Here is a 45,746-nt window from a genome sequence, read left to right as displayed (position 1 = left end):
TCTCGTTTAAATTCGTCTGTATATTGTCTTTGTGATTTTACTTTCATGACACTCAATGCTCTGTATTAAGTGTCTACTTTTATGGGGTCACATCAGATACGAGTAAACGAAGAGCCAAGAGCAGGTCAAGAGCAGGTTAAACCGTAACGGGATGCTTTTAGCTCCTCCCCTTTATCACAGGTGCAGCTTGGCAGAAAATACCAACATAAGGGGAGGCTGGGAGGGGTTGGTAACACATAGTTTAACATCCCCCTCTAACTCCCCCTTTGATGAACATCACCGCTCACAAACGAACGGCATTCAAGGGGGAGAACCAAAAGATAGGCTTTCGTAGGCTCAATTTCTCTCACCTACTTTAAAGCTCTTCAAGACCCGTTCACCCGAATCTCGTTGCTGATTTTTAGATCTTTGTACCCGTTACTCGATAACCCGAAACCGCTCTTTCCCTGCTCTTCGTATCTCGCTACTCGTTACCCGTATCTATATTTTCTCGCTCTTCGCTACTCGATGACCCGCATCTCGACACTGCTCTTCCCGCTCTACTTCACGCTACTTGGTCTTTGGAACCAAGGCGAGCGAGCGTCGGTTTGGTCGAACAAGTTGTATTGCTTATTCAGCACTTGACCACCATCTCGAGTCAGCGGTTGCCATGTGAATTGTGAACGGCTTGAGCTCGGCTTAACCGTGATTAGATCGAATGGAATCGATACGTAAAAGCCTTTGGTGTAACTGCCTTCACCGTATTCTTCAGTGGTCATGTCGGTTAAGCTAACAAACGCACCGGCGATAACACCGCTCTTGAACTGTTTCGAGAAATCGATACGAGTACCAATATCTCCCGCTAAGAATTTACCCACACCGACTTTAAATAAAGTGTCACTTAAGAAATCCCACTGCGGCATGTAGTAGCCGGTAACAAATCCGGTGGTGCCTTTATCAATCACCTTGTAGTAAGCCTGATCTTTTTCATGGTATTGCAGCTCTTCATCAAACGTACCAAACCAGCTCTCTGGGTCACGCTGGCTGATGACTGTCGCGTCGGCACCAATTGCCCAGTTGCTGTTATATGGGCGGTAAAGCACTTCACCACCTACACCTGCAAACATGCTCTCTAGGTAACCACCGTAAGCTTGGGTGTAGATACCGCTGCCATAGTCTTCAAACCACGTCAGCTGCAAGCGGTCTAAACGAACAGGCTCGTCAACGTAAGAACGGAAAAGCGTTCGCACTCGTGGCGTTTGCGCTGTGCCATCTTGTGGGATTTCATAATTAAACTTGTCGTAATTGTCGATCAAGTTGATATACAAAGAACCAGACAGCTCAATGTTGTTGGTCGCCCAAAAAGACGCATTGGTGTATAAGCCTAGAGCATATAGGTAAAAATTTTCCGCTGAGCCAAAAGATTGCGCCAAGTTAGGCGCGACAGACACATCGAAACGTTCTCTGCCGTCATGATAAGCGATCGACGATTTCGATTCGACCTCACTTGGCTGTGCAGCGTCTTGAATATCCGAGTCCAAATACTGGTATGTAGCGGCTTGTTTAAATTGATTGGCATCAATAGCGGTTTGATTTAACTCGCCAGCATTACTGGTTTCAACGATCTTATAGGTGTCAATATAGTCAGGGGCATGGTTAGCAATAACCGTTGCCCCACGTTTCTGCGCGACCTCTCGATTGCGGTATTTGACCTGCTCACCTTTCACAATCAGCGTATTGTCGTCGACTAAGATCTGCGCTTGCTCATAACCCGCGACGGTCTCAAGTTCCTGGGTCAACTTGGCCAGTTCAACCTCATCCATGCTGCTTGCTTCGCTTGGTCGCAAAGTCGCCGCTTCGGTATCTCGCCACACGGAGGTTATTTGATTAAAGTTGGTGGTTAAGTCAAAGCCCATGGTTAGAGTGTCACCACGTTCATAACTGACTTTTGCCGTTGCCCAATCAGTAAAACGGTATACTGCCCCCACGTTCCAAGGGGTATGTTGCGTCATAACCGCAGCACCATTCGTTACAGGATAATCTTGTGAATAGTCATTGCTGTCGTATTCAAGCTTAAGCGTTAATGGCTTATAAGGCGTTTGATATTCTAAACCACCATAGATTGCCGCATCGCCCTTAAACCAACGCTCAAAATCAACGCTGCCACCGTTGCCTTTAGTATCTGATGGACGTTCGCAATACTTGTCGCTTGCTTTACAGAATGGATTGGTGACGTTACCACTGGTGCCCATGTAGCCCCAGCCCATACCTAACGTGACATCAAGTGGGCCAAATTGCTTGCTCGCCGCGACAAATTCGCCATCAAATAATCCTGTACCGCCAAAGTCACGCACTCCGACAGACAACTCGGGTAAATAGTAGCCTTCTTCGATTAAGCGAACTTTAAAATCGATGCCTTTGTCAGCGTGCGTGTTACAACCACTAAAATTATTAGCAGAGCAATTAGGGTCCCCAGCATTATCCCCGCTATAAAGTACATCTTGTGTTTGTGTGTAACGAATCGTGGTTTCTAACCAAGGCATCAATTGCAGGCTAACGTTATAAAAATAATATTCGTTATTGAACGATGCACTTAGGTTGAATTCACCCTCTGGAGCCATACGCGCGGTAGGCATTTGCATTAAGCCCACACCCCCAAAATCCGATTGAGAGTGTTTTAGCGTTGGCGTACTAAAGCCAGAAACCTCGACTTGAGAAGGTAGCTCTTGCGTGGTGGCAGAAAGGTATTGCGCATTAACAGCAAAACTGCTGACAGCCAGTAAGGTACCCGTAATCGAACTTGCGAGCAGGGTTAATGGAAATGATTGAGTAGCCGACATTACAGATTAACCTTATGACGTAGAAGTTCGACAATGTCTTGATTCAAAGTGGAAAACTCAGAAGGGAGCGAATCAAAGGCGATAAAAATAATAGCACCAGGAGCAAAATAAGCAGGCTTACTGTTCCAGTAGGCATAACTGATTTCACTCACCTGCCCATCGGGTTGGATGACAAATGCCGTGCTGTTATCAGCACTATCTAGCAACTGCCCTTTTGGCAACCGCGTTAAATAGTTATCTAACTGAGCGTGTTCAACCAAAGGCAGCGTGTGAGCTTGCTTTACTGCCCCGACTACATTCACAGAGGTTGGGCGAGCGGTTAGATATAACTCAAAGTGCTGTTGTTCCGTTGATTTAGCGCTAACCCCTTGCGAAGCTGGTTTTTTTGATCCAGCAGTTGGCTTTTTTGAAACCAATAGGGGATTCTTGTCTGCCTGAGACATCACTGCATTTTGGTCTAACTCAACAAAGTAGCGTGCTTGATAATCAAAAGATTCGAGCTGCTTAATCACAGATGTTGCTTGTGGCTCTTGTGAAGAAAAATGCTTGAGCTTATCCAACACCTGTTGTTTTACCTTGTCTACCTGCGGTTGAGCATTGCGATCAAATAACTGTGCAGACAGCGGGAAGTACCCTAACGCGCCATTCGCATTGGCGTCCGTTAATACTTGTTCTAAGCGCGTAGGTTGCGAATATTGCAGCGAGATACCTTGTACCGGTAACTCGACCGTAAGCACTGGAACTTGGCTTTGAGCCATGACAAGCGGTGGCACTAGAACGCTACAAACCGTAAGTACTGCTGTGTACCCTAGTTTTTTTAAATAATTCATTTTATTCACTCACCACTTTATTCTTTAATTTGATCGGGCTTTGACTTATTCGTTTGATAAGGCTTTAGCAAGGTCAGCTCTAAACGGGTCATCTCAGGACCAAGGTATTGAACCGTTTTGACGACTTGTCCCTTTTTGTTTACCCAATACAGATTCTCAATATCTTGCCCTAGGGCTGGGTAACGGATCTGCTCTACAAACTTGCGCGTTGCAATGTTCGCAATCGGGGTTTGTACGGTTTCTTCATTAAGGTATGTTCGAACGATGTTTGCACTGTAGCCAAATCGGTAATCGGGTTGCCAATCGTAGGCAGCTTGCCACTCTTGAGCCTTGGGCGTTGCCGACAAATCAAAACTCGGTACTAATGCATTGGCCGGTTTAACGGTTAAACCAGATAGATTTTCATAAGGCAATAATAAGGTTTGAACCACTCGTCCATTTTCCGTCACGATCATGGCTTTGTCTGATGACATCCATTTGAGTTGCTCAGCCCCGGTTACAGGGTTTTGACCAACAAAAGCCAACACCATGAAAATCTTACCTTGGTCGTTAATTTCGGCATAGATACTGGCGTAAGGCAGATCTTGAATATATTCGGCCGTGGTACTGACGTCGGCATCACCAAAGAGAGCTTCATTGAATGTGGAATTAAGATCTTGGAACTGTTGTGAGCAGCCAGTAACTAGCAGCCCTAAAAATACGATAAGCGGTTTGATCATGATTATTTTGCTTCCTAGCGAGGCGATTTAGGACACACTGATATAAAAAAACCATTTTATGCTTTCACATAAAATGGTTTTATACAGGCTACAACTATAAATTAGTTAGTTGTAGTTGTAGTTGTAGCGCCGCCGTCGTTAGAAGCAACAGCAACTGCTGCGCCTACTGCGACTGCTGCAGTTGTTACTGCTACTGTTGTTGCTGTACCCGCTGCTGCTGTTGATGCGCCAGCACCTGCTGCTGCACCTTCTGCTGCTGCAAAAACACCGCCAGAGAAGCTAACAGCTAGTGCTGCTGCTAAAGCCATTTTTTTCATAATGATTCCCATTAATATAAACGTTTATATGCTGAGGTTAAGAATGTCCTCAACTGATTGTTCAGCTTAAACAATCAATTGATAATATTAGTGAATAAATGTGTTCAAGTAAATGCATAATTTGTAGACAGAAATCATTTTACATCTCACCTGTCATCACAACCCTATGCTTCCTCTGTATTCTCCTACTCTTTCTAGCTATACTCCTACCCTATAATTTTTCGCCCAATAACGAATAAGAGTTCAAGATATGCAAGAGTTAGTGCCATTTGTTCAAGAGAATATGATTTTAGCCATCGTATGGATCGGCTTGGTTGTTGCCATCATTGCGAACGTTATCAAGACATCAAACGCAGCCTACAAAGAGATCACGGCAGCGCAAACCACACACATGATTAACCGTGAAAACGGCATTGTGGTTGATATTCGTACTAAGGATGAGTTCAAAAAGGGCCATATTACGGACGCAGTTCACATTTTGCCGTCAGACATCAAAGCAAATAGCTTTGGTAGCCTTGAAAGCCACAAAGCAGACCCAATCATCGTAGTATGCAAGACAGGTCAAACCGCTCAAGAAAGCGCTAACCTACTGGTTAAAGCAGGTTTCGAAAACGTAAGCGTACTGAAAAGCGGCTTAGTGGCTTGGAGCGAAGCTAACCTTCCTTTAGTTAAAGGCAAGAAGTAGTTAAAGGTAAGAAATAGGTTAAAGGCAAGAAGCGGCTGACCGATAAACTAACTTTCAGGCTCTGTTCAATAAATACAATGAACAGAGTCTAATTTAAAATTTTTAAGGACAAGAAAATGGCTGAAGCAGCACAACAAGACGCACAACAAAACTTCGCAATCCAACGTATCTTCCTAAAAGACGTATCTTTCGAAGCGCCAAACTCTCCAGACATGTTTCAAAAAGAGTGGAACCCAGATGTAAAACTGGATCTAGACACTCAAAGCCGTGAACTTGGCGAAGGCGTTTACGAAGTCATCCTACGCCTAACGGTTACGGTTAAGAACGCAGAAGACACTGCATTCCTTTGTGAAGTTCAACAAGGCGGTATCTTCTCTGCAAGCGAAATGGAAGCTGGCCAACTGGCTCATTGCCTAGGTGCATTCTGCCCGAACATCCTGTTCCCATACGCTCGTGAAACGATTTCTAGCCTAGTGGTTAAAGGTACGTTCCCACAACTGAACCTAGCGCCAGTAAACTTTGATGCTTTGTTCATGAACTACCTACAAAACCAAGCTCAGCAAGCTGAAGGCGAACAGGCTTAAGTCTCAAAGTAGAACTTAACTCTAACGATTCAAGCGCTAGTTCGCTTTTAAATGCACATCGCAACTTCTGCGATGTGCATTTTTTCTTTACACTGTACTAAAGTTGAAAGCTCTTCTTATTTTGGTGGAAAGCTTTTCCAGCATTCTTTCTTCGATTTCCCTCATTATTTTTAGGTGGAAGCATGACAGACACAACTCACCCGACCAACACGACAGACGCTTACGGTAAAGACAGCGCTTACGGCAAAGAGATCGCCATGACTGTTATTGGTGCAGGTTCTTACGGAACCTCTTTAGCTATCTCTCTAGCGCGTAACGGTGCAAACGTTGTTCTTTGGGGACATGACCCTGTTCATATGAATCGCCTTGAATCAGAGCGTGCGAACAATGAGTTTCTACCAAATATAGAATTCCCAGAAAGTCTGATCATTGAATCTGACTTAGAAAAAGCCGTGACTTCAAGCCGAGACCTTTTGCTTGTCGTCCCAAGCCACGTATTTGGCGTTGTGCTTAACAGCGTTAAACCTTACTTAGCCTCAGACTCTCGCATCTGCTGGGCGACCAAAGGCTTAGAGCCAGAAACAGGCCGCCTGCTTAAAGATGTCGCGCACGATGTGCTGGGTGATGGTTACTCGTTAGCGGTTCTATCAGGGCCGACCTTCGCCAAAGAGTTAGCGATGGGCATGCCAACGGCTATCTCTGTAGCTTCACCTGATGAAGTATTCTTAGAAGAGCTTCAAGAAAAAATTCACTGCGGTAAAACATTCCGCGTGTACGCAAACTCAGATTTCATTGGTATGCAGCTTGGCGGCGCAGTGAAGAATGTTATCGCAATTGGCGCAGGCATGTCGGATGGTATTGGCTTTGGTGCTAATGCTCGTACCGCACTCATCACTCGCGGCTTGGCAGAAATGAGCCGATTAGGTGCAGCTCTTGGCGCGCAACCAGAAACCTTCATGGGCATGGCAGGGTTGGGTGACTTAGTACTAACCTGTACTGATAACCAATCACGCAACCGCCGCTTTGGTTTGGCACTTGGCGCAGGCAAAGATGTCGATACCGCACAAGAAGAAATTGGCCAAGTCGTTGAAGGTTATCGCAACACCAAAGAGGTTTGGTTATTATCAGAACGTATGGGCGTCGAGATGCCAATCGTTGAACAAATTTATCAAGTACTGTATCAAGGGAAAGATGCCCACTTAGCAGCACAAGATCTGCTTGCACGAGACAAGAAGTCAGAAAGATAACAAGAGCAGATACGAGATTCGGATAAACGAGATGCGAAAAGAGTAAGAGCAGATTGAGCGCTTAAAGAAGGCTGCTTTTCGTTATCCGTATCTCTCATCTCGTCACTCGTACCTGCCCCTTAAAAAATAATGGATGGTAAAATGAAACACTGTGAACAACAAAAAGTTTGGCAATGCATTGTGAAGGAAGCTCGACAGCAGTCAGAGCAAGAGCCTATGCTTGCGAGTTTTTATCATGCCACGATCATCAACCATGAAAGTTTAGGCGCAGCCCTTAGCTACATCCTAGCAAACAAGCTAAAAACAGCTTCAATGCCAGCAATGGCAGTGCGTGAAGTGGTTGAACAAGCATTCAAGCAGGACCAATCGATTATTGATGCTGCCGCTTGTGATATTTGCGCGACAGTAAATCGAGATCCTGCTGTCGAGATGTACTCGATGCCTCTGCTTTATCTAAAAGGCTACCACGCCCTTCAAGGTTACCGAGTGGCTAACTGGCTCTGGAAGCAAGGTCGAATTGCGCTTGCCACTTACCTACAGAATCAGATTTCGGTTGCTTGCCAAGTGGATATTCACCCAGCAGCTCGTATCGGTAAAGCGATCATGCTCGACCACGCCACCGGTATCGTGATTGGTGAAACAGCCGTCGTTGAAAATGATGTATCGATCCTTCAAGACGTTACTTTAGGTGGTACGGGGAAAGAAGGTGGCGATCGTCACCCTAAAATCCGCGAAGGCGTAATGATTGGTGCTGGCGCTAAAATACTCGGCAATATTGAAGTGGGCGAAGGCGCGAAAATTGGTTCTTGCTCTGTGGTTCTACAAGCCGTACCGCCTCATACAACAGTCGCAGGGGTTCCTGCAAAAGTTGTCGGAAAGCCTAAAACAGACAAGCCATCTTTAGATATGGATCAAGGGTTTAACGGTCGCTCTCAGAACTTCATCCATGGTGATGGGATTTAGGAGCAGATTCGGGATTCGAGTAACCGAGATGCGAAGAACTTAAAAGCCGATGCGGGATTCGATTCAGCGAAATTCGAAAAATTAAGAGCAGATGAATACAACTAAATGACGATAATGATGAAACAAATTCGAGCCATTAGCCGGACTCTTCTGATATCTACCAGCCTTTGCGCTGCTCTTCTATCTACATCGTCATTTGCCGCCTCTCAGGGAGAACTGAAAGGCGTATCGAGTGAAATATCTCGCCAACAAAAAAACCTGTCCTCACAACAGAAAAAGCTCGATAGCCTACAGGCAAACCTCAAGAAACAAGAGCTATCCATCGCTTCGCTTGAAAAAGCAATCCTTGATAGCAAAGCGCAACTCAATACAGCTAATGCGAATATCACTAACTTAGACACCAAGATTAAAGCGCTTACTACTCAGAAAAAAGTCCATACCGATAAGTTAGAGCAACTGATTCAGACTTACTACATGACAAGTCGAGCCAAAGCGTCTTCTCACATCCTCAACACAGGTGTGGAAGAAGATCGTATCAGTCACTATTACCAACACCTTGCCAAAGCTCGCTCCGCAACAATCAAAACGATTGAACAGACGCAACTTGAATTAGAAGAAAGCCATAAACAGCGTCAACTTGAGCAAGGACAGATAGCAACACTGCTAAAACAACAAACCACCAAGCGCGATACGTTAGCCAAAACCCAAACCCAACGTAAGAAAACCGTTGGTAGCATCAAGAAAAACATCTCGGGTGACAAGAATTACCTAGCAGAACTTCAGCGAAATGAGACTCGCCTTAAAGCTGAAATAGCGAAAGCGGAGAAAGCGGCTCGCGAAAGACGTAACGCCGTTCCTATGGATGGTTTAGCTAAACGCAAAGGCAAACTACCTTGGCCGATCAAAGACAAAGTTCTACATAGCTATGGTTCAAGTCAAACTGGTCAAGTTAACTGGAAAGGCATGGTGATCAATGCCAAGTACGGTCAGCAGGTTAAATCGGTTTACTCTGGCACTGTGGTATTTGCCGAGTATCTGCGTGGCTATGGTTTAGTGGTTCTTCTCGATCATGGTAAAGGTGATATGACACTCTATGGCTTTAACCAAGCACTTTTAAAGAAAGAAGGTGACAAGGTTAAAGCGGGCGAAGCCATCGCGCTTGCAGGTGACACTGGCGGCCAAACTCGCCCATCACTGTACTTTGAAATTCGCAGAAACAGCCAAGCTCAAAACCCGAAGAGTTGGTTGGTTAGGTAAGAGCAGATACGTGATTCGAGTAACCGAGATGCGAAGAGCATAAGAACAGATACGGGATGCGAGTGAACGAGATGCGAAGAGCATAAGAACAGATACGGGATGCGAGTGAACGAGATGCGAAGAGCTTAAAAGCCGATACAAGGTTAGAGTAAACGTGACATAAAAACACTAGCCTCGTCGTCGAACTACCTTGCTTTTCGTTTACTCGTATCCCGTTACTCGAATCTGCTCTTTCCCGATCTTCGTTACCCGTATCTAGCTTGTTCGTACCTTTCTACTTTGAGTTCAACGCCTTCACACCATCTTCCAGCAATGTCAGCTGTTCAAAACCTTGAGTTGTTGCAATCGGTTTAACGGTCGCGATCATCTGCAACATTCCTTGATGTACCACTTGCTCAGTAATTTGGGCTTTTGGAGACATCGCCGATTGATAAGCTAACCAACCCGATGCGATCAAGTGAAGAGAAGTGACCATAGACTTCATTTCCGTATCCGTTGCTTTGAGCAAGTTCAACTCAACAAAGGCTCTCATAATGTCGACAAGATTAGTTTGCAGCTTTTCTTGTACAGCCATGTAATCAAGATGGAGTTTTTCATCACGTGACAATATTTCAGGTAGGTTCGCATAGAAGAATCGGTACTTCCACATCAGCGTGAAGATAGAATCTAAGTAGCTCTTTAGTAGCGTCAGGCTTTCTTGCTGTCCTTGAATTGGTGTGAATCTTTCAAGTAATTCTGTCGAATAGAGAGTAAAGATATCACGGACAATTTCTTGTTTGTTGCGGAAGTGGTAGTAGAGGTTGCCAGGGCTAATCTCAATATGTTCAGCAATATGATTGGTCGTAATACTGCGCTCGCCGTGCTCATTAAAAAGCTCTAGTGCAGCGTAAACAATCTTGTCACGTGTTTTCATTAGTAATTAGTATCCCTATCCGTTTAGTGACTCAGTATATCGCCACTAAACGGATAGATCGAGCTGTTAACATCTGGTCGAATTAGCAAGCGCTAAAACTAACCTTCTATCAATCACGCTGTAATCAATCACTGCCAAACAGATCTCGTGTGTATACCTTATCTGCAACATCTGATATTTCATCGACCATTCTGTTGGATACAATCACATCCGATACAGCTTTGAACTCTTCGAGATCAGAATAAACCTTCGAGTTAAAGAAGTGCTCTTCTTCTAACACAGGTTCGAATACGACCACCTCAATACCTTTGGCTTTCAAACGCTTCATGATGCCTTGAATCGAAGAAGCGCGGAAGTTGTCTGAACCGGCCTTCATGATCAAACGATAAATACCTACAATTTTAGGTGAGCGTTTGATAATTGAATCCGCGATGAAATCTTTGCGAGTGCGGTTAGCGTCAACAATAGCACCTACAATGTTGTTAGGTACATCTTGATAGTTAGCTAATAGCTGTTTGGTGTCTTTCGGTAAGCAGTAACCACCGTAACCAAATGAAGGGTTGTTATAGTGATTGCCAATTCGAGGGTCTAAACCAACACCTTCAATGATCTGACGAGAATCCAAACCGTGAGCTTCTGCATAAGAGTCAAGTTCATTGAAGTAAGAAACACGCATCGCTAGGTAGGTATTTGAGAATAGTTTTACTGCTTCCGCTTCTGTGGAGTTAGTAAATAGCACGTCGATATTCTCTTTTTCTGCGCCTTCAACCAGCAGATTCGCAAACACTTTAGCGCGTTCAGAACACTCACCAACGATAATACGTGATGGGTGTAGGTTATCGTACAGGGCTTTGCCTTCGCGTAAAAACTCAGGTGAGAACATAACGTTTTCACAGTTCAGTTCTTGCTTAACACGCTCAGTATAACCAACAGGGACCGTTGATTTGATCACCATGACGGCACTCGGGTTAACCATCATTACGTCACGAATCACCGACTCTACAGAACTGGTATTAAAGTAGTTCGTTTTAGGATCATAGTCGGTTGGCGTAGCGATGATAACGAAATCTGCATCTTGATACGCTTGCTTATCGGTTGTGGCTTGAAAACTCAAAGCACGATTAGCCAAAAACTCTTCAATCTCTACATCCATAATTGGCGATTGTTTGTTGTTCAACATCGATACCTTTTCTTCAACGATATCAACAGCAACAACATCATGATTCTGCGCCAACAACATCGCATTGGATAAACCTACATAACCGGTACCCGCAACTGCAATTTTCATGATAATACCTATAATTTCGAGTGCTTACTGCGCACTTATTTAATACTAATCTGCTCATATCATACTCCGCTTAAGGAATTATTCCACTAGCCCGTCTTTGCCATTCCTTGCTATACTCGCGGTAGTTTTATATTCAAAAGAGTAGGGAAAATATGATTATCGTAACTGGTGGTGCTGGCATGATCGGCAGCAATATTGTGAAAGCACTCAATGACGCAGGCCACAACGATATTCTAGTTGTCGACAACCTCAAGAACGGTAAAAAGTTCAAGAACCTTGTAGACCTAGACATCACTGACTACATGGATCGCGACGACTTCCTAACTCAAGTTATGGCTGGCGATGATTTCGGCCCTATTGAAGCTATTTTCCATGAAGGTGCGTGCTCTGCTACCACGGAGTGGGATGGCAAGTACATGATGCTCAACAATTATGAGTACTCAAAAGAGTTACTGCATTACTGTGTTGAGCGTGAAATTCCATTCCTATATGCCTCTTCTGCTGCGACTTACGGTGAGACAGAGACTTTTATCGAAGAGAAAGAGTACGAAGGCGCATTGAACGTATACGGCTACTCAAAACAGCAGTTTGATAACTACGTTCGTCGCCTAACCGCAGATGCTGCAGCGCATAACGAGACGTTACCTCAAATTACTGGTTTCCGTTACTTCAATGTTTACGGTCCACGTGAAGATCACAAAGGCAGCATGGCTTCTGTGGCCTTCCATCTAAACAACCAAATGAATGCCGGAGAGAACCCTAAACTGTTCGCAGGTAGCGAAACATTCCAACGTGATTTTGTGTATGTCGGTGATGTTGCAGCAGTAAACCTATGGTTCTTAGAAAATGGTGTTTCTGGCATCTTTAACCTAGGCACCGGCAATGCTGAGTCTTTTCAAGAAGTTGCCAAGGCAGTCATCAAGCATCACGGTAAAGGTGAAATCGAAACGATTCCTTTCCCTGAGCATTTGAAAGGCGCTTACCAAGAATTTACTCAAGCTGATCTTACAAAGCTTCGAGCAGCTGGCTGTGATGTGGTATTTAAAACCGTAGCGCAAGGCGTTGCAGAGTATATGGCACTTCAAAACAAATAAGCTTTAATACTCAGTATAGCTTTAATGCTTCATATAACTTTGATATTCAATAATAGCAGCGGTTCAGACAATGAACTGCTGTAGTAGTGATTATGACCCAAAGAAACGATTTTGATCCAAAAGCTTATAATCCGACATTCAACCGAAGCTTCCTAGCGCCTAAGTTTTGGGGAACTTGGTTGGGCGTGATTGTAGGTATTCCGCTTGCCCTACTGCCTCTAAAAGCTCAAAAGTGGTTGGCCAAAACAATTGCAGTCAAACTCGCCAAATCCCACAAAGGTCCCGCTCATCGCAGCAGAGTGAATTTCGAACTTTGTTTTCCCGAAAAAACATTTGAAGAACGTGAAGTATTAATTGAAAAGACACTCTTTACCGCTTCACTGTTTTTCATCCGCTTTGGTCTGTTGAGTTTAAAGCCCGCACCTTGGCTAAAAAAGCATTGTAGAATAAAGGGCTTAGACATTCTCAAAGGTCATATTGAGGCTAACGAGAACGTCATTTTGATGGTACCTCACTCTTGGGCTATCGATGTTCCAGCGATACTTCTTGCATCAATGAACATGCCCGTTTCCGCTATGGCGAAAAAGCAAAAGAATGACGTATCGGATTGGCTTATGCATAAACAGCGAGTCCAGTATGGTGGGCGTGTTTATGAACGTTCAGGTGGCATTAAACCATTCCTGAAATCGATTCGCGATGGTTACATCGGGTACTACTTACCTGACCAAGACCACGGCCCTGAGCACAGCGTCTTCGTCGACTTTTTCGCAACAAGAAAAGCGACCTTACCTGGCTTAGGTAAGATTGCAAAATTATCCAAAGCTAAAGTTCTTCCTCTTTTCGCTTCGATGAACACAGAAGATGGCTCATTTGATATCGAAATTTTGCCTGCATTTGAACTCGATAAAGGTGAAGAGCAAGATGCAAGAACAAGCAATCAAGCCATTGAGTACTTTGTGAAAAATAAGCCTGAACAATACATGTGGGTGCTACAACTGCTGCATTCACAAGAAGATGGTAATAACTACTACAACATCTTCAAACCAAGATACCAAACAGACTGGCGCATTAAGTAATGGAAAAGATTCTAATTATTGGCCCTTCATGGGTTGGCGACATGGTTATGTCTCAATCACTCTATATTGTATTGAAGAAGCTTCACCCTGAAAGCCAGATAGATGTGATTGCTCCTGGGTGGTGTAAACCAATCCTTGAACGTATGCCAGAAATACACCAAGCAATTGAGATGCCTATTGGCCATGGTGCATTTAATTTATTGGGTCGTCGAGAGATAGGTAAATCTTTGCGCGCAAACCAATATGACCACGCCTATATTTTACCGAAGTCTGCTAAGTCCGCCCTTATCCCTTGGTTTGCCAATATCCCACTGCGCACAGGTTGGAAAGGTGAGATGCGCTATGGCCTATTAAACGACCTGCGCCCAAATATGAAGTCATTTCAATTCATGGTTGAGCGCTATGTTGCCCTAGCCTACACCGAAAAAGAGATGATTGACTCTTCATCATTGGGTGGCCTAGATACTCTTCCTCACCCTCAATTATTCATTAATGAAACGGAACAAACAGCAACCATTGCCAAGTTTAACCTAGAGAATGACAGCTCAATTATTGGCTTATGTCCAGGTGCTGAGTTCGGCCCAGCCAAAAAATGGCCGGAAGAGCACTACGCAGAGGTTGCTACCAACATGAGCCAAGCGGGCAAACAAATATGGCTATTTGGCTCTCAAAAAGACTTGGAAACTTGTAACAACATCAGAGCATTAGTACCTAAAGAGCTGCAACATCGTATTCATGTTTTAGCTGGCCAAACAAGCTTAATTGAAGCTGTTGATTTACTGGGTGCGTGCGACACCGTGGTTGCCAACGATTCCGGTTTAATGCACGTCGCTGCTGCAGTCGGTTGTAATGTCGTTGCGGTATATGGTTCAACATCACCTAAATACACCCCGCCGTTAGCTGAGAAAGTCGAAATCGTTCATACTGACATCGATTGCCGCCCTTGTTTCAAGCGCGAGTGTGAATTCAAGCACCTGAAATGCCTTACTGAGCTATCTCCTAAGCAAGTGCTCGATAGCATTCAAAAACTGGAAGCCATTTCGGTCAGCGCATGCTAATCCGCATTCTTTATACAGCTGTGCTAACACTAGCAGCACCAATCTTGCTATTTGGCTTATATAAAAATAAACCCAATAAGCCTAAGTTTGGTGCTCGCTGGAAAGAGCATTTTGGTTTCACTCCAAAGTTAGTCAGTGACCTATCTCCCATCTGGATTCATGCGGTCTCTGTTGGTGAAAGCATTGCCGCTGTACCTCTGATTAAAGAACTAAAGAAACAAGCCCCTAATCAACCCATTTTGGTCACCACAACCACAAGTACCGGGGCTGAGCAAATCGAAAAGCTCGGCGATCTTGTTGAACACCGTTACATGCCTATCGACTTTAGCTTTGCTGTTAAAGGTTTCCTAAAAGCGATAAAACCAACACAGATGCTGATTATCGAAACCGAGCTTTGGCCAAATACGCTTAACGTGGTCCATAACGCAAGAATTCCAATTACCGTCGTTAATGCTCGTCTATCAGAAAAGTCATGTAACAACTATGCCAAGGTTCAACCGCTATTTAATTTGCTGCACCCCTGTCTAACCAAAATACTTTGCCAAACTGAATCTGACGCTGCTCGTTTTAAGCGTTTAGGCGTAGATAACAATAAACTAACGGTCACAGGATCGATTAAGTTTGATATTCAAATTTCAGACGAAGTAAGAGCAAAAGGCAAAGCACTCAGGGCTGAGCTTGGTACAACCCGTCCTGTATGGATAGCGGCCAGCACTCATAAGGGTGAAGATGAACAGGTGTTGGATGCCCATCAGAAGGTTCTAGAGGCACACCCAAATGCACTTCTTATTATAGTTCCTCGCCACCCAGAGCGATTTGATGATGTATTTGAGCTATGTCAAAAGCTAGGCTTTGAAGCAGTTAGGCGTACAAGCCGAACAGAAGTAACAGCATCGGCCCAAGTTTATCTTGGCGATACGATGGGTGAAATGTTGATACTAATTGGGGCTGCCAATATCTGCTTTATGGGCGGAAGCTTAGTGGGTGATAAAGTGGGTGGGCATAATGTGTTAGAGCCCGCAGCTCTGGATGTTCCGATCATCAATGGCCCGAGTTATTTTAATTTCAAAGAGATTACTGAAAGGTTGTTAGCTTCAAGAGGCATATTGATTTGTGAAGGTAATATGTTGGGATCCAAGGTCATCCAATTACTCGAAGATGAGCATTATGCCACTAACATGGCTAACCAAGCCCACTCTGTTTTTCAAAGAAACAAAGGCTCTTTGGAGCGTTCAATTCAATATTCTGAATTAGGTTAATGAACAAGGTCTTTTATGAACGTATTTCTCGTTACATCCCCATTCCAATATATCTGTGCAAATGAAGCTAGAGATGCTTATCAAACCAACAACAATCTCTTGGTGTTAGTTCAGCAAGACACCGAAACAGGTAAACAGCACCTAGCTCAACTGTATGACGAAAATAAATGGGATCATATCATTGAAGTTGGTCGCTCAAATCGTACTTTTGTTATCCCACGTATTCTTAAAGAAGTGAAAAAGCTAACAAATGGAGAATCGATTGAGCATTTCTTTTTCTCTGAATATACATCTTGGCGTACTCGTATGTTCCAAAGAAATCTGCCCGCAAAAAAGCTGGTATTCATTGATGACGGAATGGGGAATCTATACGAATACTTCAAATATATTAAAGACAAAAGAACATTTAGCCGATCACGCTTTCTACAAGATTTCTTGATTCAGCTTCAGGGGTGCAAAAAAATTGGTACGATACCTTATGCTGAAAACTTCGAGATGTTCTCTATTTTCGATATTGAGAATCCAGTGTGTCCTCTAACACTCAATACGCTCAAGTCTATTAGAAAAAATATAGGGGCTTCAAATTGCTATGACCCAAAAGCACCGATAGCTTTTATCGGAGAGGGCGCTATTGGTGATAAGAATCAACCAAGCCTCAAAACGTATATCGAAAGACTAAAAAAAGTGGTTTCTGAGGAAAGTTTACCAATAATCTACTTTCCCCATAGAACCGAATCTGCCGAAGTCACCAATGCTGTTATAGAACTTCCAAACCTAACTTATCATCACAGCAAGTCACCTATTGAGCTCGAGTTAGCCAATCAAAAAATAAAGATCTCATCAATTATGGGCGTTACATCAACAGCACTGTATACGCTGTCTCTACTTTACAAAGAAATACCTATTGCAACACACAAATATGAAACTCATGTTGGAAATGAAATGATTACATTCTTAGATAATCATTTTGAAAAGCGCGCTCAACGGTTTAACGTTTAAACACGCCTAGTTACCTAAGCTTTTTTATACCAATGATTTACAGAAGCTTGTTTGTCTTTCGGTAAGTCATTGGTATCCAGACGAGGTAAAAGTAGTGAGTGATCATTGGATAATTGAGCAACATTAGTCTCCGTCGTGAATGCAAATCCGCACCCTTGTAGCTCTAGTTCCTTAACCACATCTTCACTGGAAGAACCATATGGATAACATGCTGTCCACTTTTCCATATCGCAACCGATCGAAACTAAAAATTCTTTTGACCGAACAAGCTCTCGTTTCAAAGCTTTAGCTTCCAGTTTATTCCACCAATAATGGTCATATCCGTGACAACCAACATGCATACCATCACGAACTAACTGCTCTAGTTGATACTTATCCATATAAAGTTCACGACAAAAAGCTTCTTCGTTCATACCAACATATTCAGAAAACAGTTTATCAGATATAGTATTTCGTAGTGTCTCTGGTAAGACATGCTGTAGCATTCTTTTTACAAAAATCACCTCTTTACAGTCGAACCGATTCGCAACCGCAAACTCAGAATAATACACTTCAAATGACTTTAAATTATACTCAGCTTGGTAAGAAGCTATTTCCTTACGTAGAGATTCTACCAAGAGCTGTACATCTGGTGCTGAAGCAAGGATAAAATGAATTTTGTTTACGTCTAGTACTTTATGCTCAAGGACTGTTTTTGCAGGAACATAAAAAGAACCTTGTAATCCCATTCTTTTCAAAATCGGGTAAACATAAGTGAAATGTTCCGCATAACCATCGTCAAACGTGAGTAGCAAAGCCTTATCGGGCAGCGGTTGGTTATCATATTTTGCTGCGAAAACTTGCTCCATTGTTACAACATGATAGTGTTTAGCGAAAAACTCTAATTGCTCAATAAAAAGGTCAACTTCTAAACCTTTAATACCTTCATATCTTGAGTGCTCTATGCGACGCACATAGTGATACATAACAACAGTTAATGGTTGAAACATTTATTTTTGAACCTCACATTCTATTTGGGCGGTCTTGATCAGAATCACCCTTAAATAGAACAAAAGACGCTTCTTTCTCTTGACTATATCGAGCGAAGTGCATTGGAATATTTTTCTGAACAAACGGCTGAAAATAATCAGGGATGATCAACTCACCTTCGGGATCTACTAACATAAAACCAGCATCTGTCAGACTATCGACATCCATTCCATGTTGCATGAGATCTAAATACTCATGTCCTTCATTGACAATCAAATCATGAAGTTCCGCCGTAACTTGGCTTATTATTGTGTGCTTTCCTTGGACATCAACTACGCGTAAAACTGTTGATGAATCATGTTCAACTACACGAACAACTAAAAATGCTTCTAGCTTTGTTCCACTATAAACACCAATGAATCGATATCTAAATTTCGGATGTAATAAGAATCGCGCTGCAAAATAATTACCATCTTTCTTTGTTTTATTGTCGTATAGAGAAGGATCAGATAACAATGAACTGATTTGAGATTCATCTATTTCTTCTACACGATAATAACTATTTTTTTTAGTAGGAACTTTAAATGGTAATGTTGGAACCTTTGCAATTTTATACTCAGAGATAGTATTGTTGAGCAATACCATATGATTCATTTTCCCTACAACATACCCAAGCGTCTGATACATTGGATACACTATCGGACTAATACCAATAGAACAAATATTTTTAACAGAGAATTCACGCTTTAAGAAGTTGAGAAGCCCTAAACCCAAGCCGATGTATTTGGGCCCTTCATTGACTTTCCAAATGGCTAACCAAACTTCTTTCTCCGACTCGAGCTCAACCGAAAAGTGAGACGTCGGAATAAAACCGAGCAGACCACATATCTCACCACTTTTGTTATGTCTAGCCATAACAAAATTGTAGTCGCCCGTGTCAACATTTTTATGCTGCCAATCTAACAACTCTCGAGAGGTTACGAGGATGTGATTCTTAGCCCAATGCTCATCAATATACTTAACCAGATCAGTAACCTGGTCTTGCTTACAAACTTCAAATGTAAATCTAGCCATTTCAAACTTCCAAAACAACGAAAGCACTTAAAGTGCTTTCATTTTAATTAAATAGGACCACCAAGTGATACCCAACGAACTAGGCGATCTAACGCAAACAACCCATCCCATGGTGAATCAAAATGCGTCATGTATCCAACATCTGGGCATCTCATCGCACCCTGCATTAAGATCTCATTAGCAAATTGGAGCTTTTTTTCGCCATGCATCGCTAAGCCAATCGTTTGAATATCCTCATGCACGCTACCGATAACGTCAAATACATTATCCACGGCTTTAACGGTAATCACTCGCTGATATGTTGGTTCAACCAAATCAGTGCCTTCGTCAAACAATACAGTCCAACGCAGATGACGATCATTCCAAGATTCACCTATAAAACCGTATTCAGCAATTTTTGAGCGTATCTTATTTGCCTGCCCAATATCTGGTACTTGTGTTGGTAAACGAACAAGAGCCTTGTCCATTGCTGCCGATAACTTTTCTGCAAACTCTTTCGGTGATATCTCACCACCTTTTTCAACAAAAATAGTGTGAGGCGAAGCACATGCAAACTGATCAAACACACTTGAGTCCGTTGCTGATCGTCTTACTAATTTTCGAATGGCTTTTTCTGAGTCTAGAGCTTCATTACCAATCACCATCATCGACAACTTAGGCCCAAAAAGGATATCTTGACTGTTGTATTTTTTCGGTAAAGCACTTACCGCTTCTATTGCTTCTCGACCACCCCAAGCAATACGCACATCAGCATTCGCAGAAAAACATTCTGCTATCTTTGTTTGATGACGGTCAAAGTACACAACAGCCAGTGTTTCTAACAAGTCATCACCATGAATGGTATACCCACCAGGAGTGGTGTAACTAATGCCTTTAAAAGTACTTAGCAACACAGGAAGCGCTTGAGATTCATCTGCCGACACCTTAAGGATATTCGCATTTTTACTCAATATACTCTGAACTAATGCAAACATACCAAGCAGCGGCACATTACCGGATAACCAGTGAGAAACAATGCCCCTTGGCATAGCTTTAAGTGAACTGTGACTAATGTCTTTGCGAGGCATAAAGTTGTCGAGGAAGCCTCGCTGCCCATGCAGCGCTGAATCAAGTAAACTGCGTAGACGATTCGGTTCACACCAATCCGCTAAGAAATTAAGACCAGTATGACGATAAGGGTCTAATCCTGGATTCTCAGCCCAAGTCTGACGCGCGGTATCGAAAAGACCGAGTATGGCTTCTGCGGGCTGTTTCGCTAACCACTTTTGCTTCAACTTAAGGTGTGAAAGAATAGTACTCAACTGCTCAGAAGGTGAATCAGACTCATCCAAATCGACTGGAGAGTGATACACCACCATGTGCTCAGGTTGCTCTAAAGATTGCTTAGACGCTGTCTTTTTAGTGACTTTTTCAGACATCACATCGCCACAACCACGGACTTCTGCTTTTTTAGCTCGACCAATCACCTTAAATCGCTTTCCGACCTGACCACACTTACACACAGAATCTTCGACAACACCAAGATCATCGGTCAAAACAACGTTACCTGGGTAAGAGTGCTGCAGCGGGCTAACAAACTCCAATAAGCCCACCACACCATTTGGACAAGGTGATAGCTCAGCTTCATCTCGAATAATCACGTCAGAGTAAGCATGTACATGCTTCCAGCCCGCTTTGCAGTCTGGGTAATTCAACCCCATTTGCTCTGTAAAACCGTAAATATCAATGACATTATCGGGGGAGATACCCAACACGTGTGCGATGTCTTGGTTGAATGTTTTCTTATCAACCTTCTCAGATTCCAGTTTCTTCCAACCACCAATATGGATGACTTGAGAGCCAGCCGGAAGTTTAAAGGACACCCCTTTCTCTTTCAGGCTCTTGAAAACCGTATGGTACAGAACGAAAGTAAAACCGAAAATGACAAGCGGCTCTTCACTTTCTAACCCATTTAAATGCTCAACAAACTGCTGTTCTAAAAACTCTAAGGGAGCTGAAGGGCTAGAGGCATCAATAAAGTAATGAGAAGATGATGCAAAGTTCAAATAGCCTTTAACGGCTGCAATACGAGCGCCTAAGTTGCTTGCATTTGGGCTCGTTGGATCGATATCCATGATACAAAACGGGCGCCTTTTCGGTCCTAAAACCTCTTGCATCACGCGAGCCATTGCTCTGGTTTGACGGCGAGCCGTAACCTTATCAAGAAGAACGGTACTTGGTACCCCACTTGTCGCCGAAGATTGAAGCTTAGTCTTGATAGCCGTTTCACTAACCGACGCTAATTTATGACCAAGAGCTTTAAAAATATGTACGGGGATCGCTGGTATGTCTTCCAAGCTTCCACTGAACTGCATTGGGTTGAACCCATTTTTCACGCAGAACTTACGGTACATCTCATTACTGTTATAGTGATGTACTAGCTCTTCAAGCAAGTTCTGTTTAAATAGGGGTTGCTTTTGAGCTTCAGATAACTCGAAAGGGCGGGCATCTAATACGCTCGTTAGGCTTTCATTTTTTATAGACATTTCTTTACTATCTCTTTAACGTCATCTTCAGCGAAAGCGACTGGGTTTGTTGCAGCAGCAGGATCCAGTAATGCGTTTTTTGCAATGCTGTCTAGTTGCTCATCCGATAAATTCAAAGAAACGCCTTGCCCCGAGGTTAAACCCTCAAACAGGTCAAGAAGAGCCTGTTTACTCGGTAAACCAGCATTCTTAATTAATTGTTCATATTTCTGCGCAACAGCCTGGTCTTGAGAATTGAACTCAATAATGGCTGGCATCAGTAGCCCATTTGCTAGTCCATGCCCAACATTGAAATGCCCTAACTGGTGGGCGATAGCATGTGAAAGGCCAACAACACAGTGGTTCTGAACCCAACCAGCAAGCATTGCAGCGTGCTGTAATTCTGAGATCATATCGACATGCCACTCATCTTGATCCAGCTGTGACTGATAACGATAAACAATCGATACGGCTTGTTCCGCAAATGTCTCCATTAATGGGTGAGGGATTTTAGACACATAGCCCTCAATCGCATGTGAGAGCGCATCGGCGACAGTGGTTCTTAAAATACTTAATGGAACCTCAGAGACAAGGTCAGGGTCTAGGATCACTAAGTCAGGAAGGAAGTCGTGTGTAACAACTGCTTTTTTACTTTGAGTCGCACTATCTAACATGACAGCTGCCGATGACACTTCGGACCCGGCCCCTACCGTGGTAGGAATCGCTGCAAACTTTGCACGTCCACGCAGTGGCGGTATTGCAAATGGTCGGAATAAGACATCTGGGTCGATCGTTGGGCATTCATAAAGCAGCCACGCTAGCTTAGCACCATCTATTATAGAACCGCCACCAAGTGCGACAATATAATCCGGTTGGAATGACTCAAGCTCACCAACCACACCTGAAAGTTCATCAACCGTCGGTTCACCTTTCCAAGATTTTTCAATCACACGAACACTTGTCGCGTTCACTAAGCGAACAACTTGTTCAAAAAACTTTGACTTACGAAATGAGGGGCTGATTATTAGTGCGACACGATTAGCCACGAGGCCTTTGAGTGCCATTCTTGCATTCTTTCCGTTCGCAATTTCATTAGCATTACGAAATACGGGCAAAGGAAATCGAAGTTTTAACATGAAGTTCTCTTACATTTTAGTCAGGTGTTGACGTTGAATTTTACCTGTGGATGTTTTTGGTAACTCATCAATGACTTGGTACTTTTCAGGGCGCATATGAACAGGAAGTCGCTGTGCAACAATTTCTCTTAGTCGGGATTCTAATGTATGAATGTCATCAATCATGGAAGGCCCAACAACGATGAACGCTTGAACAACTTCTCCCATGCTTACGTCTGCACATGGAACGCAAGCGGACTCTATTACACCATCATCAGAATTCAGCACTTCTTCAATTTGGTAAGGGCTTACCTTCTTGCCGCCTACATTGATGATCTCTTTAAGTCGCCCAGTTAAAAACAAATATTCGCCTTCATATTTACCCAAATCACCCGTTCGGAAGTAGCCGTTCGAAAACGCTGCAGACGTCAAGTCATGATTCTGGTAGTACTCTGTTAGCATCCATGGTGCTTTAAATGCTATTTCACCGATCTCACCTTCTGGTAGATGTTGTCCATCTTCATTAAGAATAGCAAATTCAGCGCCTCGAGAGGCATGGCCTACAGCTTCTAAATTATCAGTATGGAAATGAGTAAATACTGCGCGAGACACTTCCGTCAAACCATAGTGCATAACAATATGAGTTGATGGGAACCATTGCATTAACAGTGCTTTATCCTCAGGAGACAAACGCGCACTTCCAAACTCTATATAGTTTAGTTGAGGAGCATATTTACTGATGCGGTCTTTAGACATTGTTGTAATAAATGCCCAACCGGATGGGACCAGTCCGAGCCCTGTTACCTTATGACTCTCAATTGCCTTAAAAACACTTTTCAAACGCTGCAGCGGATAACCTAATACCAACGTACCACCAACAAAAAGAGTGGTTCGCATGCGCCCCATACCAAAAGAGTGGCTAAGAGGCATTAATAGAAGCTCAACATCTTCTGGTGTGTTGCCTACTTCACCAACAATATGCTGAGTAGCTGTCAACAACTGTTCATGACTCAAAGCGACACCTTTGGGCTCGCCTGTTGTCCCGCTCGTAAACATGAGGTCGGCGATACCATGAGAAATGTTACTGGTAACTTCTTTGCCGGCCTCTAAAGGATGAATATCCGCCATGTAGGTTTGACAGTCTTCAATCGATAGACTCGGATTAACCTTTTTATTGATAAATTGCTTGTAACTTTCGTCTGCATCGGCAGCCAAGTTAACCACTTTTGCACCAATATAATGGATCGCAAAATACACAGCTACAAAAGCGTAGCTGTTAGATGCCGTCACAACTACAGCATCTCCGGGTTCGACTTCCTTCATTAATTTAGAAGCCGTGCACTTGATAGTCTCAGCGAGTTGCATGTAAGTAACAGCCGTGTCTTTCTCATAGAGAGCGACATGCTGAGGACGAGATGCTGCGTGAGCTAGTATTGTTTCGACTACCGACATAAAGCGTTACTCGTTGTTTAAAACAGCGTCGACAATGTCTTCTACATCTTCGATATCTAAAGTCTGCTCGATATCTAACACTACGCCTAGATCTGACTCTAACGCGGCAATGATGCGCATGTGAGCAAGAGAATCCCACTCAGGAATATCGCCAACCGCTAACTCATCATCAACCGCGTTAACTGATACGTTTAGGACTTTAGCAATAAGTTCTTTTACTGACTCTTTAGTATTCATTATAGAAATCTCTATTTGGGATATAGGTGCAATTAAGGCTTAATTTTAACATTAGGTTGAGCTGATAGCGACATGTTACGAAGAGTTACTGACTCATTAGAAACCAGTAAAAAATTGTCATTCGGGCACAATTCTAACTCGATATCAAACTCACTTATTGTTAGCTGAATTGATACTTGTTAAGGAAAAATTCGGCCATATCAAAATCAATCTGATTATCAATATCAATTGAGTGCTCATTCGCCATTACATAGGCAAAAGTATCACTTCTATAAGACATATCTCTTGAAGAGATAAGCTCCTTAGTATCATAGACATAGAGCGCACCATTTAAACGAAACCAACTGTCCAGATCTTGCGACCTGATTCCGTCTTCTGTCCTAATAAAGTTATTCATCGAACCGTCCACTGGCAAAGTATTAGACCATTGTGGAGGGTGTTCACACGGAGTCACTGATACGATTGAAAACGCGTTTTTCTTTTCAAAAAGTTCAAGAGCTTCATCGATATGCTTGTGGTTTCTAAACGGTGATGTAGGTTGAAGTAAGATCACAATCTCACAATCTCCCCCAAACCTGTCTATCGTATAAAACAGTACATCTTGTGTTGTAGCTGTATCTGTAGATAAATTTTTCGGACGAAGCTCAGGTACATCAACACCTAGATGCTTTGCAATATCAGCAATATCCTGGTCATCGGTACTGATAAAGACTTGATCAACATACTTACTTTTAAGACCCGCTTGAATCGACCATCCTATTAAGGGCTTCTCGCCCAATGGAAGCATGTTTTTCCTAGGTAGCCTTTTACTCCCCCCCCTTGCAGGAATAATAGCCATCACTTTTTTACCGTCAATCATTTAATCCAGCCCTAGTGTATGAATATCTGCTTGCGCACGATTAAAGTCATCCATGCGACCAATGTCTAGCCAATATTCATGAATAGGAAACATTAAAATGTTATCCCGCTCATTCATATGCTCTTCAAGCAGCGTCGGCATATCAACTCGATAATTTTCAGGCACCGAAGCAATAACTTCAGGTGACACCACATAAATACCAGCATTCACAAAGAATCGTTGAATTGGCTTTTCATCCATACTGGTGATTTTATTGCCTTTACCATTAATTACCCCATAAGGAATCTGATAATCATACTCACGAACACACATTGTCGCGTCAGCTTGGTTCTCTGTGTGAAATTCTAACAGTCGTTGAAAATCCACTTTCGTCAAGACATCACCATTCATCATAATCAACGGAAGGTCTTTAGGGAGACTATCTGGCAACAAACCAAGTGCACCGCCCGTGCCTAAAGGAGACTCCTCATACACATAAGTAATATTGATCCCTAACTCAGAGCCATCACCAAAATGTTGCTGAATTTGCTCTGGCATGTAGTGAGTCGAAATGTAAAAGTTAACAAAACCTGCTTTAATAAAACTGCGGACAACAGTTTCTAAAATTGGCTTATTCCCAATATGCAGCATGGGTTTTGGACACGTATCGGTAAGCGGTTTAAGACGCGTTCCAAATCCACCAGCCATAATAAACACTGGGTTCTGATATTTAGGCTGATGAAGTGCACCATGCAGAGTCTCTAGCCCGATAACTTTGCCATTTACGTCAAGTAATGGAACCGACAAAATGTCGAGGTTTTCCATCAGTGCAATCAGCTCTTCTCGAGATGTCGTTGCCAGCGCCGTTGTTGGCTGAGTATTCATTACCTCAGATACCGGATCTGTGAGTGGCAAATTATTCAATAAACCTCGTCGAATATCGCCGTCTGTCACCACACCAAGTAACATCTGTTCTTGATCAACAACCAGCACCACTCGCAACGCTTCGTTATTAATGATTTCTAACGCGTCTCGGATTGTGTTGTCTGGTTTAATTAGCACGTTATTCCAACAATGACTCATGGCACACCTAATTTTAATTTCTTGAATGCTTGGTAATTTACAGCAAGCTAATATGGCTTGATTATGCTTCTAAAAGGATAACATATGCTTTGCGATGGTAGGGGTTTCGTTAAAACAGCGCCCGCTCCCACAATTGAGAGCGCACCTAAAGTGATACCCTGTATCACAGTCGCATTCGCTCCTATATAACAACCATGCAGTGTTTCTACTTGGCCACATAAGGTCGCTTTCGGAGCAAGGTGGTTGTATGCGCCAACCTGGCAGTCGTGCTCTACAAGTACACTCGTATTGATAATGCTATGTTGCCCTATGGACGCACCTGTTTGTATAACAGCTCCTTCCATAATTTGAACACCATTTTCTATAGTTGCATATTCAGAGACAAATGCAGTTTCAGCAATGACATTTTCAAATCGATAGCCTAATTCAATGAAATAGCTCGCTATCTTTTCCCGCAAGTTAGATTTAGGCATAGCACCAATACCCAACACTAGTCTAACGTCATTGGGAGAAAACTGTTCTACGTCACTATCTTTGAGAAACTGCTTAATCCCAGAGAAAACTTTTCGTTGTGATATATCATCAGGACAAATCACCGCAACTATCTCACGCCCTTGGCGAAGCAATATGTCTGTAAGCACGCTCGCATGTCCTCCCCCTCCAATGAGCACAATAGGCAACATAGAAGCAGCATTATTCAAAGATCAGATCTCCGGCTTGATAAGCTTTAGAAGAAGAACGTTCAAGCATATCCCAATAGCGATAAGGTGACATGCCATGACCCGGTCTCTTAATGGTGATATTTTCTGACGAAAACTCCTCACCTTCGGTAATATCACACGCAGCGACCAGACTTTTCCTTGCGACCGCTTTATTTTTCACTTCTGATACCGTCGGTGTTTTTACGCTACTTCCTAATGCCAACTCGACCTGTCGAATTGCGCTGACCATGGCCGTTAAGTCTTGAGGTTCAAGAGAAGCTTTGTGATCCGGTCCTTCCATGTTGTTATCTAGCGTAAAGTGCTTTTCAATCAACACCGCACCGCGAGCGACAGCTGCAATAGGAATCGTAATACCTTGACTGTGATCTGAATAACCGGCAGGCAGGTCAAACGCACGACCTAAAGTGTCCATGGCTTTAAGGTTAATCTCTTCCATTGGTGCTGGGTATTCAGTCGTACAGTGCAAGATTGTGACCTTACTCTTAAGCGCTTGTTGACCTTTATCAGAAGCATAAGCTTCCTGGAAGGCCTGCACAGAAGGTATGGCGTTGTCATCAGCAGTGTAACCAAATGCAATCACACCCAGCGCGATTTCGATTTCCGATAGTGTCGCCATACCAGTGGAGACAATCAAATCACACCCAGTTCGAGCATGTTCTAGTACGAGAGGGGCATTAGTAAGTTCACCAGAAGGCAACTTCAAGCGAGTTAACCCTAGATCGTTCACTAAAAAATCTAAGCTTTCTGAATCAAAAGCGGTTGATAAAAACTCAATACCGAGCTGCTCACAATGCTTAACCAATTGATGGTGAGCATCATAAGAGAGCTCTAAGCGACTAAGCATAGCTAATTGCGACTCTTGTTTCTGCGTGTTGGTAACCTGATATTCCGCCTGTTTCGCTTCTTCAGTTACAAGGTTTTTTGCCTTAAACGTCTGAAACTTTACAATATCAGCACCCGCTTGATAGGCTGCATCAACAAGCTCAAATGCCAGTTTTTCATCACCATTATGGTTTACGCCGGCTTCGGCAATAATCAGAGTCATACCGCTCTCTCTTTCGTTATTTGTTACTAAAAGCTAAATGTATAGCTCTCAGTTCGGTAAATCGTAGAAGGTTTTGCATGGATTGAAATCCAGAGTTTTGATCATCTCGATCACTTTTTCACTGGTGCTTCCTTGTCCGTACGGATTCTCTATCTCTTCCGCAGCTTCCTTATACTCACGTTCATTCGCAGATCTGATAGCTCGCTCAATGTCAGCACTGTTCGCCTCACAATGCAGCACGCTTTTTGCTGCCAAGCGACCTTTCTGGCGAGATCCAATATTAACAGTGGGGACATCAAATGCCGGTACTTCAATAATACCGCTAGAAGAGTTGCCAATCACAGCCGCTGCATATTTAACTGCGCTGAGGTAACGCACTTGCCCAAGCGAAGGAATTGCTAATACGCGATCAGGTTGGCTCACGGCGTAAGCTTCCAGCATTGGGATAATGCGGCGACCACCATCATCAGCATTTGGGTAAGTGAGGATAACTTGATGTTCTGGGAAACAGTTTAAAGCATCCAATAAGGCTTGGAATGTCTCTTCAGGTGCTTCATTGCCGAGTGTCACTGGATGATAAGTCACCAAGAAAAACGGTTTAGTCAAAGAAAAGTTGAGAGATTCCCCCAACTCGCCCAATGACATGAAGTCAGCACGTTTAAGGTGGTCAAGGCCTATTGCACCGACATTTTTTACTCGCTCAGGTGCCTCACCCAATTGAATCACGCGCTGACGATATTCGTCTGTCGACGTACCATGCAGGTAGCTCAGTTTGGTAATTGCATGACGAATCGCATCATCGTATGCGCCTTCTGTAATTTCACCACCATGCAAGTGAACAATAGGAATACGCAAAATCATCGCCGTTTGAGCAGCGGCTAATGCCTCAAAGCGATCGCCAAGTATAACCAATACATCAGGCTGTAGACGTGCTAAAGAGTCCGAAAATCCAAGGACACCAAGGCCCATACTTTTAGCTGTACCTACGGCAGAATCAGACGAAAGCAGGATTTCAATTTTTTCATCAATCTTAAATCCATCTTTTTCTATCTGCTGATAGGTCTCCCCAAACTCCGGCGAAAGGTGCATCCCCGAAACGAGAAGCTGCAGTGTTAAATCGGGATCACTTTGAATATCTTTCAAAAGCCAAAAGAGCAGACCATACTCTGCTCTTGTTCCGGTAAAAACCGCTACTTTCTGAATCTTGTTTTCCATTAAGCGCCTTTAGACAGTTGAATGGGTGTGCTCGGAATGTTGATCAAATGCGCTTCAATAAACTCAGACTGCGTCAAGTCACCACGCAATGCGTTCTCGAACATAGGAAGACGATGCATCAACTGCCAAATAGGACGCGTCATGACACCCGCAGAGTTGGTTTCTTCCAAAATTTGTGCTCGTGATGCTGTGTCTGGGCAAATAATCGCATTCAGCCAATAATTCGATGTCGCGTATTCTGGCTCTGTCACGAATGTAAATTCTGAACCGGAGAAAAAATGTTGGTATTGTTCAGCCAATTGGCGCTTCTGAGCTAGGTATGATTCGAGCACTTCCATTTGTGCACAACCCAATGCGGCATTCAAATTTGGCATTCGATAATTGAAGCCAGGCTCATCATGATAAAACTCAAAAGGGTGTGGGACCTTAGCTGTCGTGGTCACGTGCTTAGTACGAGCACCCTGCTCTTGAGTTTTACACAAAACCATACCACCGCCACCGGTTGTAATAACTTTATTGCCATTAAAGCTGATCGCAGCATAATCACCGAATGTACCTGTATGTTGGCCTTTATAGAAAGAGCCCAAACTTTCTGCTGCATCTTCCACTAAGACCAGTTGCCACTTTAAACATACGGCGACTAGCTCATCGAGTTCGACAGGGTGGCCGAAAGTATGCATCGGAACCACAGCGCGAATGCGTTGTCTTGTTTGTCTATGGATACAACCTTTTTCAGTCAACTCAGCGTGTTGTGTTAGATAGTGGTCAACCGCTTTAGGGCACAAGCCTAAGTTTACCGGAGATATATCAACAAAAATTGGCTCTGCACCCATGTGATACAGGGCATTGCAAGTCGCAACGAAGGTCAAAGCTTGTGTAACAACCAAATCACCGCGTTGTACGCCCGCCATATAGAGTGCTGCATGTAGAGCTGCGGTGCCATTGACAGCAGCTACCGCCTTAGCACTTCCGGTGTAAGCTTCAATCTTCGATTCAAATTCATCCACAAATTTACCAACACTTGAGACAAACGTACTCTCAATGGTTTCTGTGACGTAAGCTTTCTCGTTGCCATTGAATGTTGGCGCATGCAAAGGAACAAACTCATTGGTTTGGTAAGTATCACGAACAAATTCAACTAATGATGCAGGTTTCATGCTCTCTCCTACATTTTACTGTCTAGATATTTGCCTGTTTCTTTGTGTCCAAAGTCAGGAATCATAGTAAAGAATAGCTCGACGATTTGTTCTTTACTCCACTCTCGATCTGATTTCATTTGACCAATTGTACTTTCAAATAAATTCAGTAACTCTTGCTGATACAAAGGGTCGTTTTTAATAATGCCTAGGTTTGCAAAACGCTCCATATCGAGTGTTTCTTTATCGGTAAAAAACTCTTCAAAGTCTTTCTCACCAGTAGTGTCACTAGACGTAAACAAACAAGGCCACTTGCCTTGTGATGGAAGTGTTTTCGCCAACTCACGGGCTTCATCTTCGCTTTTACAAAGATGAGGTTCGTAACCGCGTTGCTCAAGGTACTTCACAGCAATATCTGCAAATGAGATTAAGTGAAGCGCTTCACTAAGTTTAGGGAAGAAGATGTCTCTGTTTTCACCAAAAATACACGACATTAAGCATAACTCACCAGACTCTTGAGGCGTGACGAAGTAGCGTTTAATGTCATTTGGCGCCACGATAGGTTGGTTTTTCAATAGGCGTTGGTTAAAGCCGTGTAATAGGGAACCATCAGAGAATGCCACGTTAGCAAAACGTGCTGTCGAGATAGCCATCTCTTCACTTTTACGCATTAGGAACATCTCCATAATACGCTTTGATGCTCCCATCATATTCACTGGATTTGCCGCTTTATCTGTCGATACGCAAAAGTACTTCTTCACACCTGCATCGATAGACTGTTGAATGGTCTTGTCAGTATTAAACACATTCACATCAATCATGCGCATTAGTGTGTATGGATCTTTTTCACTACGTACATGCTTAAGTGCCGATAGGTTCAATACATAGTCATATTGACCGTCTGCTTTGATGAACGCATCGTACTCAATTGAACCAATATCAAGAGCAAAAGTTTGAAAGTCACCATCGATGTAACCAAAAGAGCTACGAATATCTCGAACCACCTCCACCATGTTATTTTCACTGATATCAACAACATGTAATTTATTAGGGTTGCGTTTAAAGATCTCTTTAGTAACCGCTTGGCCAATGGAGCCTGCGCCACCAAGTACAAGGAAACGGGATTCAGAAACAATACGAGATAGCTCAGCTTCATGCTGACCAATGTCCTGAGTAAACAAAGCATCGGTACGACCGATGAGACGTAGAATTGAGTTCATATTATGTGACTTTTATAGGTTAAGAATTGATTTTAAACTAACCGACCTTTAGGTAAAAGATTAGATGCTCGTAGCATAGACTTGTTGTAACTCAGCAATCGATCGCGCTTCTTCTCGTGTCATATTCAACGCATTTTCTTCTACGTTATTTCGGTTTTCAACGATTGAAGTCACCAGTTCTTTTGTCGATGAGTAACTAATGATATCTAACCCTAGAGCTTCTTTAAAACCAAAATCATTCGGTGAGCCCGTAGAGGTACACAGCGTTCCTTGCCCCCACTTTATATATTGTCGAGCGGTACTAGCACCACCTCTTCGTTGCAAGATTAGATGAGAACACGACATTATCAGAGAAGTATAGGCTACGGGAGAAATAGCAGTAACATATGAAACATCGAGAGTTTGTCGTTTAATGTGACGTAGATAGGAGATAAAAATATCTAACAAGATCCGCTGCTTCCTGTTCTTCTTATGCCAAAAAATTGTGAACTTATAATTTTCAGCTTCATTTTGATTACAAAATTCACTCAACAAGGCCTTTATCTCAGAAAAGCTTATGCTCTTTTGCTTTGTTCCAACAAGCACTCGCTTCTCTTTAGTAATCCATTTATTACCCTCTACAATAGTCTTCTCCAAAGACTGCGTTATAGATGTCGGCAGAGTATCAAAAATTACACCTGCATTGACAAACTCGATATCTGCTCTCTGTAGGGCGCTGGTAATGCGCTCATAAAACGTCTTTTCATGACCAATAAAGTTAATAATACGCTCAGAGACATATATATCATTTTGCGCAATCGCCAACTTCTTCGATGGTACAATTTTACCGTGTTTATCGATACTACGATGCCAACGGTCAATTTCGTCATCTGTAAGAAATATATAAGTTTTTTTCAGAAGGGCTGCCGAGTAATCAATGACGTTTCTTACCATCGTTGAATTGACTTGGTTTAAAGACATGAACGTAATGGTTCGAGCCTCGTCAAGCGAGCTTAAGGTGTTCTCATCATAGTTGAGGTAATCAACACCCGGAACTTTATCGATACTTCCATTATCCACACAGTCAAAAACTACAACTTTAATGCACTCAGGTGCGATGTTGGCCTTATTAATTAGAGCGTCAGCATAAAGATAAAAAAAGCGGTCGCTCTTAGTAATAAAAAATACGTTCTGGTCTTTAAACATCATTGCTTTTTTGACTCCGATAGGACGTTAATGATTTCTTGATAGACCATTGTCTGCTCTTCATCTGTCAAAGAATAAAACAGTGGTAAGCGCAGCAATCTCTCACTTTCCTGGGTTGTGAACTGATCTTGACCATCAAACCTTCCAAGTTTTACCCCTGCTGGTGATGAATGTAACGGTATATAATGAAAGACTGCCATTATACCGTGACGGCTGAGCTCATTAATTAACGTTTCACGCTGAGTTAAATCGTTTAACTTAATATAAAACATATGTGCATTGTGTACACAATCTGCTGGAATCAGAGGTAATTCGATGACCCCAGAACTTGCCAAAGGCTGCAAAGCTTTATAGTAATTATTCCAGACTGACAAACGTTTTTGGTTTATTTCATCAGCTAATGTAAGCTGCCCCCAAAGATAAGCCGATTGAATTTCACTTGGTAGTAAGCTACTCCCAATATCAACCCACGTGTATTTATCAACCATACCTCGAAAGAACTGACTTCTATTTGTGCCTTTTTCACGAATTATTTCTGCTCGTTCTACCAACTTTTCATCATTAATAAGCAGTAAACCGCCTTCACCCCCACTGGTATAGTTTTTAGTTTCATGAAAACTATACGCAGCTAAATGACCAATCGAGCCTAGCGATCTTCCTTTGTAAGTGGACATCACACCTTGGGCAGCATCTTCGATCACATAGAGTGAATGCTTGTCTGCGATTGCCATGATCGTATCCATTTCACACGCTACACCCGCGTAATGAACAGGTACAATCGCTTTAGTTCTTGACGTAATGGCTTGCTCGATAAGGTTTTCATCAATATTCATTGTATCCGGGCGAATATCGACAAATACAATTTTTGCACCACGTAGAGCAAATGCATTGGCAGTGCTCACAAAGGTATAGCTTGGCATGATGATCTCATCACCAAGCTGAACATCAATGAGAAGTGCAGCAAGTTCTAGAGCATGAGTACATGAAGGCGTTAAGAGAGACTTTACACAACCGGTTTTTTCAACAAACCACTGCTCGCATTTTTTTGCGAAGTAACCGTCTCCTGACAACTTACTTCCTGATAAAGCTTCTTGTATATATTGAATCTCTTGACCAGTCACAGGGGGCTTATTAAAAGGGATCATAATTATACTACTCATAATGGGTGTTTATTTTTTCAACGCAGAACTCGTGAAAAACGACATTAATAACTGCTATTATAACAGCATCTAACTATGCTGGCATAAACCTAATCATAATGAAAACAAACATCTCTAATGTATATCACTTTTCACTGCGTGAATGGGACTCTCAGTTTTTTAGCAAAAAAATTGGTGATGTTCAGTGGGGTATTGAAAATACTCAACTTGCTTCTGCACACAGTTACGACCTCATTACGACTCGCGTTAGCTCTTTAGAACATACAAAAATCGAAGTGCTTCAAAATCATGGGTTTGTATATTGTGACGGTGATGTTCAGCTGACCAAAGATATCCATTCAAATGATTCTGAAATAGACTTTCAAATGGCTACTCAAGAACAGTTACCTAAACTCTTAGCTATGCTTGATAACATGTACCAAATCAGTCGCTTCAAAGCACCTTGGTTTGCGACACAAGATAGAGATAGGTTTTATAAAGAGTGGCTAACTAAAGCGGTATACGGCACATTTGATGATTGCTGTTTGATTATTGCTGAAGAAGATAAGATATACGGCTTCGTAACCCTTAAAGAGTTCTCGAATTACGCACAAATCGGCTTAATTGGTGTTGGCTCTGAGTACCAAGGAAAAGGAATAGGAAAGAAGTTGCTCTTTGTTGCCGAGCAATATTTAAGGCAACGAAGCTGTACAATCTTAAATGTCTCCACTCAAACAAGTAATATCCACGCTTTGAATTTGTATACAAGATTTGGTTTCCGATTAAAGGAAACCAATCTTTGGTTCTACAAGAGGGACCAGTAGTTTAATCACTCACAACCAGGTTATTTAGGTAGGACCCATAATCATTTTTTAACATAGGTGCGGCTAGCTTCACCACCTCACTATCAGTTAGCCAACCATTACGCCAAGCAATCTCTTCTAAACAAGCAACCTTCAATCCTTGCACATTTTCAATAGTTTGAACAAACGATGATGCTTCATGAAGACTAGCGTGAGTCCCTGTATCCAACCACGCAAAGCCTCGCCCTAATAGCTGAACATTTAGATTACCTTGCTCCAAATACATTTGATTCAGTGTTGAAATTTCTAGCTCACCACGCTCGGAAGGTTGAACTTTTTTTGCTAACTCAACAACATTGTTGTCATAGAAATAAAGGCCAGTCACAGCATAATTCGACTTCGGATCTTGTGGTTTTTCTTCAATTGACACTGCTTGCATCGATTCATCGAACTCGACAACACCGAAGCGCTCTGGATCTTTTACTTGATAACCAAAGACCGTGGCACCTTGTTCGCGCTGTGCTGCTCTTTGAAGAATCGGTGTGAACCCTTGACCATAAAAAATATTGTCACCAAGAACTAAACACACTGAGTCGTCACCAATAAACTGCTCTCCAATAATAAAGGCTTGTGCGAGACCGTCCGGGGTAGGTTGAACTGCAAATTCCAAAGAAAGCCCGAAATCAGCCCCATCACCTAGCAAGCGTTTAAAGCCCTCTTGATCTTCTGGTGTCGTGATAATCAGTATTTCACGGATACCCGCTAACATAAGCACAGAAAGCGGGTAATAGATCATAGGTTTATCGTACACTGGCAACAGTTGTTTCGATACACCTCGAGTTAATGGGTATAAGCGTGTACCTGAGCCACCCGCAAGTATAATCCCTTTCATTAGCTACCCTGCCCCAGTCTTTCCATACTATATGAACCGTCTAACACTCGACCCCACCACTGCTTGTTATTCAAGTACCACTCTACTGTCTTACGAATACCTGTTTCAAAGCTTTCTTCAGGAGTCCAACCTAACTCACGCTCTATTTTAGAAGCATCGATTGCATATCGAACATCATGCCCTGGACGATCGGTGACATAAATAATTAAATCTTGATACTGCTCAACACCTTTCGGCTTATTCGGAACAAACTCTTCTAGCAACGAACAAATAGTTTCCACGACTTCAATGTTAGCTTTCTCGTTATGGCCACCGATGTTATATGTTTCACCCACCTCACCTTCAGTAACAACTTTATAAAGCGCACGAGCATGATCTTCGACATACAGCCAATCGCGAATTTGCATGCCATCGCCATACACTGGTAACGGCTTCCCATCGATCGCATTTAAAATCATTAGTGGTATCAACTTCTCAGGAAAGTGATACGGCCCATAGTTATTTGAGCAGTTAGTCACAATTGTAGGTAAGCCATAGGTTCTTAACCAGGCACGTACAAGGTGGTCACTGGAAGCTTTAGACGCCGAGTAAGGACTAGAAGGCTCGTAAGAGGTCTTCTCCGTAAATAGGTCATCAGTGCCTTCTAAATCACCATAAACTTCATCTGTCGAGATGTGATGGAACCGAAATGATGCTTTCTTTTTTGGTTCTAAATCGTTCCAATATGCTCTCACCGATTCTAGAAGTGTATAAGTGCCGACGACATTGGTTTCGATGAATGCTGCTGGCCCATCAATTGAACGATCAACATGCGACTCTGCTGCCAGATGCATGATAGCATCCGGTTGATAATGAGAAAGCACTCGATCAAGTTCAGCTCTGTTACAAATATCAACTTGCTCAAAAAAGTAACGAGGATCTGCACTCACTTCATTAAGTGACTCTAAATTCCCAGCATAAGTTAGCTTATCTAAGTTGATAACCGTATTTTGAGTATTTTCGATTATGTGACGGATAACAGCTGAGCCAATAAAGCCAGCACCACCAGTGATCAATATTTTCATAAATTTTCCTATAAAGTGCTCTTATTGAGATGCTTCATATCCATCAAGCAAGCATTGAAATTCACGTTCTTCCCAATGAATAGAGCGCTTTACCTTTTCTTTTAAGAAAGAGCGTTTTAATCGTTCCAAGTTACCATTTTTCCATGTACTACCAGCCATTCTAGTACACTTGTCGAAGTCAATAATCCAAACTCTCTTTGATGAGTCGAGCAGAATATTATGAATATTTAAGTCTGTATGATTAACTTGGGCTTGGTGCATCTTAGCGATTTCTATACCGATATCATAATATGCTTCACTAGCTAGTGATTGTTGTTCAAGTATCGCAACTAAATCTTGAGCATTGGGGATTTTTTCACTCAGCAGATCTGCCCGATAAAACAATCCATTTTTTATTGCTCTTGCTGCAATAGGCCTAGGGACATTCACCCCTTTAGACCTCAAAAGGTTTAGTAGATGGAACTCTTGGCAGCTCCGTGACTTTTGCCAGCCAACAAAGAAGTATTGATCGGATACTAGCTTACCTAATAACCCACCTCTTCTATAGTGACGCAATGCGGCTGGAAGAAATTGAGTCTGCACAAACCATGTTGTTCCACGCCCCAGCGCACTGCCTAATATACAATCTTTGTCTTCCCAATAATCAATATCAAAAATATTTTCGATATCATCATTTACTAAAGTTTCATCGAACCAAACTTTCTGAGATCCAATAGTTCTCACTTGTGTCATCTGGATAACTCCAACCTTCAGCTAAATAAGTACATCAAAAAACGAAAACTGAGCTTAAGCACACAACTTGTTCAAAACTACTGTATCAACTAGACGCGCCCGTTTTATGTGATTTTGTTTATCGATATTTGTTACTCGATAGAAGTGCTGTATTTTACATTTATCTGCACTCTCTGCATAATCTTAGGCAATTAAATTTGCGAGCGATTTTTATGCCTCTTTTTACTCAAGCACCTGAATCTGTTTGTTTTTTGCGTTTATCTGCCATCGGTGATGTTTGTCACGCAGTCGCTGCAGTGCAAGCCCTGCAAAAACAATGGCCTACGACCAAGGTCACATGGATCATTGGTAAGGTTGAAGCCCAGCTGCTAGAAGGACTAGAAGGTGTAGAGCTTATCGTCTTTGATAAGAAAGCTGGCTTTACTGGTATGAAAGCCGTCTGGAACAAGCTATCTAACCGAAAATTCGATGCTTTGGTTCATATGCAGTTAGCTTTAAGAGCGAGTTTGCTCACTCTGGGTATTAAGGCAAAACATAAAGTTGGCTTTAACTTCAAACGAGCTAAAGAGGCTCAATGGCTTTTTACAAATAAAAAAATCGAGGATATCCAATCTCAACACGTACTCGACAGCTTCTACTCTTTTATTGAGTATCTGGGTGTAGCTCGCTCTATACCTGAGTGGAACTTACCAATCGGTGCCGAGGACTTTTTGTTCGCTAAAGAGTCATTAGGTCAAAAACCTACGGTTGTCATTAGTCCTGCCGCCAGTAAGGATGAACGTAACTGGTTACCTAATCGCTACGCAGAATTTGGCGATTACGCTGTGTCTCAGGGCTATCAGGTGGTGATTTGTGGCTCGCCTGCGGAAAGGGAAGTTACTCTGGCGAAATTGATCATGGAAAATATGACTCATCCAGCTTTAAACCTGGTTGGGAAAACCTCGTTAAAACAACTTGCAGCAGTCCTCAAAGAAGCAACTATTGTTGTTGCTCCAGACTCCGGACCGGCTCACATCGCCACAACTCAAGGAACACCAGTTATCGGCTTATACGGCCACAGTAACCCTCTAAGAACGGGTCCTTACAACGATTTAGACCATGTTGTGAGTGTTTATAAGCAATATGCAGAAAAGCAACACGGAAAGCCCGCTTCTGAACTCCCTTGGAGTACTAGGGTAAAAGGCGATAACGTTATGGCTGACATCTCAGTTGAATCAGTTGTGCAATCTTTTAAAAACATCACACAAGGTAAATAACTCATGACAAGCTCAGCAAAACCAACATTAGCCGTTGCTTTGATCGTTAAAAATGAAGCAAAAAACCTCGATGCTTGCCTTAAAACAGTCGCTGATTGGGTTGATGAAATCGTCATTCTTGATTCAGGTAGTACCGATGAGACCGAACAAGTTGCTCGTCAATACACTGAAAAGCTCTATATTAATAAAGATTGGCCCGGCTTTGGCCCACAGCGACAACTTGCTCAAGAGTATGTCGAATCAGACTTTATCTTATGGTTAGATGCAGACGAACGCATTACAGATGAGCTAAAAGTAAGCATTCAACAAGCCGTCGCAAAGAATGAACCAAACACGCTTTACAACATTTGCCGCTTAAGCTGGGTATTTGGTCGCTATATCCGTCACTGTGGTTGGTATCCAGATAGAGTCGTAAGATTGTACCCAACCCAATTAACTCAATATGATGACTCACTCGTCCACGAAAAAGTGGAAATTTCCTCAGATATGAGCGTAAAAGAATTGTCTGGTGATGCTATCCACTATACCTACAACGACCTACATCACTACTTGGTAAAATCAGCAGGCTATGCTCAAGCTTGGGCTGAGCAGCGAGAGAAGCGTGGTAAAAAGAGTAGCATATTAGAAGGTATACTTCATGCTATTGCATGCTTTCTAAAAATGTATGTATTCAAAGCAGGTTTTTTGGATGGCAAGCAAGGCTTCCTGCTTTCGGTATTGTCTGCGCACTCTACCCTTGTGAAATACGCAGACCTGTGGATTAGGACAAGTACTGAGAAGCCCAAGGATTAAGTTTTTCTAGAGTCGTATTGATATCAATACGGCTCATATCCGCTTCCATTTGCTCACTTCCACCTTTTGGCGGAGAAAACGCAAGATGGCGCTTATCCGAGTTTAGAGGGCGCCAACGAAGAGGAGTAGAAGAGCGCTTACTCGGAAAGAAACCGACTGTTGGCACATCCAATGTGGCTGCAATATGCAGCGGTCCAGTAGAACCAGCAATAAAGACATTTGCACACGCAATCGAGCGGGTAAAATCAATCAAACCATCGTTCTTTGAATAAACGACACCTTTACCACCTTTCTCCACGACTAACTCAAGAAGTTGCTGCGCTTTCTCCTCTTCCCCCGGCCCTGCGGTAACTACAAGCTCGTGCGTATGCTCCAATCCAGTTAACATCGTCGCATATTGATCTAATGTTAGATTATTCGCTGATCCACCAGTTCCCGCATGAACAAACAGCCATGATTTACTAGCGTCGATATTGAGCGCTTTTGTCAATTTCTCTTTTTGTTCATCTAATGTTTCTTTTGGAAAAGTGAAGTAAGGTGCTTGAGGCTCTACCACCGAGACCGACTGTTCGTTTAAAAAAGCTCTAATAAGATCTAGGTTGTATTGGTACTCTGGCTTCGCAGACTGGGATCGCCTTTGCTTAATACGACGATTATAAAATACCTGCGCGAACTTGGTTGCTGGTGCCAATCGATACTTTATCCCAGACTTCCATACGAGCAATGCGTTGTAAGTAGTTGAAAATAGATTAATTGACGCATCAAACTGTCTAGATTTAATTGCTGCAATAAGTGACTTTTGATCAGCTTTATCTGCATTCGCGGTGCAGTCTACGATCACTTCATCAATCCATGGACAAAGTTCAGCTAATTGCACCGTATATTTAGGCACTAGAGCAGTGACATGAGCCTGAGGCATAGATAACTTTAACATCGCAAAACTTGGCCAAGCGAGCATAAAGTCACCAATTTTATCATTACGAATAACTAGAATTTTTTTCATTTCGGAGCTTACCATCTATTTTTCTCTCTCAATCATACCGACTAAGTTAGTGAAATAGGAATGTATTTGTTAGCATTAATACAGATTCACCATTTGAGAAAAAATCGTGTCAAATAAAACTCTATCGCGCGTCGTTTACCCAGGAACCTTTGACCCCATAACAAAAGGGCACTTAGACATAATAATCAGAGCTGCAAACATGTTTGATGAGATCATCATTGGTGTCGCAGCTAGCCCTTCAAAGAAAACGATGTTCTCTCTTGATGAACGTGTAGCACTGGTTCAAGAAGCGTGTATAGGTATCGAGCGGGTAACCGTTAAAGGGTTTAATGGCTTACTTGTTGACTTTGCCAAAACAGAGGCTGCAAATATTCTCATCAGAGGTCTAAGAACAACTGTGGATTTTGAGTATGAGTTTGGTTTAACCAGCATGTATCGAAAGCTGTTACCAGGAGTCGAGAGTGTATTTTTAACTCCTTCGGAAGAGTTTACCTTTCTGTCATCGACCATAGTCCGTGAAGTTGCTATCCATGGTGGGAATGTCGAGAGCTTCGTTCCAGAATGCGTATCCCAAGCGATTATAAAAAAGGTTTCTGATGAGCCTCTATAAAGCAAAATATTACCTAAAACATGTATTAATCGACTTATTACCAGCAGCGTTAATTCGTCTGTTCACGGATACTCAACTCAAAAATCACCATCCAAAATCAAGTTCAGATGTGTATCAACGAGTCGACTATTACAATAAGCTTAACTCTGTGTCGCATTTACACCACGATTTCGTACGGGTAAATCAATTCAAAAAGGATGGTGGCAATACCTACTACTTTGATCTTCTTAAAGTAATCAAAGGCTTTAATCCTACACTAAAATTTAGCTATTTGAATGGAGACATACGGCATGTACCTGAGCAGCCTACATTTGTAAAAAGCAGACCCATAGGTAGTGATAACCACAATTCCATCCTTTTAAAGCTAAACGCAATTAGGCACTTTACTTTTATCAACGACAGTTTGAGCTACAGAGAAAAGAAAGACATGGCTGTGTGGCGTGGTATTGGAATACAACTTCATAGAAAAGTGGTTATTGAACAGTTCTATAATCACGACATGTGTAATATTGGACAAACTAAACCAAAGCTCTCAGAACCTTGGGTAAAAGACTATTTGTCTATAGATGAGCAGTTGACTTACAAATTTATCCTTGCTATCGAAGGCAATGATGTCGCCACAAATCTAAAGTGGGCAATGTCCTCAAACTCACTGGTCATAATGTCGAAACCTAAATATGAAACTTGGTTTATGGAGGGACGCTTACAAAAAGGAGTTCATTACGTAGAAGTTAAAGATGACTACTCCGATTTAATTGAAAAAATGGAATACTACATCGCACACCCAGAAGAAGCTGAAAGCATTATCAAAAATGCACATATATGGGTTGACCAGTTCCGAGACAAAAAGCGCGAGCGTCTAATTTCATTATTGGTCGCAAAAAAATACTTCGATAAATCAGGACAAATGTAACCAGCCCTCTTCCCTGTCAAGCATCTATTTCTGACATTCCTTGCAGAAAAACGTGTTCCGCTGCCCTATTTTCAGCTCTTGAATCAGAGCTTCACAATTAGGGCACTTTTCGCCTGCTTTGCCATAAACTTGTAGCTCTTGGGCGAAATACCCCGGCTTGCCATCTGCTTGTGCGAAATCTTTTAGGGTAGTACCACCTTGCTTGATGGCGGTGGAGAGCACTTGTTTGATCTCTTTGGCCAACAATACCCACTCTTCTTTTGTCACTTTGCTTGCAGAACGCAAAGGGCTAATACGTGAAGCAAATAGCGCTTCGTTGGCGTAGATATTTCCGACACCCACCACCACTTTGTTGTCCATGATAAATTGCTTAACGGCGACTTTACGTTTTTCTGCCTTCTCGGCTATGTAGTCGGCGTTGAAGTCGTCAGTGAGCGGCTCAGGGCCAGATCCCTGTAGCATAGGATGCGTTTCGTCAGGCGCCGACCATAGCCAAGCGCCAAAGCGACGAGGGTCGTTGTAGCGTAATACTTTGCCATTGGTGAGCTTAAGATCCACGTGATCGTGTTTGGCTGCCGGGAAGTCCGCGTCTAATACGCGCAGTGAGCCAGACATACCAAGGTGAACAATGGCAGTACCGGTATCCGTTTCAATCAGTAGGTATTTAGCACGACGCGAGATAGAGCGAATCACCTGCCCTTCTAATGCTTTTAGCTCTTGTGGGATATCCCAACGCAGCTTAGGCGTGCGAAAAGTAAGCGTTTTAATGGTCTCGCCGACTAAATGAGGTGAGATCCCCATACGGCTTACTTCGACTTCGGGTAATTCAGGCATAATCTAGTCGTCCGATTTAGAGGAGTGGTTAGCGTTAAAGCTTGGAAACAGGTAGCTCTCTTCAATAGACACCGCCAACCACTGATCATTCCAGTTTTTTAACAACCAGAACTCAGGCAATTGATAATAGGTAATACGCTGGGGCTCTTCTTGGTCTTGATACCATACTTCGATGGTGTGTGGTGCATTTAACCGAGGCGTAAGGTCTGTGTAGGTCTGTGAGTCGACTTCCGTGCCCACAAGCTCTTTCCAACGTTGAGACAACTCTTGTGCATTGGTAGCTTGAGGGAAGTCCGTACCTTTAAACAGGTAAACCCATTGATTATCTTGTTGAATGACGGACCACTTAGCAAAGTGCAACGCTTGAAGCTCTGCTGTTGGGTTCAGGAGATAAGGATAAGGGCTATCAACCTGCGGTTCAGGCTCGATAAGGTACGCTTTGATCAATGTTGGAAGGTTTAGCACGCCAATAAAAGCGATCACACTGAACATGAGTATGTTGTTCCACCGGCGTCCACGATATCTCATCTGATTCTGCTCATCTAACCTATTGAACATTCAGTATATCGTGAAAGTGGCAATACTTTCTATGTTGCGCAGTTTTCTGTCTATCAGGTGCTATATCAAGCAAGAGCAATTGAGTTGCTCAAATTTTAGATATAAAAAAACCCAGCGATTAAACTGGGTTTTTCAATTCTTTCTTCTACTGAAGAAGAGCAAAAAAAGCATCAATTACTTGATTTTAGCTTCTTTGTACATAACGTGTTGGCGAACTACTGGATCAAACTTTTTGATCTCAAATTTGCCTGGCATGTTACGCTTGTTCTTATCAGTTGTGTAGAAGTGACCAGTACCTGCAGAAGATACTAGACGAATTTTCTCACGAATGCCTTTAGCCATTGCTTAATTCCTCTTAAACGTTTTCGCCACGTGCACGGATATCAACAAGAACAGCATCGATGCCTTTCTTATCAATGATACGCATGCCTTTAGCAGTTAGACGTAGTTTAACAAAACGTTTTTCGCTCTCTACCCAGAAACGATGAGTTTGTAGGTTCGGCAGAAAACGGCGCTTAGTAGCATTGCGTGCGTGTGAACGGTTGTTACCCGTTACTGGACGCTTACCAGTTACTTGGCATACTCGGGACATGAATGTCTTCTCCAATCGTTTCAGCTCGATATCAACCTTGGTGGCCGAACCTCTCTATCAATTAAAATAGAAGGTAAAAACCGTTATGGAAAATCCATACAAGGCTATCAAAGGTCGCGCATTATACTAACTTGACACGCATTGCTCAAGACCCGAACAGATCCTTTTTACGGATTTCGTGATCTTTTTTTGTGCAGCGCAGCTTGCTTGAGTAATCAGAGCTGATTTTAGGTCTAAAAATGTGGGCGGAATAATAGCAGATTTAACGCAACTAACAACCTAAAATGTGATTCAAATCCATCCACGCTCTGCAAAAGAGACAACTTCGCCATCTCCAACGACAAAATGGTCGAGAACTCGGATGTCCACCAGCGCTAATGCATCGGTTAATCGGCGTGTAATCCGTCTATCCGCTTGGCTAGGCTCCGCGACACCCGAAGGATGGTTATGAGCCAAGATTAATGCCGCCGCATTGTGGTGAAGTGACCGTTTAACCACTTCCCGCGGGTAAACCGATGCGGCATCGATGGTTCCTTCAAACATCGCCTCGTCCTTTATTACCCTATTTTGGTTATCGAGGAACAATATATAGAAGGCTTCTCGCTGGCGATCACGCAACATGCTCGAAAGATACAACTTAGTATGACTAGGGCTCGTGAGCGCATCTCCACGAGATAACGTCTCTGCTAGATAGCGCTGCGTCATCTCTAACACAGCCTGTAATTGAACATACTTGGCCTGACCCATCCCTTTATGGGCACAAAACTCTTCCTGCGTTGCTGAAAAAAGGTGACGGAGTGAGCCAAAGTCTTTGATCAACTTGTCAGCGAGTTCCAACACGTTCATTCCTTGTGTCCCTGTTCGCAGAAATATCGCGAGCAGTTCCGCATCACTCAAAGAATCAGGCCCTCGACTCAATAACTTTTCTCTCGGCATCGATTCGGCAGGCATTTTATCTATTGGCATATAAAAGCTAATCACTAGTCATGAACACGACCCACCACCTTAATGAGATCGTAATCAGAGATCCTTCGATAGAGACAAAAGGAAACGAGTCACTAACAAAACCGTGTAATTGATAAGTTTGATAACACCAACTTGATGAGCGTCAAATCTGTTCTAATTCTGCTTCTAGGCACTAATCCTTTGTTCTGATATCGTAAGTCCCAGAGAAATTAAGGAACAGAATCATGCAAACATTGGTTAATCAACTGGATAACGCTGACCTGCAAGGCCTAGCTGGGAAAAAAATCCTACTTGGCGTTAGTGGTGGTATCGCTGCGTATAAATGTGCCGAACTGACTCGACGCTTAATTGAGCGTGGGGCGCAAGTACAAGTCGTGATGACAAATGCAGCCAAGGAGTTCATCACTCCTCTCACCATGCAAGCCGTCTCTGGAAGGCCAGTGTCTGATAGTTTGCTTGATCCTGCTGCTGAGGCTTCCATGGGGCACATTGAGCTCGCAAAGTGGGCTGACTTGGTATTACTAGCGCCGGCCACCGCTGATCTGATTGCTCGTATGACGGCGGGCATGGGTAACGACCTACTGACCACTTTGGTTTTAGCAACCGATGCGCCAGTTGCGGTATCTCCAGCAATGAACCAACAAATGTACAGCCACCCTGCCACTCAAGAGAACATCGCGACACTAAAA

46 protein-coding genes are annotated in these 45,746 nt (G+C 42.8%); 16 read left to right on the top strand and 30 right to left on the bottom strand.

All coding sequences use genetic code 11. The features are described 5' to 3' along the window. Window positions 1-539: 539 nt before the first annotated feature. From IQQ51_RS26500 to yjbE, 4 genes are all read right to left on the bottom strand, one after another. Complete coding sequence (locus IQQ51_RS26500; RefSeq protein ID WP_193842561.1) at window positions 540-2,819, bottom strand: YjbH domain-containing protein; 2,280 nt, start codon at window positions 2,817-2,819, stop codon at window positions 540-542. Next, window positions 2,819-3,649 (bottom strand): capsule biosynthesis GfcC family protein, encoded by an 831-nt coding sequence (locus IQQ51_RS26495; RefSeq protein WP_193842560.1) that lies wholly within the window; start codon window positions 3,647-3,649, stop codon window positions 2,819-2,821. The genes IQQ51_RS26500 and IQQ51_RS26495 overlap by 1 nt, the downstream gene beginning before the upstream one ends. Before the next feature lie 17 nt (window positions 3,650-3,666). Further along, window positions 3,667-4,368, bottom strand: a complete 702-nt coding sequence (locus tag IQQ51_RS26490; protein WP_193842559.1) for a YjbF family lipoprotein — start codon at window positions 4,366-4,368, stop codon at window positions 3,667-3,669. Window positions 4,369-4,469: 101 nt separating this feature from the next. After that, on the bottom strand, window positions 4,470-4,685 hold the full coding sequence (yjbE, locus tag IQQ51_RS26485; protein WP_102297165.1) for an exopolysaccharide production protein YjbE: 216 nt from the start codon (window positions 4,683-4,685) through the stop codon (window positions 4,470-4,472). Between the two features lie 250 nt (window positions 4,686-4,935). On the opposite strand from yjbE, the gene IQQ51_RS26480 reads away from it, so the two are divergent. From IQQ51_RS26480 to IQQ51_RS26460, 5 genes are all read left to right on the top strand, one after another. Next, window positions 4,936-5,370: a rhodanese-like domain-containing protein gene (locus IQQ51_RS26480; RefSeq protein ID WP_012603060.1), complete on the top strand. Its 435-nt coding sequence runs from the start codon at window positions 4,936-4,938 to the stop codon at window positions 5,368-5,370. Between the two features lie 116 nt (window positions 5,371-5,486). Then, window positions 5,487-5,954, top strand: coding sequence for a protein-export chaperone SecB (gene secB / locus IQQ51_RS26475; protein ID WP_009847959.1), 468 nt, complete (start codon window positions 5,487-5,489; stop codon window positions 5,952-5,954). A 182-nt stretch (window positions 5,955-6,136) separates the two neighbouring features. Continuing rightward, a complete protein-coding gene (gene gpsA / locus IQQ51_RS26470; protein WP_193842558.1) occupies window positions 6,137-7,201 on the top strand; it encodes an NAD(P)H-dependent glycerol-3-phosphate dehydrogenase in 1,065 nt (354 codons plus the stop codon). A 141-nt stretch (window positions 7,202-7,342) separates the two neighbouring features. Beyond that, complete coding sequence (cysE, locus tag IQQ51_RS26465) at window positions 7,343-8,164, top strand: serine O-acetyltransferase (protein ID WP_029223315.1); 822 nt, start codon at window positions 7,343-7,345, stop codon at window positions 8,162-8,164. 105 nt (window positions 8,165-8,269) lie between these two features. After that, the gene (locus tag IQQ51_RS26460; RefSeq protein ID WP_193842557.1) at window positions 8,270-9,421 is read left to right on the top strand and encodes a murein hydrolase activator EnvC family protein; all 1,152 of its coding nucleotides are present in this window, start codon (window positions 8,270-8,272) and stop codon (window positions 9,419-9,421) included. Between the two features lie 274 nt (window positions 9,422-9,695). Here IQQ51_RS26460 and IQQ51_RS26455 read toward each other — a convergent pair whose 3' ends face one another. Both IQQ51_RS26455 and IQQ51_RS26450 read right to left on the bottom strand, forming a co-directional pair. Continuing rightward, on the bottom strand, window positions 9,696-10,334 hold the full coding sequence (locus IQQ51_RS26455) for a TetR/AcrR family transcriptional regulator (RefSeq protein WP_193842556.1): 639 nt from the start codon (window positions 10,332-10,334) through the stop codon (window positions 9,696-9,698). Window positions 10,335-10,458: 124 nt separating this feature from the next. Next, window positions 10,459-11,622, bottom strand: a complete 1,164-nt coding sequence (locus IQQ51_RS26450; protein ID WP_193842555.1) for a nucleotide sugar dehydrogenase — start codon at window positions 11,620-11,622, stop codon at window positions 10,459-10,461. A gap of 152 nt (window positions 11,623-11,774) precedes the next feature. Here IQQ51_RS26450 and rfaD point away from each other — a divergent pair, with 152 nt between their 5' ends. The 5 genes from rfaD (at window position 11,775) to IQQ51_RS26425 (ending at window position 17,108) form a co-directional block, all read left to right on the top strand. Beyond that, window positions 11,775-12,716, top strand: coding sequence for an ADP-glyceromanno-heptose 6-epimerase (gene rfaD, locus IQQ51_RS26445; protein ID WP_193842554.1), 942 nt, complete (start codon window positions 11,775-11,777; stop codon window positions 12,714-12,716). A gap of 89 nt (window positions 12,717-12,805) precedes the next feature. Next, window positions 12,806-13,792: a lauroyl-Kdo(2)-lipid IV(A) myristoyltransferase gene (gene lpxM / locus IQQ51_RS26440; protein ID WP_193842566.1), complete on the top strand. Its 987-nt coding sequence runs from the start codon at window positions 12,806-12,808 to the stop codon at window positions 13,790-13,792. Continuing rightward, window positions 13,792-14,850, top strand: a complete 1,059-nt coding sequence (waaF, locus tag IQQ51_RS26435; protein WP_193842553.1) for a lipopolysaccharide heptosyltransferase II — start codon at window positions 13,792-13,794, stop codon at window positions 14,848-14,850. The genes lpxM and waaF overlap by 1 nt, the downstream gene beginning before the upstream one ends. After that, complete coding sequence (waaA, locus tag IQQ51_RS26430; protein ID WP_193842552.1) at window positions 14,844-16,109, top strand: lipid IV(A) 3-deoxy-D-manno-octulosonic acid transferase; 1,266 nt, start codon at window positions 14,844-14,846, stop codon at window positions 16,107-16,109. The genes waaF and waaA overlap by 7 nt, the downstream gene beginning before the upstream one ends. A gap of 15 nt (window positions 16,110-16,124) precedes the next feature. Beyond that, window positions 16,125-17,108, top strand: a complete 984-nt coding sequence (locus IQQ51_RS26425) for a polysialyltransferase family glycosyltransferase (protein WP_193842551.1) — start codon at window positions 16,125-16,127, stop codon at window positions 17,106-17,108. 14 nt (window positions 17,109-17,122) lie between these two features. Here the strand turns inward: IQQ51_RS26425 and IQQ51_RS26420 are convergent, their stop codons facing one another. The 15 genes from IQQ51_RS26420 to rffA all read right to left on the bottom strand — a co-directional run bounded on the left by IQQ51_RS26420 (window position 17,123) and on the right by rffA (window position 34,048). Further along, window positions 17,123-18,097 (bottom strand): polysaccharide deacetylase family protein, encoded by a 975-nt coding sequence (locus IQQ51_RS26420; protein ID WP_193842550.1) that lies wholly within the window; start codon window positions 18,095-18,097, stop codon window positions 17,123-17,125. A gap of 13 nt (window positions 18,098-18,110) precedes the next feature. Next, window positions 18,111-19,151, bottom strand: a complete 1,041-nt coding sequence (locus IQQ51_RS26415) for a hypothetical protein (RefSeq protein WP_193842549.1) — start codon at window positions 19,149-19,151, stop codon at window positions 18,111-18,113. 47 nt (window positions 19,152-19,198) lie between these two features. Beyond that, entirely contained in the window at window positions 19,199-21,676 is a 2,478-nt protein-coding gene (locus IQQ51_RS26410) for an acyl-CoA reductase (RefSeq protein ID WP_193842548.1), read from the bottom strand. Continuing rightward, on the bottom strand, window positions 21,667-22,791 hold the full coding sequence (locus IQQ51_RS26405) for an iron-containing alcohol dehydrogenase (RefSeq protein WP_193842547.1): 1,125 nt from the start codon (window positions 22,789-22,791) through the stop codon (window positions 21,667-21,669). Before IQQ51_RS26405 ends, IQQ51_RS26410 begins: the two co-directional genes overlap by 10 nt. A gap of 9 nt (window positions 22,792-22,800) precedes the next feature. Next, window positions 22,801-24,222, bottom strand: coding sequence for an AMP-binding protein (locus IQQ51_RS26400; protein WP_193842546.1), 1,422 nt, complete (start codon window positions 24,220-24,222; stop codon window positions 22,801-22,803). Window positions 24,223-24,228: 6 nt separating this feature from the next. After that, window positions 24,229-24,459 carry an acyl carrier protein gene (locus tag IQQ51_RS26395; RefSeq protein WP_228013282.1) on the bottom strand — a complete coding sequence of 77 codons (231 nt, stop codon included), beginning with the start codon at window positions 24,457-24,459 and terminating at the stop codon, window positions 24,229-24,231. A gap of 160 nt (window positions 24,460-24,619) precedes the next feature. Then, window positions 24,620-25,318: a cytidylyltransferase domain-containing protein gene (locus IQQ51_RS26390; RefSeq protein ID WP_193842545.1), complete on the bottom strand. Its 699-nt coding sequence runs from the start codon at window positions 25,316-25,318 to the stop codon at window positions 24,620-24,622. Beyond that, entirely contained in the window at window positions 25,319-26,380 is a 1,062-nt protein-coding gene (locus tag IQQ51_RS26385; protein WP_193842544.1) for a nucleotidyltransferase family protein, read from the bottom strand. Between the two features lie 47 nt (window positions 26,381-26,427). Next, window positions 26,428-27,081, bottom strand: coding sequence for an acetyltransferase (locus tag IQQ51_RS26380; protein WP_193842543.1), 654 nt, complete (start codon window positions 27,079-27,081; stop codon window positions 26,428-26,430). Next, window positions 27,074-28,147 (bottom strand): N-acetylneuraminate synthase, encoded by a 1,074-nt coding sequence (gene neuB, locus IQQ51_RS26375; protein WP_193842542.1) that lies wholly within the window; start codon window positions 28,145-28,147, stop codon window positions 27,074-27,076. Before neuB ends, IQQ51_RS26380 begins: the two co-directional genes overlap by 8 nt. Window positions 28,148-28,195: 48 nt before the next feature. Continuing rightward, the gene (neuC, locus tag IQQ51_RS26370; RefSeq protein ID WP_193842541.1) at window positions 28,196-29,362 is read right to left on the bottom strand and encodes a UDP-N-acetylglucosamine 2-epimerase; all 1,167 of its coding nucleotides are present in this window, start codon (window positions 29,360-29,362) and stop codon (window positions 28,196-28,198) included. Then, complete coding sequence (locus tag IQQ51_RS26365) at window positions 29,362-30,519, bottom strand: LegC family aminotransferase (RefSeq protein WP_171328780.1); 1,158 nt, start codon at window positions 30,517-30,519, stop codon at window positions 29,362-29,364. Before IQQ51_RS26365 ends, neuC begins: the two co-directional genes overlap by 1 nt. Before the next feature lie 8 nt (window positions 30,520-30,527). After that, entirely contained in the window at window positions 30,528-31,718 is a 1,191-nt protein-coding gene (locus IQQ51_RS26360) for a UDP-N-acetylglucosamine 4,6-dehydratase (RefSeq protein WP_193842540.1), read from the bottom strand. Window positions 31,719-31,778: 60 nt separating this feature from the next. Beyond that, window positions 31,779-32,906 (bottom strand): hypothetical protein, encoded by a 1,128-nt coding sequence (locus tag IQQ51_RS26355; protein WP_193842539.1) that lies wholly within the window; start codon window positions 32,904-32,906, stop codon window positions 31,779-31,781. Next, complete coding sequence (gene rffA, locus IQQ51_RS26350) at window positions 32,903-34,048, bottom strand: dTDP-4-amino-4,6-dideoxygalactose transaminase (protein WP_193842538.1); 1,146 nt, start codon at window positions 34,046-34,048, stop codon at window positions 32,903-32,905. The genes IQQ51_RS26355 and rffA overlap by 4 nt, the downstream gene beginning before the upstream one ends. Before the next feature lie 113 nt (window positions 34,049-34,161). Between rffA and rffC the strand changes: the two genes are divergently transcribed. Continuing rightward, complete coding sequence (gene rffC, locus IQQ51_RS26345; protein WP_193842537.1) at window positions 34,162-34,866, top strand: dTDP-4-amino-4,6-dideoxy-D-galactose acyltransferase; 705 nt, start codon at window positions 34,162-34,164, stop codon at window positions 34,864-34,866. Window position 34,867: 1 nt separating this feature from the next. On the opposite strand, the gene rfbA is transcribed toward rffC, so the two are convergent. Genes rfbA through IQQ51_RS26330 form a run of 3 tightly spaced genes read right to left on the bottom strand, consistent with a single transcriptional unit; the run spans window position 34,868 to window position 37,533 of the window. After that, the gene (gene rfbA / locus IQQ51_RS26340) at window positions 34,868-35,737 is read right to left on the bottom strand and encodes a glucose-1-phosphate thymidylyltransferase RfbA (protein WP_193842536.1); all 870 of its coding nucleotides are present in this window, start codon (window positions 35,735-35,737) and stop codon (window positions 34,868-34,870) included. Continuing rightward, on the bottom strand, window positions 35,737-36,801 hold the full coding sequence (gene rfbB / locus IQQ51_RS26335) for a dTDP-glucose 4,6-dehydratase (RefSeq protein ID WP_193842535.1): 1,065 nt from the start codon (window positions 36,799-36,801) through the stop codon (window positions 35,737-35,739). Before rfbB ends, rfbA begins: the two co-directional genes overlap by 1 nt. Window positions 36,802-36,822: 21 nt before the next feature. Next, complete coding sequence (locus IQQ51_RS26330) at window positions 36,823-37,533, bottom strand: 3-deoxy-D-manno-octulosonic acid kinase (RefSeq protein ID WP_193842534.1); 711 nt, start codon at window positions 37,531-37,533, stop codon at window positions 36,823-36,825. Between the two features lie 212 nt (window positions 37,534-37,745). Between IQQ51_RS26330 and IQQ51_RS26325 the strand changes: the two genes are divergently transcribed. Both IQQ51_RS26325 and IQQ51_RS26320 read left to right on the top strand, forming a co-directional pair. Further along, window positions 37,746-38,789 carry a glycosyltransferase family 9 protein gene (locus IQQ51_RS26325; protein ID WP_193842564.1) on the top strand — a complete coding sequence of 348 codons (1,044 nt, stop codon included), beginning with the start codon at window positions 37,746-37,748 and terminating at the stop codon, window positions 38,787-38,789. Between the two features lie 3 nt (window positions 38,790-38,792). Continuing rightward, window positions 38,793-39,581, top strand: a complete 789-nt coding sequence (locus tag IQQ51_RS26320; RefSeq protein WP_193842533.1) for a glycosyltransferase family 2 protein — start codon at window positions 38,793-38,795, stop codon at window positions 39,579-39,581. Here IQQ51_RS26320 and IQQ51_RS26315 read toward each other — a convergent pair. Further along, complete coding sequence (locus IQQ51_RS26315; RefSeq protein WP_193842532.1) at window positions 39,550-40,584, bottom strand: glycosyltransferase family 9 protein; 1,035 nt, start codon at window positions 40,582-40,584, stop codon at window positions 39,550-39,552. The genes IQQ51_RS26320 and IQQ51_RS26315 overlap by 32 nt on opposite strands. Window positions 40,585-40,690: 106 nt before the next feature. Here IQQ51_RS26315 and coaD point away from each other — a divergent pair, with 106 nt between their 5' ends. Together coaD and IQQ51_RS26305 are read left to right on the top strand one after the other, a co-directional pair. After that, the gene (coaD, locus tag IQQ51_RS26310; RefSeq protein WP_193842531.1) at window positions 40,691-41,194 is read left to right on the top strand and encodes a pantetheine-phosphate adenylyltransferase; all 504 of its coding nucleotides are present in this window, start codon (window positions 40,691-40,693) and stop codon (window positions 41,192-41,194) included. Further along, a complete protein-coding gene (locus IQQ51_RS26305) occupies window positions 41,181-42,107 on the top strand; it encodes a glycosyl transferase family 90 (RefSeq protein WP_193842530.1) in 927 nt (308 codons plus the stop codon). Before coaD ends, IQQ51_RS26305 begins: the two co-directional genes overlap by 14 nt. Window positions 42,108-42,131: 24 nt before the next feature. On the opposite strand, the gene mutM is transcribed toward IQQ51_RS26305, so the two are convergent. The 5 genes from mutM to radC all read right to left on the bottom strand — a co-directional run bounded on the left by mutM (window position 42,132) and on the right by radC (window position 45,057). After that, window positions 42,132-42,941 (bottom strand): bifunctional DNA-formamidopyrimidine glycosylase/DNA-(apurinic or apyrimidinic site) lyase, encoded by an 810-nt coding sequence (gene mutM / locus IQQ51_RS26300; RefSeq protein WP_193842529.1) that lies wholly within the window; start codon window positions 42,939-42,941, stop codon window positions 42,132-42,134. A 3-nt stretch (window positions 42,942-42,944) separates the two neighbouring features. Further along, a complete protein-coding gene (locus IQQ51_RS26295) occupies window positions 42,945-43,469 on the bottom strand; it encodes a hypothetical protein (RefSeq protein ID WP_193842528.1) in 525 nt (174 codons plus the stop codon). Window positions 43,470-43,673: 204 nt separating this feature from the next. Next, window positions 43,674-43,841: a 50S ribosomal protein L33 gene (gene rpmG / locus IQQ51_RS26290; RefSeq protein WP_002535344.1), complete on the bottom strand. Its 168-nt coding sequence runs from the start codon at window positions 43,839-43,841 to the stop codon at window positions 43,674-43,676. A gap of 13 nt (window positions 43,842-43,854) precedes the next feature. After that, complete coding sequence (rpmB, locus tag IQQ51_RS26285; protein WP_004728407.1) at window positions 43,855-44,091, bottom strand: 50S ribosomal protein L28; 237 nt, start codon at window positions 44,089-44,091, stop codon at window positions 43,855-43,857. Between the two features lie 291 nt (window positions 44,092-44,382). Next, window positions 44,383-45,057, bottom strand: a complete 675-nt coding sequence (radC, locus tag IQQ51_RS26280; RefSeq protein WP_193842527.1) for a RadC family protein — start codon at window positions 45,055-45,057, stop codon at window positions 44,383-44,385. Window positions 45,058-45,281: 224 nt separating this feature from the next. On the opposite strand from radC, the gene IQQ51_RS27720 reads away from it, so the two are divergent. Next, window positions 45,282-45,746: flavoprotein (locus tag IQQ51_RS27720; RefSeq protein ID WP_322632766.1), on the top strand; the 465-nt coding region annotated here is incomplete at its 3' end.

The sequence above is a fragment of the Vibrio sp. OPT18 genome (assembly GCF_015163615.1).
Lineage (GTDB): Bacteria > Pseudomonadota > Gammaproteobacteria > Enterobacterales > Vibrionaceae > Vibrio > Vibrio coralliirubri.
This window is presented reverse-complemented; position numbering and strand designations above follow the sequence as displayed.

Bases quoted from the DNA above. Each gene is read 5' to 3' on its own strand.
- IQQ51_RS26500 (WP_193842561.1), bottom strand. From the start codon at position 2,819: ATGTCGGCTACTCAATCATTTCCATTAACCCTGCTCGCAAGTTCGATT.
- IQQ51_RS26495 (WP_193842560.1), bottom strand. From the start codon at position 3,649: ATGAATTATTTAAAAAAACTAGGGTACACAGCAGTACTTACGGTTTGT.
- IQQ51_RS26490 (WP_193842559.1), bottom strand. From the start codon at position 4,368: ATGATCAAACCGCTTATCGTATTTTTAGGGCTGCTAGTTACTGGCTGC.
- yjbE (WP_102297165.1), bottom strand. From the start codon at position 4,685: ATGAAAAAAATGGCTTTAGCAGCAGCACTAGCTGTTAGCTTCTCTGGC.
- IQQ51_RS26480 (WP_012603060.1), top strand. From the start codon at position 4,936: ATGCAAGAGTTAGTGCCATTTGTTCAAGAGAATATGATTTTAGCCATC.
- secB (WP_009847959.1), top strand. From the start codon at position 5,487: ATGGCTGAAGCAGCACAACAAGACGCACAACAAAACTTCGCAATCCAA.
- gpsA (WP_193842558.1), top strand. From the start codon at position 6,137: ATGACAGACACAACTCACCCGACCAACACGACAGACGCTTACGGTAAA.
- cysE (WP_029223315.1), top strand. From the start codon at position 7,343: ATGAAACACTGTGAACAACAAAAAGTTTGGCAATGCATTGTGAAGGAA.
- IQQ51_RS26460 (WP_193842557.1), top strand. From the start codon at position 8,270: ATGACGATAATGATGAAACAAATTCGAGCCATTAGCCGGACTCTTCTG.
- IQQ51_RS26455 (WP_193842556.1), bottom strand. From the start codon at position 10,334: ATGAAAACACGTGACAAGATTGTTTACGCTGCACTAGAGCTTTTTAAT.
- IQQ51_RS26450 (WP_193842555.1), bottom strand. From the start codon at position 11,622: ATGAAAATTGCAGTTGCGGGTACCGGTTATGTAGGTTTATCCAATGCG.
- rfaD (WP_193842554.1), top strand. From the start codon at position 11,775: ATGATTATCGTAACTGGTGGTGCTGGCATGATCGGCAGCAATATTGTG.
- waaF (WP_193842553.1), top strand. From the start codon at position 13,792: ATGGAAAAGATTCTAATTATTGGCCCTTCATGGGTTGGCGACATGGTT.
- waaA (WP_193842552.1), top strand. From the start codon at position 14,844: ATGCTAATCCGCATTCTTTATACAGCTGTGCTAACACTAGCAGCACCA.
- IQQ51_RS26425 (WP_193842551.1), top strand. From the start codon at position 16,125: ATGAACGTATTTCTCGTTACATCCCCATTCCAATATATCTGTGCAAAT.
- IQQ51_RS26420 (WP_193842550.1), bottom strand. From the start codon at position 18,097: ATGTTTCAACCATTAACTGTTGTTATGTATCACTATGTGCGTCGCATA.
- IQQ51_RS26415 (WP_193842549.1), bottom strand. From the start codon at position 19,151: ATGGCTAGATTTACATTTGAAGTTTGTAAGCAAGACCAGGTTACTGAT.
- IQQ51_RS26410 (WP_193842548.1), bottom strand. From the start codon at position 21,676: ATGTCTATAAAAAATGAAAGCCTAACGAGCGTATTAGATGCCCGCCCT.
- IQQ51_RS26405 (WP_193842547.1), bottom strand. From the start codon at position 22,791: ATGTTAAAACTTCGATTTCCTTTGCCCGTATTTCGTAATGCTAATGAA.
- IQQ51_RS26400 (WP_193842546.1), bottom strand. From the start codon at position 24,222: ATGTCGGTAGTCGAAACAATACTAGCTCACGCAGCATCTCGTCCTCAG.
- IQQ51_RS26395 (WP_228013282.1), bottom strand. From the start codon at position 24,459: ATGAATACTAAAGAGTCAGTAAAAGAACTTATTGCTAAAGTCCTAAAC.
- IQQ51_RS26390 (WP_193842545.1), bottom strand. From the start codon at position 25,318: ATGATTGACGGTAAAAAAGTGATGGCTATTATTCCTGCAAGGGGGGGG.
- IQQ51_RS26385 (WP_193842544.1), bottom strand. From the start codon at position 26,380: ATGAGTCATTGTTGGAATAACGTGCTAATTAAACCAGACAACACAATC.
- neuB (WP_193842542.1), bottom strand. From the start codon at position 28,147: ATGACTCTGATTATTGCCGAAGCCGGCGTAAACCATAATGGTGATGAA.
- neuC (WP_193842541.1), bottom strand. From the start codon at position 29,362: ATGGAAAACAAGATTCAGAAAGTAGCGGTTTTTACCGGAACAAGAGCA.
- IQQ51_RS26365 (WP_171328780.1), bottom strand. From the start codon at position 30,519: ATGAAACCTGCATCATTAGTTGAATTTGTTCGTGATACTTACCAAACC.
- IQQ51_RS26360 (WP_193842540.1), bottom strand. From the start codon at position 31,718: ATGAACTCAATTCTACGTCTCATCGGTCGTACCGATGCTTTGTTTACT.
- IQQ51_RS26355 (WP_193842539.1), bottom strand. From the start codon at position 32,906: ATGATGTTTAAAGACCAGAACGTATTTTTTATTACTAAGAGCGACCGC.
- rffA (WP_193842538.1), bottom strand. From the start codon at position 34,048: ATGATCCCTTTTAATAAGCCCCCTGTGACTGGTCAAGAGATTCAATAT.
- rffC (WP_193842537.1), top strand. From the start codon at position 34,162: ATGAAAACAAACATCTCTAATGTATATCACTTTTCACTGCGTGAATGG.
- rfbA (WP_193842536.1), bottom strand. From the start codon at position 35,737: ATGAAAGGGATTATACTTGCGGGTGGCTCAGGTACACGCTTATACCCA.
- rfbB (WP_193842535.1), bottom strand. From the start codon at position 36,801: ATGAAAATATTGATCACTGGTGGTGCTGGCTTTATTGGCTCAGCTGTT.
- IQQ51_RS26330 (WP_193842534.1), bottom strand. From the start codon at position 37,533: ATGACACAAGTGAGAACTATTGGATCTCAGAAAGTTTGGTTCGATGAA.
- IQQ51_RS26325 (WP_193842564.1), top strand. From the start codon at position 37,746: ATGCCTCTTTTTACTCAAGCACCTGAATCTGTTTGTTTTTTGCGTTTA.
- IQQ51_RS26320 (WP_193842533.1), top strand. From the start codon at position 38,793: ATGACAAGCTCAGCAAAACCAACATTAGCCGTTGCTTTGATCGTTAAA.
- IQQ51_RS26315 (WP_193842532.1), bottom strand. From the start codon at position 40,584: ATGAAAAAAATTCTAGTTATTCGTAATGATAAAATTGGTGACTTTATG.
- IQQ51_RS26305 (WP_193842530.1), top strand. From the start codon at position 41,181: ATGAGCCTCTATAAAGCAAAATATTACCTAAAACATGTATTAATCGAC.
- mutM (WP_193842529.1), bottom strand. From the start codon at position 42,941: ATGCCTGAATTACCCGAAGTCGAAGTAAGCCGTATGGGGATCTCACCT.
- IQQ51_RS26295 (WP_193842528.1), bottom strand. From the start codon at position 43,469: ATGAGATATCGTGGACGCCGGTGGAACAACATACTCATGTTCAGTGTG.
- rpmG (WP_002535344.1), bottom strand. From the start codon at position 43,841: ATGGCTAAAGGCATTCGTGAGAAAATTCGTCTAGTATCTTCTGCAGGT.
- rpmB (WP_004728407.1), bottom strand. From the start codon at position 44,091: ATGTCCCGAGTATGCCAAGTAACTGGTAAGCGTCCAGTAACGGGTAAC.
- radC (WP_193842527.1), bottom strand. From the start codon at position 45,057: ATGCCAATAGATAAAATGCCTGCCGAATCGATGCCGAGAGAAAAGTTA.